Raw genomic sequence first — 56,740 nt, forward strand, 5'->3', positions numbered from 1 at the left:
TCGCCACCCTCGATGCCCGGCTCACGGACAATCCCGACAATATCGAGGGCTGGCTGCGGCTGGTCCGCTCCTACACGGTGCTCGGCGACCCTGCTGCGGCGAAAACCGCGCTGGCGCGCGCCAGGTCCGCTTTCGCCGATGACGCCGCCAAAACAGCGCAGTTGTCTGATCTGGCCGCCGAACTGAAGCTCGAGCAGTGACGGAGAGCCCATGACCCGCAAGCAGAAACGCCTGTCCATCATTGCCGCAGGTGCAGTCTTCATCGTCGCCGCGGTCGCCCTGGTGACGAGTGCGCTGCGCGAGCAGATCGTGTTCTTCAATTCACCCACCGACGTGCTGGCCCAGACGGTCACGCCCGGCGCGCGCGTGCGGCTGGGCGGGCTGGTGGAGGAGGGCTCGGTGATCCGCGGCCAGGACACGACGGTGACCTTCAAGGTGACAGATACCACCAATGCCGTGCATGTGAGCTACAAGGGCATTCTTCCCGACCTGTTCCGCGAGGGCCAGGGGGTGGTCACCGAAGGCGTGTTCGACCAGACGACCGGCGAGTTCATCGCCGATTCGGTGCTGGCCAAGCACGACGAGAACTACATGCCCAAGGAGGTCGCCGATGCGCTCAAGGCGCAGGGCGTCTGGAAAGAGGGCGATGCGACGCCGGGCGTGACGCCTCAGGGCAGCAACTGACCGAGCAATCGACAAGGGCCGATGGCCGAGGGAAACGGGCATGATCACCGAACTGGGCCATTTCGCATTGATCCTGGCGCTGGCGGCCTGCATCATCCAGTCGACGGTGCCGTTCGTCGGCGCCAGGCGCAGGGACACGTCGATGATGGCGGTGGGCCCGGTCGCCGCCGTGACCTCCTTCGTGCTGGTGCTGATCTCCTTCTTCGCCCTCGTTCACGCCTATGTCGTGTCCGATTTCTCGGTCATCAACGTGGTCGAGAACTCGCATTCGCTCAAGCCGCTGATCTACAAGATCAGCGGCGTGTGGGGGAACCACGAGGGCTCGATGTTGTTGTGGATCACCATCCTGGTGCTGTTTTCGGCGCTGGTGGCGACGTTCGGCGGCAATCTTCCGGAGTCGCTGAAGGCCAATGTGCTCTCGGTGCAGGCCTGGGTCACCACCGCCTTCCTGCTGTTCGTGCTCCTGACGTCGAACCCGTTCCTGCGCGCGAGCCCGGCGCCGCTCGAGGGCAATGACCTCAATCCGGTGCTGCAGGACATCGGTCTCGCCATTCATCCGCCGCTGCTCTATCTCGGCTATGTCGGTTTCTCGATCTCGTTCTCCTTTGCCATCGCCGCGCTGATCGAAGGGCGCATCGACGCGGCCTGGGCGCGCTGGGTGCGGCCCTGGACCCTGGCCGCCTGGTCGTTTCTGACCGCCGGCATCGCCATGGGCTCCTACTGGGCCTATTACGAACTGGGCTGGGGCGGCTGGTGGTTCTGGGATCCGGTCGAGAACGCCTCCTTCATGCCGTGGCTCGCCGGCACGGCGCTGCTGCATTCGGCGCTGGTGATGGAAAAGCGCGAGGCGCTCAAGATCTGGACGGTGCTTCTGGCCATCCTGACCTTCTCGTTCTCGCTGCTCGGCACCTTCCTGGTGCGGTCCGGCGTGCTCACCTCGGTGCACGCCTTCGCCACCGACCCGGCGCGCGGCGTGTTCATTCTCGGCATCCTGATCCTGTTCATCGGCGGCGCGCTGGCGCTGTTCGGCTTTCGCGCCGCGGCGCTCAAGTCGGGGGGGATGTTCGCGCCGGTTTCGCGCGAGGGCGCGCTGGTGCTCAACAACCTGTTCCTCACCACCGCGGCGGCAACCGTGCTCGTCGGCACGCTTTATCCGCTGCTGCTCGAAGCCACCACCGGCACCAAGATCTCGGTGGGGGCGCCGTTCTTCAATCTGACTTTCGGGCCGCTGATGGTGCCGCTGCTCATCGCCGCCCCCTTCGGGCCGCTGCTTGCCTGGAAGCGCGCCGATCTGGCCGGCGTGGCCCAGCGGCTCTATCTCGCCGTCGGTGCCGCCCTTCTGGTTGGTCTCGCGGTGCTTTACATGCACACCGGCGCGCCGGTGCTGGCCGCGCTCGGCATCGCGCTCGGCGTCTTCGTCATCGGCGGCGCGCTCACCGATCTCGGCGGCCGCATCGGCATCGGGCGCGTATCCGCGGCCATCGCCTGGAGTCGGTTCAAGGGCCTTCCGCGCGCCGCCTTCGGCACCGCGCTGGCCCATGCCGGCCTCGGAATCACCGTCATCGGCGTGGTGGCAGCCTCCGTCTTCTCGACCGAACTGGTCACGGCGATGAAGCCGGGCGACACCGCCGAGGCGGGCGGCTATGCGGTGCGATTCGAGGGCATGCGCGACGTCAACGGTCCGAACTACACCTCCCAGGCCGGCGAATTCTCGATCCGCCGGGGCGGCGTCGAGGTGGCGCGGCTGTCGAGCGCCAAGCGCTTCTATCCGGCCCGGCGCATGCCGACCACCGAAGCGGGCATCGTCACCTTCGGCCTCAGCCAGCTCTACATCTCGCTCGGCGACCCCGAGTCCAATGGCGGCCTCGTGGTGCGGATCTGGTGGAAGTCCTGGATCACCTGCATCTGGTACGGCGCCATCCTGATGATGCTGGGCGGCGTGCTGTCGCTGAGCGACCGCAGGCTCCGGGTCGGCGCGCCGAACCGGGCCCGGACACCGCGGCGCGCAAGCACGGTCGAGGCGGGCGCATGATCCGGTCGCTCCGGCCGCTGGGTCTCGCACTGCTGCTGCTGCTGGGTTCGCTCGCCGCCGCCGGCGCGGTGACGCCCGATGAAATGCTCGACAATCCGGTGCTCGAGCAGCGCGCCCGCGCGCTTTCCGCCGAGTTGCGCTGCCTTGTCTGCCAGAACCAGTCGATCGATGATTCCAACGCCGAGCTCGCCCGCGATCTCAGGCTGCTGGTGCGCGAGAGGCTGGTCGACGGAGACAGCGACCGCGAGGTGCTTGATTACGTGGTCTCTCGCTACGGTGAATTCGTGCTGCTCAAGCCGCGGCTTTCGGTCCGCACCTGGCTGCTGTGGGGCACGCCGGTCATGATGCTGCTGGCGGGCGCGCTGGCGCTGCTGGCCGGCGCGCGCGGCCGATCCAGGGCGGTCGATGCCGGGGCCGCGCGGTTGAGCGAGGCCGAGCAGCAGGAACTCGCCCGACTGCTGGCCGACCGCAATCCGGACACCTGACGGCCAGCCGTCAAAAGATGTGAAGATGCCATGACCGCAGTCACGCAGCGCGCAGAGTTTTCCGGCCATTCCGGAGCCCGACTCGCCGCCCGGCTGGACATCCCCGATGGCGCCGTTCGCGCCTGGGCGCTGTTTGCCCATTGCTTCACCTGTTCCAAGGACAGTCTGGCGGCGCGGCGGATTTCCGCCGAACTGGCCAGGGCCGGCATCGCCGTCATGCGGTTCGATTTCACCGGCCTGGGATCCAGCGAAGGCGATTTCGCCTCGACGAACTTCTCCTCCAATGTCGAGGATCTGGTCGCGGCGGCTGAGTGGCTGGCCGAGCACCGCGGGGCGCCGGAAATCCTCATCGGTCATTCGCTCGGCGGCGCCGCGGTGCTGGCCGCCGCTTCGGCTCTGCCCGGAGTCAAGGCCGTCGCCACCATCGGCGCGCCGGCCGATGTCAGCCATGTGCTGCACAATTTCGGCCATCAGGCCGAGGCGATCGAGCGCCATGGCGAGGCCGAGGTTTCCCTCGCTGGCCGCCCCTTCACGATCCGCCGGCAATTCATCGAGGACGCCCGAAGCACCGATCTGGCCGCCCGCATCGCTGAGCTGCGGGTGCCCTTGCTGATCCTGCATGCGCCGCTCGACGAGGCGGTGGGCATCGACAACGCCGCGCAGATATTCGCCGCCGCCCGCCATCCCAAGAGCTTCGTCTCGCTCGATGGCGCCGACCACCTGCTCACCTCGCCCGCCGACGCCGCCTTCGCGGCCGGGCTAATCGGTGCCTGGGCCACGCGCTACCTGGCGCCCGACGAGGCCCAGGACGCCAAGCCGGTCGAGGACGTTCGAGTCGCGGAGACCGGGCAGGGGCGTTTTCAGGTCGTCGTCCAGGCGGGGATCCACCGCTTCATGGCCGATGAGCCCGAAGCGGTCGGCGGCTCCGACACCGGACCCTCGCCCTACGATCTCATGGCCGCGGCACTTGGCGCCTGCACGGCGATGACGCTGCGCATGTATGCCGGAGCCAAGAAGCTTGAGCTCGGCCTGATCAGCGTCGAGGTCCGGCACGCCCGGATTCACATGGCCGACTGCCTTGAATGCACCGAAGAGCAGCGGGCCGGCACGGGGAAGATAGACCGGTTCGAGCGGATCATCTCGGTCGATGGCGGGACGGACCCGGAGTTGGCCCGCAAGCTGGTCGAGATTGCGGGGAAATGCCCGGTCCACCGCACCCTCGAAGCGCGGTCGACGATCGTCACCCGGGTGCAGTGACAGCCGCAGCCCGGCGAACATTACCAAGGTTTAATGATCCGGAAAGGTTGCCGTAACCGCCCACCCTCTATCTGTTTCTGGACGCCGGTATTCCGGTGAACCAATTGAAAAGAGGATGACAGATGTCAAAGACCTTCCGGATTTCCCCCAAGCGCCTCCTGACCACCACTGCCATTGCCGGCATGGCTGCAGCGATGCTTGCCACCGGCATGCCGGTCACGACGGCTCCTGCGCTCGCCGACGCTGTGCGGGTCGAGGCGCCTCAGGCCCCGAGCTTCGCCGATGTCGTCGCAGGCGTGTCGCCGGCCGTGGTTTCCGTCCGCGTCCAGGCCGAAGTCAAGCCGGTTTCCGACAGCGGCTTCAATTTCGAATTCAACGGCAAGGGTCTCGAAGACCTGCCGGACGACAACCCGATGAAGCGCTTCTTCGACCAGTTCAACAAGGGCTTCGGCGGTCCCGAGGGCCGGGGCCGCGACCATGACAGGCGCGCCGAGCGTGACCACGGCCCCAAGGGCCCGGGCATGGACCGCCCCGGTCGCGTGCGTCCGGTCAGCCAGGGTTCGGGCTTCTTCATCTCCGAGGACGGCTACCTGGTCACCAACAACCACGTGGTTGAAGACGGCTCCGCCTTCACCGTGATCATGGACGACGGCACAGAGCTTGATGCCAAGCTCATCGGCCGCGACTCGCGCACCGACCTCGCCGTGCTCAAGGTCGAGGAAGCCCGCAAGTTCACCTATGTCGGCTTTGCCGACGACAAGTCGGTCCGCGTCGGCGACTGGGTGGTGGCCGTCGGCAACCCCTTCGGTCTCGGCGGCTCGGTGACGGCGGGCATCGTCTCGGCCCGCGGCCGTGACATCGGCGCCGGCCCGTATGACGACTTCATCCAAGTGGATGCCGCCGTCAACCGCGGCAATTCCGGCGGCCCGACCTTCAACCTCAACGGCGAAGTCATCGGCGTCAACACCGCCATCTTCTCGCCGTCGGGCGGCAATGTCGGCATCGCGTTCGCCATTCCGGCGTCCACGGTGAAGGCTGTCGTGCAGGATCTGGTCAAGAGCGGTTCGGTCGAGCGCGGCTGGCTCGGTGTCCAGATCCAGCCGGTGACCAAGGACATCGCCGAATCGCTCGGCTTGGCCGAAGCCACCGGAGCGCTGGTCACCGCGCCGCAGGATGATGCCCCCGCCGCCAAGGCCGGCATCAAGGCCGGCGACGTGGTCACCGCCGTCAACGGTGACACGGTCAAGGACCCCCGCGACCTCGCCAAGCGCATCGCCGCCTTCAATCCCGGCGAGTCGGTCGACGTGACCGTCTGGCGCGACGGCAAGAGCAGCGACGTCAAGGTGGATCTCGGCTCGCTTCCCGCCGAAATGGCCGCGGCGACGCCTGACCAGCCAGCCGAGCCGGATGCGCCGGCCGCCGCCGACACCACGCTCGACCGCTTCGGTCTGACCGTGACGCCGGCGGAAGACGGCAATGGCCTGGTGATCACCGATGTCGCCACCGACTCGGCCGCCGAGGATCGCGGCCTGCAGGCCGGTGATGTCATCCTCGCCGTCAACAACGAGGAGGTGAAGGACGCCAAGGACGTCGTCCGCATCATCACCGCCGCGGCCAAGGACGGTCGCAAGGCCGCGCTGTTCCAGGTGGAAAACGAAAACCGCTCGCGCTTCGTCGCCCTGCCCATCGACCAGGGCTGATCCCACTGCCCGCGGGATTGCCGGTCGAACGATCTGTCGCCCCCCGGCCGGCATAACGCGTGCAAAGACAGCGGGTCGCCCCATCGGCCCGCTGTCGCTTTTCCAGGAGACCGTCGCGATGACCCAGGCTTTCCATGGCCGCGCTGCCGATCTGAGCACTTGTGAGGCCGTCACCGAAGCGGCTAGGATCGACGGCATGAAGATTCTCATCATCGAAGACGACCTCGAGACCGCCGCCTACCTGACCAAGGCGTTTCGCGAGGCGGGCATCACCGTCGATCACGCCAGCGACGGCGACAGCGGCTATTTTCTCGCATCCGAAAATCCCTATGACGTGCTGGTGGTCGACCGCATGCTGCCGCGCCGCGACGGGCTGTCGATCATTTCGGCCCTGCGCGCCAAGGGCGACGACACGCCGGCCCTGATCCTCTCCGCGCTGGGCCAGGTCGACGACCGGGTGACCGGGCTGAGGGCCGGCGGCGACGACTATCTCACCAAACCCTATGCCTTTTCCGAGCTGCTCGCCCGGGTCGAAATTCTCGGCCGTCGCAAGGGATTTCGCGACACCGAGACGAGCTACCGTGTCGGCGACCTGGAACTCGACCGGCTCAGTCATGAAGTCAGACGTGCCGGCCAGACCATATCGCTGCAGCCGCGCGAGTATCGGCTTCTCGAATATCTGATGAAGAACGCCGGCCAGGTGGTCACGCGCACCATGCTGCTTGAGCATGTCTGGGATTACCATTTCGACCCGCAGACCAATGTCATCGACGTGCATGTCTCCCGCCTCAGGGGCAAGATCGAGAAGGACTTCGGCGAACCGCTGCTGCGCACCGTTCGCGGCGCCGGCTACATGATGAAAGCCGAGGGCTGAATTCGCATGGGGCGTCTGCGCGCCATGCTGGGAACGACGGCTGTCAGGTTGTCCGCGCTGTATCTGGCGCTGTTTGCCATCTGCGCCGTGGCCCTGGTTTTCTACGTCACCGCGATTTCCGAACGGATGCTGCGCGACCAGACCCGCCGCGCCGTCGCGGTGGAGCTGTCGGCGATTTCCGAAGTCTACGAGAACGCCGGCGTCGTCGGCCTCGTCCGCGCTGTTGATCGCCGCTCGCGCCAACCCGGCGCCAATCTCTATATCGTGGCCATGCCGGCGGGGGAGATCATTGCCGGCAATGTCGCCTCGCTGCAGCCCGGCGTCCTCGACACCGACGGCTGGACGGCGCTGCCCTTCCGCTACCAGCGTTACGGCAGCGGCGAGACGCGCAACCACCGCGCCCTGGCGCAGATCGTCCTGCTTCCCAACGGGATGCGGCTGATGGTCGGCCGCGACATCGGCGAACCCGAGCAGGTGCGCGGTCTGGTGCGACAGGCGCTGATGATGGCGCTGGCGATCATGTTCGTCGGCGCCGTCGCCATCTGGTTCTTCGTCGGCCGGCGTGCGCTCAAGCGGATCGACCACATGTCGGAGGCGAGCAAGAAGATCCTGGCGGGCGATCTCAGCCAGCGCCTGCCGGTGGCGGGATCGGGCGACGAATTCGACCGGCTGAGCCTGTCGCTCAACACCATGCTCGGCCGCATCGAGCGGCTCAACGAAGGCCTGCGCCAGGTCTCCGACAACATCGCCCACGATCTCAAGACGCCGCTGACCCGTCTGCGCAACCGCGCCGAGGCGGCGCTCACAGACTCCCATGACGGGCCCAGTCACCGCAAGGTGCTCGAGGAGATGATCGCCGAAAGCGACCAGCTCATCCGCACCTTCAACGCGCTGCTGATGATCAGCCGCGTCGAGGCCGGCTCGGCGGCGGCCGAGATGAGCCAGGTCGATCTCACAGGCATCGCCATCGACGCCGCCGAGCTCTACGAGCCGGTCGCCGAGGAGGCGGGCGTCAGCCTTACCCATGCCATCGCGCCCGGCATCCGGGTTACCGGCAACCGTGAACTGCTGTCGCAGTCGCTGTCCAACCTGATCGAGAACGCCATCAAATATGTCGATGGCGCCAGCCCGGCCCGCATCGAGGTGCGGCTCGAGACCGACAAGGCCGGCGTGCATCTGAGCGTGATCGACAACGGTCCCGGCATCGCCGGCGACAAGCGCGAGGATGTGGTCAAGCGGTTCGTCCGGCTCGATGAAAGCCGCTCCAAACCCGGCATCGGGCTGGGGCTGAGCCTGGTGGAGGCGGTGGCGGCGCTGCATGGCGGCCGACTGGAGCTGGCCGATGCGGCAGCGGAAAATGCCGCCATGCCGGGCCTCAAGGCGACCATGCATCTGCCGGGGCCGATCGCATGACGCAAGAGCAGCCGCCCGTCAGCCCGCCCGCGCAGTGCCTCGTCTCCAGCGATCCCGCTGGCGCGCGACTGCTCGATCTGCAGGCCTCTCCGATATCTCCTCCCTCGGCCGCCGCGGCGAAGGCTGTGCTGGCCGATCTCAGGCAACTCAGCGGCGAGCATGCGGCGCTTGCAGCCCTCATTGCCGGGGATACACCGGCGCGCAGCTTCGTGCTGTCGGCGCTGGCGCTGTCTCCCTATCTGCGCGAGACCGTGATGGCTGCCCCGGCCTGCCTGTGCGAGGCGCTCGAATGCCCGGTGGCGGAGGTGCTGGAGCGGGCGCTTGCCGACGCGCGCGGCGCCTGGAAGACCGGCGAGGGCGCTCTCGCCCCCGAGGCTGAGCTGATGGCTGACCTGCGCCGGGCCAAGCGGCGCGTGGCGCTGACGCTGGCGCTCAACGATCTCGCCCGTCTGATCACCGCGCGCGAAACCACGGCCGGGCTCAGTGCACTGGCCGATGCCTGCCTTTCCGCAGCCTTCGACCACCTGCTGCGCGGCGCCCATGATGCGGGCAAGCTGGTTCTACCCGATCCCGACCGGCCCGGTGAGAAGTCCGGCCTCATTGTCCTCGGCATGGGCAAGCACGGCGCAGGCGAGCTCAACTATTCGTCCGACATCGACATCGTCGTCTTCTTCGATCCCGATGCGGGCATTCTCGAGGACCCCGACGAGGCCACCGACACCTTTGCGCGGCTGGTGCGGCGGCTGGTCCGGATCATGCAGGAGCGCACTGGCGACGGCTATGTCTTCCGCACCGATCTCAGACTGCGGCCCGATCCCGGCTCGACGCCGCTGGCCTTTCCGGTCGAGGCGGCGATGCATTACTATGAGAGCCGCGGTCAGAACTGGGAGCGTGCCGCCTTCATCAAGGCGCGGCCGGTGGCCGGCGACATCGAAGCGGGTGAGCGCTTCCTCAAGGAGCTCACGCCCTTCGTCTTCCGCAAGTATCTCGACTATGCGGCGATCGCCGACGTGCACTCGATCAAACGCCAGATCCACGCCCATCGCGGCTTCGGCGCCATCGCGGTCAAGGGCCACAATGTCAAGCTCGGCCGCGGCGGCATCCGCGAGATCGAGTTCTTTGTCCAGACCCAGCAGCTGATCGCCGGCGGACGCATGCCGCAACTGCGCAAGCGCCGCACCGACGAGATGCTGGTGGCGCTGGCCCGCGCCCGCTGGATCGATCCGTCCACCGCCCGCACGCTGGCGGAGGCCTACTGGTACCTGCGCGATGTCGAGCACCGTATCCAGATGCTGCGCGACGAGCAGAGCCATACCCTTCCCGAGACGGAAGCCGAGCTCGCCCGCATCGCGCTGATGATGGGCGCGGCCAGTTCCAAGGCCTTCGGCGAGACCTTTGTCGGCCACCTGCAGGCGGTCGAGCGCTGTTATGCCGGGCTGTTCGAGAACGAGGAACGCTTGTCGCTGGCATCAGGCAACCTGGTCTTCACCGGCGAGGACGATGACCCCGGCACGCTCAAGACGCTGAGCCAGCTGGGCTTCGAGCGGCCTTCCGACATTTCCCGCATCATCCGCACCTGGCATTACGGCCGCTACCGCGCCACCCAGTCTGCGGAGGCGCGCGAGCGGCTGACCGCGCTGACGCCACAACTGCTCACCGTCTTCGGCGCCACCAAGCGCGCCGACGAGGCGCTGATCCGCTTCGATGCCTTCATCTCGGGCCTGCCGGCGGGCATTCAGCTGTTTTCGCTGCTCGGCAACAATCCGGGGCTGTTGACCCTGATGGTGACGATCATGGCTTCGGCACCGCGCCTGGCCGAACTGATCGCCCGCAAGCCGCATGTCTTCGACGGCATGCTCGATCCGGCGCTGATGGCGGAACTGCCGACGCGCGACTATCTCGCCGAGCGCATCGACACTTTGCTCATCGGTGCCAACGCCTATGAGGAATGCCTCGACCGGTTGCGCATCGTGGCGCTGGAGCAGAAATTCCTCATCGGCGTGCGGCTGCTGACGGGGGCCATCTCCGGCGCCCGTGCCGGCGAGGCATTCACCGATCTCGCCGACCTCATCATTGCCGCGGCCCTCGACGCCGTGCTCGACGGCATGGTGGAGGCGCATGGCCGCATCCCGGGCGGGCGGGCCTGCGTCATCGGCATGGGCAAGCTCGGCAGCCACGAACTCACCGCCGGCTCCGACATCGACATCATCCTGCTCTACGATCACGAGGCCGGCGCCGAGGAGTCCGACGGTCCCAAGCCGCTCGACCCGGTGCGCTACTACGCCCGCGCCACCCAGCGGCTGATGGCCGCGCTGTCGGCGCCGACCGCCGAAGGCATCCTCTATGAAGTCGACCTGCGGCTCCGGCCTTCGGGCAACAAGGGTCCGATCGCCACCTCGGTCGCCGCCTTCGCCAAGTACCAGGCCGAGGAGGCCTGGACCTGGGAGCATCTGGCTCTGACCAGGGCCCGGCCGGTGGCGGGCGACCCGAGCCTGATGCGCGACGCCCGCGACGTCGTCGACCGGGTACTGGCGGAGCCCCGCGATCCGGCAAAGCTGGTCGCCGATCTCGTCGAGATGCGCGATCTGATCGACACGGAGAAGCCGCCGCGCGACATCTGGGATGTCAAGCTGATCCCGGGCGGCCTCATCGACATCGAGTTCATCGCCCAGTACCTGTCGCTGAAGGCGCGCGGCGAGGGTTCGCTTTCATTGCAGAAAATTAATGAAAAACAATCGCTTGTCTCCAATTCGAAGCAAAAAGGTCCGCTTGTCGCCGCATTTGCCTGCGATGAAGGATGCACGGCAACCGGCGAGGTGCTGGCCCTGCTCGGACCTGAGATGATCGGTGTCGAGGAGACGGAACTGCTGCGCCGGGCGCTGGAATTGTGGTCGAACCAGGCGCAGATCGTGCGGTTGTGCGTCGAGGGCGGATTTGATCCGAAGCAGGCGCCGGCGGGGCTGATCGACCTGGTCGTGCGCGCCGGCGAGGCGCCGGACCTCAAATCGCTGGAGACCGAGATGAAGGCCACATCGAAGCGGATACGCCAGCTGTTCCGCAGGATCATGGCCGCCTGAGTGGCGGCAAGAGATTCCACTGCCTCGGGGCAGGGGAGCACCGGATGGAGAGCGGGCCATGGGAAGCCTGCCTGCCATCCTCCACGCATCGGGGGTGACACTTGATGCACAGGAGAACGACATGAACAGGACTCTGATAGCAATGGCCGGCATAGCCGGCATGATGATCGCAGCGCCGGCCCTGGCCCAGGACGCGACAGCGCCCGCCACGCCGTCCGCGGAAGCGGGTGCAAATCCGGATGCGACAGCACCCATTCCGGGCAAGATGGGCAAGATGGGCCATGGCGGGATGATGGCCCGCCTGGACGCCGACAAGTCCGGCGACATCTCCTCGGACGAGTTTGCCGACATCGGCGTCGGCCGGCTCGTCAAGGCCGACAGCAACGGCGACGGCGAACTCAGCATCGACGAGATCCAGACGGCGATGGAGGCGCAGCGCAAGGAACGCATGGCCGAGATGTACAAGCGCCGGTTCGATATCAACGGCGATGGAAAGATCACGGTGAGCGAACTGACCAGCCAGCAGGACAAGCGCTTCGCCCTGCTCGACAGCAACGACGACGGCTCGATCTCGCCGAAGGAGTTCCGCAAGATGCGCCACATGATGGCGCGGGGCGGAATGGATGGCGATTTCGACGGTCGCGGCGGTCGCGGCGGCGGTCGCAAGCACCACGGCGGCGCGCACGACTGGTAGAACCTCGCAACAGGCCGCGGCGGATCGTCTGCGATCCGCCGCGGCAATCCTCCCATTCGGCAGCGAGACAAAGCCGCGCCGGTTCCGAGCAATCAGGACGAGCGTCGCTGCCCTGGTCGCAGCCGAGCAGCGACCGCAAATTCCTCCCGGTACTGACCGGAAAGCCGACGAAAACCTCGGTGCCTGTGCCGGGGCGCTTTATCTTTTCGGATTTGGATGGTCGTTCAAAGGGCTGCGGCGGCCGCAGCTTTTCGGATTTGAAACGCCTTCACGCCGTTTCCGCAAGGAATTCGTCTATCGTGCGCACGTGAATTCGGCTGCCGTCCAGACCCGGCTCTTCGAGGAGGTAGTCCATGACCCTGAAAAAACTGTCGATCATGCTCTTCTCAAGCTTGTCCTTGCGCTTTCGCAGCTCGCTCCCCTCGGAACTGTCTCCGAACGGGCTCCGCGGGATGATCCGGCGTGCTTTGCGGTAGCGTGGAGAATGCGCAAGGGAACTGATCGGCGTCGGGATATCAATCAGCGACGAGCCGACATGCTTCAATGTCAGCTTGCGGGAATGCAGGGGGGCTTCAAACAGCAGCGTTTCGACGGGCGGGGCTCCGCGCCGGCCGAGTTCGTTGTTGAGCCTCGCGTTCATTCCCTCGACCTCGCCGATCGTCTCGGGCCGGAAGATCACCAGGCGGCTCAATTCCACAGCGAAATCGGCGTTCGGATACCGGAGGAAGGGCGAATCGCGGGTGTCGAGCACATAACGCAGAAAGTTGTGATAGTATCCCGTGGCGAGCCCGTTGGACGAGGCGATGTCGACGATCGAAAGGTTGTAGAATTTTGAAATCGGGTTCCGATGCGGATCGGCCGCCGGGTTGTCGCTGTCGCCGTGCACAAGATAGCGGATCTGGGTTCTGAGCATGCCGACCAGCGTGTCAACCGTGTAATCGGGAACAGGTCGGGCATAGAGCTGGCTCAGATAGAATTCGGAGTTCTGCTCCTCGGGGATAACCGGAATTGTCGGAGTACCCAGCGCGTGAAGCCACGTCAGTTCGTACATCACGTTCGGACTGACCCGACCGTGGACCGGCGCGCCGCCGGTGGCAATTACCGGTCCTGACATGTCGAATATTCCCGCGTCCGCATTGTCGAGCATCTCGAAGATCGTTTCATCGATGAGGCCGGTCGCATTGCGGGGCGGAAAGGTGACCTGAACGAACCGCGCGCCGAGTTCCTCGTTGATCTCCTCGGCGATAATCTGCGTCGCACTGATCAGGTTTTGCAATTGCGCAGCCAGACTGAGGCCGGACGGCCCATTGCTGCTGGGTGACATGCCTCCACCCACAAATATTTCAAACACCGGGCTGCGCGTGCTCAATACGCCAGAGGTCATTGCTACACCCAAGCAAGAATACTATTAAAGTTGTAACTAAATTCAAAATGCAAAGCCAGTTCATAACTGTCAAGGAAAATTAACCAGCTGTTAACCATGATTTACTAGCGTCGGCATATTCCAGAATCAAAGGATTGCTTCGATGCACAACGAGGATACGGCGACGTTCCATCTGCCGGAAGGTATTGATTGGACGCAGGATTTCGATTGGGTGCAGGATTACGGTCAGGTCCGCGCGACGGAGGCGGAGGGTGGTGGCGTCACGATCATCGACGGCCTGGGAGTGACGTGGACGATGAACTCTGCCGCCTTCACGCAGCGCTACATGGCGACCGGCAGCCGGGATCGCTACAAGCGCCGGTTTCAGCCCGTCAAGGCGTTCTGTTTCGCCTCATCGACACGGGTCCGTCTCCATGGTGCGTTGATGACCATGGAAGCGGGTGACGCCGTATGCTTGTCTCCCGAAGGCGCGCTCGAGATCGTCCGGGGCGCCGAATTCGCCGCCAACTACCTTATCGTGGCGTGGGCGCCGACGGAAAAGGCGCCGGTTCTTGCCTTTGAACATGCGGCTTAGCTGAAGAATTCAGGCGCGGACTGCCGAACCATGAATCTGTCTTTCCGCCGGACTTCGGCCAACCGGCGCGGGGGAGGCGACTTCAACCCGCCAAGCCGTCGGCTTGGCGGGATACTGGCGCAAGCAGCCGGGTTACGGGGGCGGATTGCCGGCCGCGACAAAATTGACTGTTGGATGGTTTCTTCCAGAAGAGCGCGCGTCTGCCGGAACGAAAGTCCGCCATTGGCGTTACAGAGCCGGCAATGCCGTCATGAGGGCTCCGCAGGCGGGATGCTTTCGTCCCCGGCATGCCGTTCCGCCGCTGTCCTTGCGCCCTTGATCGAAAGCTCCTTATGCGCCGTTATGCATGTCCCAACTGTTCCAACGAAGTCCACTTCCGCAACAGCGAGTGCGTCAGCTGTCATTCGCGGCTGGGCTATGTTCCGGTGCGCGACCAGATCTTCTCCACCAGGCCAGACGAGGTCCAATGGCACGACGGCCCCACGGCCTACAATGCCTGCGCCAATCGCCAGCTGATCTCCTGCAACTGGCTGGTGGAGGATGGCGCGGGGCACGACCACTGCCTGAGCTGCCGCCATACGCTGGTGATCCCGAATCTGTCGTCTCCCGAAAATCGCGGTCACTGGACGGCGCTGGAGGAGTCAAAGCGCCGGCTGTTCTATTCGATCCAGAAATTCCGGCTCGGCGTCGGCGACCTCGAAAATCAGCCGGAGACGGCCCTGCGCTTCGAGTTCAAAGCCGACGTGCTCACGCCCGACGGCAAGACCAAGAAGGTTCTGACCGGCCATGAGCACGGACTGATCACCATCAATGTCGCGGAGGCCGACGATCCGACGCGCGAGAAGCACCGCAAGGCGATGGGCGAGCCCTACCGCACGCTGATCGGGCATTTCCGTCACGAGGTTGGCCATTACTACTGGGACCAGCTTGTTGACAATTCACCCAGGCTTGAGGCCTATCGCGCCATCTTCGGCGACGAGCGCGAGGATTATGCCGAGGCACTCAAGCGCCACTATCACCATGGCGCACCTCAGGGCTGGGACCAGACCCATGTCAGCTCCTATGCCTGTGCCCATTCCTGGGAGGATTTCGCCGAGACGTGGGCGCACTACTTCCACATTGTCGATGGGCTCGAGACGGCCGGATGGTACGGGCTCGACGGCCACACGCCGGACACCGGGCTCAACCGGACGCCGGGCGGCTGGTCCGATGCCGGGCCTTACGGAGCGGTCGAGTTCCGCCCGCTGATGGATGCCTGGGTGCCGCTGACGGTGGCTATGAATGCGATGAATCGCTCGATCGGGCTCAGCGACTTCTACCCCTTCGTGCTGTCGGACACGATTTTCACCAAGCTTGAATTCATTCATGAACTGATTCACGACCGCGGCTGACGGGCGAGTGACCCGGAGGCGGGATTGCCCGCCACGCCGCCGGGCTTCTGTCCCAAAGCCCTCGTGGGGTCAATCATGCATGTGATGATCCTTAAGCCGCTGCACACTCCCGGGCCCGTGCGGGTCTTCGAGGTCGCGCGGCAGAGCCGGCCTGATGCGGTCCCGCCACCCGCGTCGACGTGATTTCCGGCGGCTCCGGATACCCTATTCGGCAGCGATCAACTGCGGCTCGCCGCTGTGCAGCGGGATGCGCACGCTGACGATGGTGCCGACGCCCTCGATGGAGCGGACCTTCATGGCGCCGTTGTGCAGTTCGGTGAGCGAGCGCGAGATGGCGAGACCCAGCCCGGATCCGCCCTTCGACTTCGAGAACTGGTTCTGCACCTGCTCGAACGGCTGGCCGATCTTCTTCAGGGCTGCCTTGGGAATGCCGATGCCGGTGTCTTCGATGGTCAGCGTGACGGCCGTCGAGGTCTTGCGGGCCCGCACATAGATGCGGCCCTCATCGCCGGTGAACTTGACGGCATTTGACAAGAGGTTGAGCAGGATCTGCTTCATGGCGCGGCGGTCGGCGATCATCGACAGGCCGCTGGAAATCCTCTGCTCGACAAGAATGTGCTTCTTCTCGGCGTTCGGGGAAATCAGCCGCAGCGTCTCCTCGATCAACGGCGCGAGGTCCACTTCCTCGGTGTCGAGCTGCATCTTGCCGGCCTCGATCTTCGACATGTCGAGGATGTCGTTGATGACGCCGAGCAGGTGGATGCCTGAATCATGGATGTCGTCGGAATATTCCTCGTACTTCTCCGAGCCGAGCGGGCCGAACATGCGGGTCTGCAGGATTTCCGAGAAGCCGATGATGGCATTGAGCGGGGTGCGCAGTTCGTGGCTCATATTGGCGAGAAACTCGGACTTGGCGAGGTTGGCGGCCTGGGCGCGCTCCTTCTCCAGCTGGTAATCGCGGTTGAGCGCGGAGAGTTCGGTGGCCTTCCGATTGAGTTCCGCCTGGCTCATGGACAGATCACCGATGGTGGCCATCAGCCGCTTCTCGGAATCGCGGAGCCTCTCCTGGTTGCGCTTGAGCTGGGTGATGTCGGTGCCGACCGAAACCTGGCCGCCGTCGCGCGTCATGCGCTCGTTGATCTGCAGCCATCGGCCGTCGCCGAGCTGCACTTCGAAGGTCTGGGCATTCCCCTTGGCAAACGGTGTCGCAAGCCGCCGCTCGATCACCGGCCGGGTCGCCGACGCCTCCACATGGCTGCGCAGGGCGCCCGGGGACAGCGCCTCGTCGGCAAGGCCGTGGATCGACTGGTAGTGCTTGTTCCACAGCACCAGGCGGTCATGGCGGTCCCACAGCACGAAGGCCTCCGAGGTGCTCTCGATGGCGTCGAACAGCCGCTGGTCGGCCTCGGCGGTCCGCTGCTGCAGGCGGTACTGCTCGGACACGTCCATGGCGATGCCGATGAGGTGCGTCTGGGTCGCCGACGGATCGACCACCTGCGCCCGGGCCCGCATCCAGACATAGTGGCCCTGGGCATGTCGCATGCGGAAGAGATGGTCGACCTGCTTGAGGTCGCCGCGCGCCACCTGCTGGGCGATTTCATAGAGGTTGCCGTCTTCGGGATGGATCAGCGCCGAGGCTTCGCCGAACGATATCACCGAGTCGCGTGGCGCCAGGCCCAGCAGCTCGTACATCGAGCGCGACCAGTAAAGCCGGCCGCGCGCCATGTCCCAGTCCCACAGGCCGCAATGGCCGCGTGATAGCGCCATCTCCACTCGGCGGTGCGATTCCATGTAGATTTCATCGGATTCGCGCGCCCGCCCGGCCTGTGAGAAATAGGCATAGAGGATGACCAGCAGGATTGCGGCGGTGGCAATGAAAAGTGTGGTGTTGACCGAAACGGTCTGGCGCCAGGCCTCCAGCATGTCGGTGATGGGAGTGAGCACCAGGATTGAGCCGCCATTGTCCGTCAGATTGACCATCGAGGCGAGGACGGCCTCGCCCGCGAAGATGATTTCGCGCACGCCGGCACGGTCCCCGAACTGGCGCAGTGGCGACCAGTCGGCCAGCAGATCGTCAAGCGCCATGCCGACCAGCCGGCTGCCGCCGGCGGTGGCGGCGAAGATGCGGCCCGACCCGTCGGTGACCACGACATAACGGCCTGAATCTCCCTGCAGTGCGCCCAGCACGCGATTGATCCGCACCTCGGTGTCCCAGCGACGGGAGTTCTCGAACAGGGTGGAGTCCTGCGTGAGCGTCGACGCCACGGCCATCAAGGTCAGCGCCGTGGTCTCCTCGGCGGCATGATAGAGCCGTTCACGACCGTCCATCATGTTGAGAAAGCGAGCGCAGGCGACGACCACGAGGAAGGCGACGATGAGGACGGGGATGAGGCGCTTGAGGAAAGGCTCTACGCCCTTCAGTCCTTCATAGGTCGGCTTGGCGAACAGTCTTGCATGTCCGGACATGGTCCAATCACGCGCCTGCAAAACTGGTTTATTTTCGGCAAGCCGCGACCCTTCGGCCGCAGATATCCTCTGCGAATCCGCCATGATTCTGAATTTCCCCGTTGGGACCCGGACTACCGCATCTCCGAATCTACCCTAATGAATCAAAGGTGATTCGCCTTGTCCAGTGGCAAGATGAACTCTTTTTTAAGGGTTTGTTATGACTCGGTTTTGTGGGACCCGCCACAGCTCGCCAAGGGGCCATTGAGTCGACGTCGCGGCAAAAGCCGGACAGTTCTCACTGCCCGGCCTGACTTGCGCCGCGGTTTCCCCTGCTCAGCCGGCCAGCGTGCGCTGGACGATGTCGCTGACGTCGGTGGAGAGCTGGGCGGCGCCGAGGATTGCCACCAGCGCCAGTCGGGCCTCTTCCTGCCTGACCGGTTCGAGCGACCGCCAGGACCGCATGGCCGTCAGCAGCCGGGCAGCCAGCTGCGGGTTGCGCTTGTCGATGGCGGTGACCTCGTCGGCGAGAAGGCGGAAGCCCGCGCCGTCGGCGCGGTTGAACCCGGTGGGGTTGCCGGCGGAGAAGGATCCGATCAGCGCCCGCACGCGGTTCGGATTCATGCGATCGAAATGCCGGCTGGTCATCAGCTCGCGGACCCGGTCAAGCGTGGCAGCTCCCGGCGCCATGGCCTGGATGGCGAACCACTTGTCGATCACCAGCGGATTGTCGGCGAAGCGAGCCTCGAAGGCTGCCAGCGCATCTGTTGCCGCGCCGGTTCCGGGAAAATGATGCGCCAGCACCTGCAGCGCCTGCGCCATCACTGTCATGTTGTCCGCGGCAGCGAAGACTGCTGCCGCCCGCGCCGGGCTTGCCTCGGCGATCGACGCATAGGACAGGGCGATGCCGGCCAGCGCCCTCAGACCCGCGCTGCCGGCATCGGGCGAATAGGGGCCGCCGGGGGCCTGGTTCGCCAGGGTGGAGAACAGCTCCCGTCCGGCGCGCGCCACATCGGCGATCACCGCCTCGCGGGCGGCCCGAATGGAATCGGGCTCGATGTTGGAGCCGATTTCGCGGGCGATGTCGGATTCGGCCGGCAGCGTCAGCGCCTGGGCGCGGAATGCCGGCTCCAGGCTCTCGTCGCCGGCGACGGCTGTCAGGATGGCGCAGAGCTCATCGCTGGCGGGCAGGGGGCGACCGTCGCGCGCCAGCCGCGCCGCGGCCACCAGGTGGCGGGTGGCATGGTCGTTGATCGCCTGCCAGCGGGCAACTCCGTCGGCGTCATGGCGGGCGATATGGGCGAGATCGGCAGAGCTTTGCTCCATGGCCAGGTTGACCGGAGCGGAAAAGCCGCGGTTGATCGACAGCACCGGCCGGGAGGCGACATCCGCGAACGTGACGCTCTGCTTGCGCCGGGTCAGGTGCAGCACGCCGGCGGCGGCCGAGCTGGCACCTGCACCGGAAGGCGAGCCCTTGTGTTCGCTGCCGTCCTCGAGCAGCAGGCCGTAGGCCAGCGGGATGTGCATGACCTCCTTGCGCGGCTGTCCCGGCGTCGGCTGCAGCGATTGTTCCAGCGTGACGGTGAAGGTGGATTTCGCCTCGTCCCAGGAAGTGGACACCGAAACCGACGGCGTGCCGGCCTGGCTGTACCAGAGCGAGAACTGCATCAGGTCGCGGCTGCTGGCCTCGGCGAAACAGGCCAGGAAATCCTCGATCGTCACCGCCTGGCCGTCATGGCGCTCGAAATAGAGATCCATGCCCTGGCGGAACGCGTCGGCTCCGACGATGGTGCGCAGCATGCCGACGACTTCCGAGCCCTTCTCATAGACCGTCGCCGTGTAGAAATTGTTGATCTCGCGGTAGCTTTCCGGCCGCACCGGATGGGCCAGCGGCCCGGCGTCCTCGGGAAACTGATGCGCCTTCAGGAGCCGGATCTCGGCAATGCGCTTGACCGGCGCGGAGCGCTGGTCGGCGGAGAAGGCGTGGTCGCGGAAGACCGTCAGCCCTTCCTTGAGGCAGAGCTGGAACCAGTCGCGGCAGGTGATGCGATTGCCGGTCCAGTTGTGGAAGTATTCGTGGGCGATGATCGCCTCGATATTGGCGTAGTCGGCATCGGTGGCAGTCTCGGGATCGGCGAGCACGTATTTGTCGTTGAAGACGTTGAGCCCCTTGTTCTCCATGGCTCCCATGTTGAAGTCGGAGACCGCGACGATCATGAAGATGTCGAGATCATAGGCGCGGCCGAACGTCTCCTCGTCCCAGCGCATCGAGCGCTTGAGCGCGTCCATGGCATAGGCGGCGCGTTTCTCCTTGCCGTGCTCGACATAGATCCTGAGCGCCACCTCGCGCTCATCCATGGTGGTGAATGTGTCCTCGATGACTCCCAGGTCGCCGGCCACGAGCGCAAAGAGATAGCTTGGCTTGGGATGCGGATCGAACCAGGCGGCAAAGTGCCGGCCCTCATCGTAATTGCCGCCGCCGAGATAGTTGCCGTTGGACAGCATCAGTCTGGCGTCGTCCTTGCGGGAGATGATGGTCACCGTGTAGACGGCAAGCACGTCGGGCCGGTCGTAGAAATAGGTGATGCGCCGGAAACCCTCCGCCTCGCACTGGGTGCAGTAGATGTTCCCGGTCCGGTAGAGACCCATGAGGCTGGTATTGGCCTCAGGCGCGATCGTCGTATTGACCGTGATTTCGAATGTGGCTTCCGCCGGCAGGTTGCGGATGGTCAGATTTTCGGGCGTGACGTCGAAATCGGCGGGATCGATGTCATTGCCGTCCAGCTGGACGCTGTCGAGTGTGAGCTCATCGCCGTCGAAGACCAGCGGAGCGCTGCGGCTGACGCCGGCGCGGCGTTTCATGAGGACACGGGAAATCACCTTCGTCTCGGCCGGATCCAGCTCGAACGTGAGGTCGATGCGGTCAACGACGAAGTCGGTCGGCGCGTAGTCCTTCAGGTGAAAAACCTGCCCAGTGTCAGTCCGCATACGCAAGCCTCATTTAGCAATTCGTTTTGGTCGATTCGATCGATAGCAAAGAGATATCGCAATCCGGTTAATTCGCGAAATCCCGGGGAACCGCCGGATTGGCGCCTCTCGCGGAGCGAAACAACCCCATGCCCTGCAGCCGCCTCCGGTTGCCCGATCACGGATTGCCCCTCGACATTCCCTCTCTCTGCCTTAAATATACGGCACGCCGTTCGGCAACTGGTCCAAACTCCACCTCCGGGAATTGACATGAACATTGCGACACCGAAATTCGGAGTGGGCGCATCCGCGCTTCGCAAGGAAGACACCAAGCTCATCCGGGGTGAGGGCTGCTTCACCGACGACGTCAGGGCCGAGGGCGAACTGCGCGGCTTTGTCGTCCGCTCCCCCTATGCGGCGGCAAGCTTCAGCTTCACCGATCTTGACGCCGCCCGCCAGTCCGAAGGTGTCCATCTGGTGCTCACTGCCGCCGATCTCGCCCATCTCGGCCCGGTGGTCTGCCAGACGCCGGTCAAGCAGCCGGATGGTGCCAGGCATGCGATGAAGCATGTGCCGCTCCTGTGCGACGGCGAAGTCCGCTATGTCGGCGACGCGGTGGCCTTCGTGGTGGCCGACACGCTGGAACAGGCGCAGGAAGCCGCCGACCTCATCGGCATCGACTGGGACACCGGCGACGCCCACGCCGATCTCGGTACTGCACTTGATTCCGGCTCTCCGGTGGTCTGGCCGGATCTCGGCTCCAACCAGGCATTCCTCTACAAGCTCGGCGATGCGGGCAGGACCGAAGCGGCCTTCGCGGGCGCCCATCACGTCACAACGATCAAGTTCGTCAACAACCGGCTGGTCTGCAACTACATGGAGCCGCGCGCCTGCCTGGCGGAGTGGGATTCATCTGCGGGCAAGTTCACGGTGACGCTCGGCTCGCAGGGCGTCCACAACATGCGCAACACGCTGGCCAAAGACGTCTTCAAGATCGGCAACGACGATATCCGCGTCATCACCCGCGATGTCGGCGGCGGCTTCGGCACCAAGAGCTTCAACTATCGCGAATATCCGCTGGCCATGGAGGCCGCGCGCCAGCTCGACCGCCCGGTCAAGTGGGTGGGCGACCGCACCGAGCATTTTCTCGCCGACGCCCACGGCCGCGACAATGTCGTCGAGGCCTCGATGGCGCTCGCCAGCGACGGCCGCTTCCTCGGCCTCAGGATCAGCATTCTCGCCAATATGGGCGCCTATCTGCACCAGTACGGTCCCTATATCCCGGTGCTTGGGGCATCGATGGCGACCGGCGTCTACGACATCACCAATCTCGACCTGACGATTACCGGCGTCTACACCCACACCGTGCCGCTCGACGCCTATCGCGGCGCCGGACGCCCGGAAGCCGCCTTCCTGCTCGAGCGTCTGGTGGATGCCTGCGCCCGCGACACCGGCATTCCGCTGGCGGATCTGCGCCGCAGGAACTTCATCAAGCCCGAGCAGTTCCCCTACACCACGCCCTACGGCCGGACCTATGACGTCGGCGAGTTCGATGGACACATGACGCGCGCGCTGGAAAAGACCGATGCCGCAGGCTTCGAGGCTCGGGCGGCCGAAGCCGTCTCGCGCGGCAGGATCCGCGGCTACGGCACCGCCGTCTATGTCGAGGCTTGCGCCTTCGCCGGCTCGGAGGCCGCCAAGGTGGAACTGACGCCGGACGGCGAAGTGGTGCTCTACATCGGCACCCAGACCAACGGCCAGGGCCATGCCACCGCCTACAGCCAGTTTATCGCCGACAAGATCGGCATCGATTTCGACAGGATCATCGTCCGCCAGGGGGACACCAGCGAACTGCCCAAGGGCGGAGGCACCGGGGGCTCGCGGTCCATTCCGCTCGGCGGCGTCTCGGTGGCGGCTGCCGCCGAGGTGCTGGCCGAGAAGATGAAGAAGATCGCCGCCGACGAACTGGAGGCCTCGCCGGCCGACATCGAACTGGTCGACGGCTCGGCCCGCATCGTCGGCACCGACCGGGTGATGAGCTATGGCGACCTGGCGCGCGCCGCCAAGTCCGAGGAGGACCGCCGCGGCGACGCGGAGATCGTTCAGGACGAGGCGACCTATCCCAACGGCACCCACATCTGCGAGATCGAGATCGATCCCGACACCGGCGCCACCGAGATCGTCCGCTATTCGATCGTCGATGATTTCGGCGTCACGGTGAACCCGATCCTGCTGCTCGGCCAGATCCATGGCGGCGTGGTGCAGGGCATCGGCCAGTGCCTCAACGAGGGCGCGGTCTATTCCGACGACGGCCAGCTCTTGACGGCGAGCTTCATGGACTACGCCGTGCCGCGCGCCGACGAGCTGCCGTTCTTCGAGTTCGAGACCCGCAACGTGCCCTCGACCACCAACGCGCTCGGCATCAAGGGCGCGGGCGAGGCCGGCACCATCGGCTCCTGCCCGGCGGTGGCCAACGCCGTCATCGATGCGCTCGATCGCTCCCGCGGCATCCGCCATCTCGACATGCCGATGACGCCGCTGAAGATCTGGCAGGCGCTCAACGGATAGGGCGCGGCCGGATGAGAGGGCGCGCGATTCACCCATTTCGAAGGGCCATCCGTGTTCCTCCCATCGCCGCTGATGGGTCGGGACAGCGATGTGCGGATGCCCCGGCACCGGCCCCTCCCGTCTCGCTCACCCCACCCTCATCCTGAAGTGCTCGCGCATCGAGCCGCCCTCGAAGGGCGAGGGTCCAGAGACCCGGGTGTCTGCGCGGTGAGAGACTCCCGTGCTGCGGATGGTCCGGTCTCTTGGCGCCTGATCGCAAGAACGTTGCGCGCTGGCCGCGCGGCGTCGAACGGCAACGGGCATCGCGCTGAACATCGCCCCGGTGGTCGCTTCGTCGGCATGTCGAGCGCCGTCGAGGCGGCCACCGAAGCGCTCAAGGCAGGCGAAGTCGTCTTTTTCGCTAGGTCCTCGTCTTGGGTGAACCTGCCAGACCGAGAAAGACAAGGACCGCTTGATTGAGCCGCACTATATCCTCGTCGTCGAGCCGACCGACCCGGGTCCCGACCTTGGTTTTCGGAATTGTCGTGATCTTGTCGACCATCAGCCGGCATGGCGAGTTGAGGCCATTGCGGCTGTTCGGCTCCACCGGCAAGCGGAACAGCGGCGCTTCGGTCTCATCCGTGGTAAAGGCGCAGACCGTGATGGAATCCGTCGCGTCGAACGCTTCGTCCTGCACGACGACAACCGGGCGAGGCCTGCCAGCGGAATCCTTGCCGCCGGAGACGGTCCAGATGTCCCCGCGTCGATGAACGCCTGATCGCTCGGCGCATCGTTGCTTGTTGCCACGGCGAGCGACTGCCGACGCGCTTCCGTCCTCAACGAAGGTGCACGAACATCCGGCACCCAGATCTGGATTGGCCGCAAGCCCTGCGCCCGCAGGCGGGCACGATGTTCGCTGACCTTCACGCGGGACGGCCTGGGATTGGAAGCAGAGGGCATGGGGGGCTCCATCACGATGGTTACATGTAACCTACCATGAGCCGGCGCTGATCGCGAGTCTCTCCGTTGAGAGAAAAAGGTCAGGATGCCTACGAATCCGGCCGCGCAACGGCGATGGAGCGATAACAAAGACCGGTCCGATACGGTCATCGGCGGCATCACACAGCGCAGAAGCTGAATATGGTCGCGTGAATTCTGCAGAGCCCCGTCAGAACGGGGATCCTGCGCCAGAGCCCTGTTTTCAGGCAGAGACACTGCCGGTTGAGAGGGCAGGGCGCTTCGCTCCTGATCCTCGGGATCCTCGCGCCCCGGCCGCACCGTATCGAACGGCAATCATCCGGCGATCACCACATCTCTCTGGTCCATCAGGATTTTTGACCGGACAAAGCCGCGTCGGCAGGCTATGAGAGGATGTCTTCTCATGCCCCGTTCCCGCCCGTGGCGCTTCCGCCGCGTCGCCCGCGCCGGGCCGCCACCGGAACCGCTCCCGACATGACGTCTGCCGACCCCGCCGCCAAGCTGATCCCCCCGGACTATTCCGCGCCGATGACCGGCATCGCCCTGAAGATCGCCTCGGTGGCCGTGTTCGTGGGCATGGCGACGGCGATCAAGGCGGCCGGCGAAGCGCTGCCTGCCGGCGAGATCGTCTTCTTCCGCTCCGCCTTCGCCATCGTCCCCGTGTTGCTGTTCCTTGCCATGCGCGGCCAGCTCAGGGGTGCCTGGCGCACGTCGCAGCCGATGTCGCACGTGCTGCGCGGCCTGCTCGGCGTCTCCGCCATGGGGCTGAGCTTCTACGGGCTCATCCATCTGCCGCTGCCCGATGCGATCGCCATCGGCTATGCCATGCCGCTGCTGGCGGTGGTGTCGGCAGCGGTGCTTCTGCGCGAGACGGTGCGCATCTATCGCTGGACGGCGGTGCTGGTCGGGCTCGGTGGGGTGATGATCATCTCCTGGCCGCGCATGAGTCTGGTCAATGGCGGCCTCGAATCGGGCCAGACGCTGGGCGTGCTCGCCGTGCTCGGCTCGGCGGCACTCGCCGCCGTGGCGATGATCCAGGTGCGCAACCTGGTGCAGACCGAAAAGACGCCGACGATCGTGCTCTATTTCTCGCTCACCGCCTCGCTGCTTGGCCTCCTGACCATGCCCTTCGGCTGGGTGGTGCCCGATGCACGGACCATGACGCTGATGGTGACGGCAGGCTTTCTCGGCGGCGTGGCGCAGATCCTGCTCACCGAAAGCTACCGCCATGCCGATGTCTCGACGATCGCGCCGTTCGAATACACCTCGATCCTGCTCGGCATCGCCATCGGCTATCTGGTTTTCGGCGACGTGCCGACCTGGTCGATGCTGATCGGCACGGCCATCGTTGCCGGCGCCGGCATCTTCATCATCCTGCGCGAGCACGCGCTCGGCCTCGAACGCAAGGCGCAACGCAAGCTGGTCACGCCGCAGGGGTGATTCTCGCCGCTACGGCCTTTAACTTCCCATCGCAAAGCCGAGACGGGTGAGCGCTGCCCGGATGGTCCCAAGGAGAGCCGGGTCGCGGAACGTGAATGTCGTGGTGAAATCGGCGATGGAATAGCGGGGATTGAGGCTGCGAGTGTGGCGCGCATAGGCCATGGCCTTTTCCCGTTCGCCGATGAGTTCATTGGCAAACGCCGCGATGGCGAAGATCTGGGCATGGGCATTGGGCGACTGTGCGGCCCGATCGGCCCACAGGGCTGCCTCCTCATGGTTGCCGCGCACCGAACGGGTGAGCGCCCGGGTGGCAAGCATTGCATAATTCAAAGGGTCTATCGGACTGAGCTCGATGGCGCGGACCACTTTTTCATCATTCGCCTCACCGTCGCCGAAAAGCGTGCCGATGAGCGCGCTGTTGTAGATGGCAAATGCGTAGTTCGGGTTCAGCGAAATGGCGCGGTCGATCCAGGAAAGCGCCGTCTCGGGCTGTCCCGAGAGCCACTCCGACCTGCCCATGGTGAGGTTGACGAAGGGATCGAGCGGATCGAGTTCTAGGCTGCGTTCGGCGTGCCGCCGCACCCTCCGGACCTCCTCGTCGCTGTTGCGGGTGAAGCCGAGAAACGCGTTCTGGAAATGAGTGAACGACAGCCCCGCATGCGCCCGGGCGAATGCCGGATCGAGCTTGGCGGCCTGGCCAAACATCCGTGCTGCCTGCTCGTTGTCCTGCGCCGTGAACCGGTACATATGCCACAGGCCGCGGTGATAGGCAGACCAGGCGTCGAGATGTTCGGTCGGAATGCGGATGGCCCGGGTCGCCTCGAAACTCTGGATCCGCGGCTCGAGCGCGGTGGCGATCTGGCCGGCGAGGCTGGCGCGGACATGCATGAGGTCGCGGGTCGGCAGCGAGAACCTCTCGGCCCAGACCACCTGCGCCTGGCCGACATGACAGAGCTCCACATCAACGACAATCTCGGTGCCGCGCTCGACGATCGTGCCGGTGAGCAGGAAGGTGACTCCAAGCACCCTTGCCGCCTCGGCGAGGTCGATATCGGCGCCGCGGAACTTGAACGACGATCCGCGCGAGATCACGAATAGCCAGTGTAGCCGCGACAGTTCGAGAATGACCTCCTGGGCCACCGCGTCGCCAAGCAGCGCCAGCCGAGGCTCGGCGGTCATCGGCTGCAGCGGCAGGACGGCAATCCGTGGGCGCGAAGCTGCCAGCTCCACAGGGTCCGCACTCGCCGGATCCGGCTCGGACTGCATGCTGCGGGCGGCCGGAGCGTTGTGAGGCGTGAGCTTCAGCTGGAAGCCGCGGCCCCGCAATGTGCGGATGCAGGTCTGCGCCCCTCCGTCATCGCCCAGCGCCCTGCGCGCCGCCTTCACGCAACTGGCAATCGTCGCATCGGAAACGACGCTGCGCTTCCAGACCTTTTCGATCAGCTGCTCCTTGCTGACCACGCTTCCCGCATGTTCGGCAAGGCAACGGATGAGGTCGAACACCATCGGCTCGACGTGAACCGGCCTGTTACCCACCGACAGGACGAAATTGTCCGTATCCAGTTCAAACGCATTGAAGCGATACTGCATCGCGTTGCTCCGGTTGACCTGCCGTCGGCCGCCAACGGCACATCTCTATTGCAAGCCGATGGCAAATTACCACAAATCCCCCGCCAATCTTCAGATTTCCTTCAAGCAGCCGTGGCCGTTCCAGGAGAGCTTGTGCCCACGGCGCTGACCGGTGAACGGCCGCGCTCTGCACAACGGGAAGGAGTTTGACATGAATGACACAAGCACGATTACGGCGGCGCCGGATTACGCGGTGATCAAGGCCAAGCAGAACAGCGCCTGGGCGTCGGGAGATTACGCGCTGATCGGCACCACCTTGCAGATCGTCGGCGAAAACCTCGCCGAGGCGATGGACCTGCCGGCGGGCGCCAAGGTGCTCGACGTTGCTGCCGGAAACGGCAATGCCACGCTGGCATTCGCGCGGCGCGGCAGCCGCGTCACATCTACGGACTATGTCGAGGCGCTGCTGGAAAAGGGCAGGGCGCGTGCTCAGGCCGAAGGTCTCGATATTGCCTGCCAGGTGGCCGACGCCGAAAAACTGCCATTCGAAAACGACAGCTTCGACGCGGTTGTATCCACTTATGGGGTGATGTTTACCCCCAATCAGCTGGCGGCAGCCCGCGAGATGCTCCGCGTCTGCCGCTCGGGCGGCAAGATCGGCCTTGCCAACTGGACGCCCGAGGGCTTCATCGGCACCGTCTTCAAGACACTTGGAAAGCACATGCCGCCGCCGGCGGGTGTCCAGTCGCCGGCGTTGTGGGGTAGCGAGGAGTGGATACGCTCAAGCTTCGGCTCCAAGGCGAGGAAGATAGATGTAAGCCCGCGCGACTTCGTTTTCCGCTACCGCTCGGCTGCCGAATTCATGCACATCTTCCGCACCTATTACGGCCCGATCCACAAGGCCTTCCTGGCGCTGCCGGAAGATGTGGGCAAGGCCCTGCATGTGGACCTGATGGCGACGATCGCACGCTACGATACCGCCACCGACGGAACCCTGCGGGTGCCCTCGGCCTATCTCGAGATCGTCATCACCAAGTGCTGACGCAAGCTGCGGATCCGGCCTGCGCGTCAGGTCGCAGCCGGCTCCGGCGTCTCCGGATCGGACCGCGGATCGAGCTCGGCCGTCTGCGGCGTGTGCTCGCGCGCCGGCGCCATGGCGCGGAACTCGCTGCGGGTTTCCTCCGGCGGCTTGGTCCGCCGCGTCATGCGCCAGGCGGCGTAGAGCGCGTAGCAGAGAAAGCCCGCGCCCATGGTCGCAAACAGGCCCCAGGGCCCGACGATGTCCATCGCCGTGCCCGCGAGCAGCGGTCCGGACATGGCGCCGAAGCCGTAGACGATGAGCAGCCCGCTCGACACCTCGACGAATTCGTCGGGCCGGGCATAGTCGTTGGCATGCGCCACGTTGAGCGAGTAGATCGGGAACAGCACCGTGCCGAGCACGAACATCATGACGAAGAAGGTCAGATGCGATTCCACCCCGAAGCTGACCACGGCAATGCAGGCGAGCAGCCCGACGATGCCGCCGAAGACCATCACCCGCCGCCGGTCCATCTTGTCCGACGCCCGGCCGAGCGGATACTGGAACAGGGTGCCGCCGATCATCGCCACCGCCAGCATCGAGGCGCCCTCGGTGGTCGACAGTCCGAGCCGCGACGCGTAGACGGGGGCCAGACCGCTCCACGCACCGGCGATGATGCCGGCAATCAGGGTGCCCACGACCGCGGCCGGCGAGCGGCGGTAGAGGCCCGGGACGTCGAATTTCACCTGGGTCAGCGGCTGCGGCGACTGTGCGCTCGACAGCGCCGTAGGCACGATGGCGAGCGAGAAGATCAGCGCGCAGACCATGAACAGCACCGTCGTGGTCGGATCGCCCAGCGGCACGATGTATTGGCCGACGGTGAGCGCCGCCATGCAGGTGACCATGTAGACGGAGAACAGCGCGCCGCGGCTTTCGTTGCTGACCCGCTCGTTGAGCCAGCTTTCGATCACCATGTAGCCCCCCGCCATCGAGAAGCCGGCGATCGCGCGGAACAGCACCCATGCCACCGGGTGGGCGATGAGCGCGTGCAAGAGCAGCGACATCGACAGGAGCGTGGTCAGCACGCCGAAGACGCGGACATGTCCAACCTGGCGCACCAGGCGCGGCGTGATGATGCACGAGGCCGTGAACGCGATCGAATAGCCGGTCGCCATCATCGAGATCGACAATGTCGACCATCCGAGCGTCACCGCCCGAAGCGGGATCAGATAGCCCGACAGGCCCGCCGCCATCAACATGAAGAAGCAGGACAGCAGGAGTGCCGCGACCGAGGCGATTGTGCTTTTCATGGTGTCTCTCTGGCTGCGCCGGACGCGGATCTGCTGACGGCCGGCGTGATTCACACGCCGTCTTATCAAGATGGCGGAAACCGGCAACCTGCAAATGCCGGTTTGCGACCTGCGCGCGACGGTTCGCCCGATTGCCGGCAGGGGTCGTCGGTGCAATCGACCCCGCCGGACGGCAACCGGCGGCCAGTTCGGGCGGCGGCAGGAACAGCCGGCGCCGTGCAGGACTCAGGCGGGCTTCGGCTCGTCGAGTCGGGCGGCCAGCGACAGCAGGTCCGCCCAGACATGGCGCTTGGCGGCGGGGTTGCGCAGGAGATAGGCCGGGTGCAGCGTCGGCAGTGCGGGAATCCTGCGGCCGTCGCATTCGAGCGTCATCCAGCTGCCGCGAATCGACAGGATGCCGCGGTCGGTGTCGAGCAGCGCCTTGGTGGCGACATTGCCGAGCATGACGACGAAATCCGGCTCGGCCAGCGCCACATGCCGGGTGATGAACGGCCGGCAGAGCTCGATCTCGTGCGGGGCGGGGGTGCGGTTGCCCGGCGGACGCCAGGGAATCATGTTGGTGATGTAGGCGGTCTCGCGGCTGAGGCCGATCGCCGCCAGCATCCGGTCGAGCAACTGTCCGGCGCGACCGACAAAGGGCAGTCCCTGCAGGTCCTCGTCGCGCCCCGGCGCCTCGCCGATGAACATCACGCGCGCCTGCGGATTGCCGTCGGCAAACACCATCGACTTGGCGCTGTGGCGCAGATTGCAGCCGGTGAAGCTTTCCAGCGCCGCCTTCAGTTCCTCGATCGTGTTGGCCGACCGCGCCATGGCGCGCGCGTCGGCGAAGGCGGCCTCGTCGGGAATGGTCAGCTGCGAGGCCTGCGGCGTCGGCGGCACGGCGCGCGCCGGCGCCTTCTCGCCCTTCACCGGCAGGGCCGGCTTCGGTCCGTCGCCCGGTGCGGCGGCGGTGGCGGCGAAATCGCGCGGATTTGGCTGCTGCGCCGATGAGTGCGCGGGCCGGGCCCGCATGGCGCCCAGCGCCCGGGTCTCGGCGAAACGGTCCACCGGCGCGTCCTCGATCATGCAGTCGACGCCCGCATCGGCATAGAAATGCAGGAGCGCGGCGAGCGACTGGGGCGACATATCGGAGACGGACATGGTCATGGCCCTGTCTAGCGCAAGCGCGCGCAGGGGGGAAGCGGCAAGAGCATCGGGGCGTTGCGATCGACCTCGAACGCAAGACGCCCGGACCATGGCCCGGGCGTTGCAGTGGCGGCGGCCCTGAGGCCGGGTCGATCAGGCGTTGTCGTCTTCGCCGTCTTCGTCGTTGTAGTCGGGATCGTTCTCGGCGGCTTCAGCCGCTTCGGCTGCAGCTTCCTCGTCGATGCCGTAGATGGCGTCGGCCGACGACAGGTCTTCGCCCTTGGCCTGGCGCTCTGCTTCGTCGGCCGAGCGGGCGATGTTGAACTCGATGTCGACGGAGACTTCAGCGTGCAGGACCAGCGTGACCTTGTGCAGGCCGATGGTCTTGATCGGGGCCTTCTGGTCGATCTGGTTGCGGCCGATGGTGAAGCCGTTGTCGGCAAGCACCGCGACCACATCGCGGGCGGCGACCGAACCGTAGAGCTGGCCGGTTTCGCCGGCCGAGCGGACGACGATGAAGCGCTTGCCCTGGAGCTGGTCGGCAATCTGCTGGGCTTCGCCCTTGCGTTCCAGGTTGCGGGTTTCGAGAACCGCGCGCTGGGCTTCGAAGCGGGTCTTGTTGGCGGCGTTGGCGCGCAGCGCCTTGCCCTGCGGCAACAGGAAGTTGCGGGCGAAGCCGTCGCGCACCTTGACGGTGTCGCCCATCTGGCCGAGCTTTGCGATGCGTTCAAGAAGAATGACGTCCATGACATTGGTCCTTTCAGGTGTTGGGTTGTCTTGCGAATTCAGGTTCTGGGATGCTGGTTTGAGCTGCCTGACGATCGCGCCGTGTCGGCAAGACCGAGAAACAGGAACAGGATGAGCGGCACGGTGAACAGCACCACCGAGACATAGGTGAGCCACAGGGCCATTCCGCGCCACGGCTTGCCGCGCGTGAGCGCATGCAGAATGGCAAAGCCGGCAAGCGCAAAGCCCGCGCCGAAGGCTCCGACGATGGCCCAGCCGACATAGGCGAGGGGGCCACCGGCGAATGTCAGGGCAAGGCCCGCGACAAAGGCGAAGATGCCGCCGCGCGGCATCCGCAGCTGCATCGGCACATCGTCCCGCGGGCGCTTCGAGCGGCCTGACAGGCGCACGATCGCCGCAGCCAGATAGAGCGATGCCATCAGGACGATGACGCCGGTGGCGCCCTGCACGATGGGAATGAAGTATGCGGTGAAGCCCTTGATCTCGGTGATGGCCTCCGCTCCGGGCTGGAACTCGGCATTGCCTTCGCCAAGAGACTTGACCAGAGCGTCGACCATGCGCTCGACCAGCTCGGGGCCGTAGCCGACAGCATAGCCCAGCACGCAAAGGCCGAGCACGACCACCACACAGGCGCGCAACAGCATGTCGGGCAGGGGATACCAGATCACCGCGCCCGCTTCGCCGCCCAGTTCCTCGGCCGGACGGGCGAGATTGCTCAGATGCGCCATCCACGCAGCCGGCAGCAGCGTCGTCACAGCGGTCACGCCAGCGGCCAGCGGTGCGGTCACCATGGCGACGATGGCGGCAGCCGAGACGACGGCGATGCCGGATGCCAGGTTCGACCAGCCGAGGCCGGCGATCAGGACCGGCATCGTCGCGGCGGCGGCAAGGAAAATCGACAGCAGCGAGGGCATCCCGGCGCTCACCAGCAGCAGGGCGGTGGAAAGTCCTGCAAGCAGGCCAACCAGGATGGATGTCGTCTGTAAGGGCATTGTCTCGCTTCGCTGTCCTGCTTCATCGAGCAGTTAGAGGCATCCGGCAGACCATTCCGCCGCGCCCCAACCCGGGATTTGTCGTGTCGCCATCGTGCCCGTCACGAAGGCGATGGACCGGCGGCGAACCGCCGGCCCGAAGTCTAAAAGTCCTACTTCAGCACGTAAGGCAGCAGGCCGAGGAAACGGGCGCGCTTGATCGCCTTGGCGAGTTCGCGCTGCTTCTTCTGGCTGACGGCGGTGATGCGGGACGGAACGATCTTGCCGCGCTCGGAAATGTAGCGCTGCAGCAGGCGGACGTCCTTGTAATCGATCTTCGGCGCATTTGCACCCGAGAACGGGCAGGTCTTGCGGCGGCGATTGAAGGGACGACGGGTCGGGATCTGGTTGATGTCTACCATTGTCGTATCTCCTATTCGCGGTCTTCGCGCGGACGGCGCGGGCCACGGTCACCACGGTCGCCGCGATCGGGACGATCGCCACGCGGACGGTCGTCACGGTCGCCGCGCGGACGGTCGTCGCGGTCACGCTTCTGCAGCATGGCCGACGGGCCTTCCTCGTGGGCATCCACGGAGACGGTCATGAAACGGAGGATGTCCTCGTTGAACGCCATCTGGCGTTCCATTTCCTTGACTGCCGGCGCCGGCGCATCGATGTCCATCAGCGCGTAGTGCGCCTTGCGGTTCTTCTTGATGCGGTAGGTGAGGGACTTGAGGCCCCAATGCTCGATACGCCCGACTTTGCCACCGTTTGCCTCGATCACACCCTTGTACTGTTCCACAAGGGCTTCGACCTGCTGGCTGGAGACGTCCTGTCGGGCAAGGAGGACATGTTCATAAAGAGCCATGATTGACTTGCCTTTCCTGCATTAAACATCACCCGGTTTCGGCGCTAAGCCCCAGCGACTTGTCCTGGCGGCCGAGGGCCGGGCAAGAAAGACGTGTATCGAGACGGTCGTGAGCGGAGACACAGGAGGCCGGAACCCTTTGGTTCCTGATGGGCCATGAATGCGGCCCACCCCCCGTTCAGCCACCAGCCAGAAGACCGGGTGTTCGAACAGGGCGGCTTATACGCGGTTCTGGCGGCAATGCAAGTCCCAACCGGGACGGCCCGGAGCGTCTGATCGCGGCCACGGCCCGGGGCGGCGGCCGCGATCGGGTCCGGCGGGCCTAAAGGCCGCGCATCAGGCAGCCGGCGGCAAGCACCACATAGGCGACGGCGAGGATCCAGAAAGAGGCAATGGAAATTCCCACCACCATTCCGGTGCCGACCAACAGGCCGACGATGGCGATGACGAGGGAAATGACGAAGACGAGTGTGGACGGCGCGCTGAGTCGCATGACGGTTCCTTAGGATCGGAATGATCGGCGTGACGATTGTGAATTGGCCCGGCAATGTCAATCTCCAACGGCAGGCGCCTGTGCTGGAGGCGGCCCCGGCAGCTCCGCACGACCACATGCGCGCGGCGCTTGCCGGCCGGGTCTGCCGCTGTCCCTGGACGATCCGGTCGCCCATGCCGCGGAGCGGCTGGTGGCCCCAACCCGCGTCGCGAATTGCCCGAGCTGATGGATCGGCGACCCCGGCCGGGATCATCCGACCGGCAACAATTCGCCGGGTCCGCTTAACATTCGTTTCATACACTTGTGTGAAGGCTAATATTCAGATTTTACCCCGAAATTCTAGGATTTCCGAGAGGATCGGACTTCCCGGGCAGAACAGGAAAGCACATGCGCACCATCCTTCTCAGCATGGTCCTGGCCGCTGTCGTCGCCGTCGGACCGGTTCCCGCCGCCGCCGATGACGCCGGCAAGATCATCCTCACCATCGACGGCGAGGTGGCCAGCGGCGCCGCCGTTGATTTCACGCTTGCCGAACTCGAGGCCTTGGGTACGTCGACCATCACGACCCACACCCCCTGGCACGACGGCGCGGTCACCTTCGAGGGCGTGCCGTTGTCGGTGCTGATGGCCAAGGTCGGCGCCACCGGCGAGACCGCGGCCATGCTGGCGCTGAACAATTACCGCAGCGAAGCGCCGCTCTCTGATTTCACCCGGTTCGGCGTGATTCTCGCGACCCGGCAGAACGGCAAGCCCATGCCCGTCAACGACAAGGGGCCGCTCTTCGTGGTTTACCCCTTCGATGGCGATCCGGAGCTGAAGTCAGAGGTCTACTATTCGCGCTCGGCCTGGCAGGTGCGTTCGATCACCATCGAATAGACCTCGGTTCACAGTCAGGTCCCATGCGGCTTCCCCTGCCCACGTTCAAGCTCTTTGCCCTCGGCGCCGTCGTCGCACTCGGCGCCGTCGGGGTGATCCATTCCCGCATGGTGGGGGAGACGGAAAGCGCCGTGGCGCGCTCGGCGCGCTATGATGTCGCCTGGACCGGGGTGGCCGGCCGGCTGGAGGTGCTGCAATTGCAGAAGGCGGTCGCCAGTTATCTCGCGACCGGTCGGCAGGCGGACGCCGACCAGGTGGCGCTTTTCAGCCAGATCGTCGATGGCCGCATGACCACCTGGGATTCAGGGATCTTCCAGCGATTCCTCGACGGTTCGGACAAGCGCCGGCTGAAATTCGACGAGATGCGCGCCCGGCTCAGGGCCGTGGAGACCGATCTTTCCGATCTCGACGATCCCGCCGTCCGGTCGCGGATCGTCGCCGAACTCGACGTGATTGCGCCGGTGGTCGACCGCATCGGCGCGGACGCGTACACTGTGTCGGTCACCCAGGCCGCCGCGGTCCGGGACGAACTGCGCCAGAAGCAGCGGCTGCAGAACAGACTCATCCTCGGATTGATCGGTGCCGGCGCACTGTTGCTCGTCATCATGGGCGGCCAGAACCGCAGGGTCACCCGCGCCCACCGCGCCGCGACGCAGAGCGCGGCCGATTTTGCCCATCTCGCCCACCACGACACATTGACCGGCCTGCCCAACAGGCTCGCTTTCAAGAATGCCTTCGACGATGCGCTCGCGCACGAAGCGGACGGTGCCGAAACGCTTGCCGTGCTTGCCATCGACCTCGACGGCTTCAAGGCGATCAATGACCTGCTCGGGCATGCCACGGGCGACGCGCTGCTGAAGGCGGTGGCCGATCGCCTCAGCCGGCTCGTCGAGCGCGCCGGGCCGGGCAACGTGGTCTCGCGATTCGGCGGCGACGAATTCGTCGTGCTGCTCCGCGGCGGCAGCACGGCCACGGGCCACGAGAACATGGCGCTCGAGATTCTGGCCGAACTGGGCAGGCCCTACGCCATCCACGGCAGCACGGTGGTGGTCGGCGCCACCATCGGCCTGTCGCTGCTCAACCGCATCGACGACCCGCTTTCAAATCCGATGCTCGACGCGGATCTGGCGCTCAGCAACGCCAAGGCGAGGGGCAAGGGAGTCGTTCTCGAGTTCGAGCCGCGGATGCGCTGCGACTACGAGCGCCGCGGGCGGCTGGAGAGCGACATGAAGTCGGCGCTCGCCAATGAGGAGATCATGCCGTTCTATCAGATGCAGGTGGATGTCGAGAGCGGCGAACTGGTGGGCTTCGAGGCGCTGGCGCGCTGGCGCCACCCGGAATTCGGCTGGATCTCGCCCGACGAGTTCATCCCCATCGCCGAGTCCTCGTCGCAGATCATCGATCTCGGCCGGGCTATTCTCTGGACGGCCTGTCGCCATGCGCGGGATTTTCCGGCCCATGTCGGCGTGTCGGTCAATCTGTCGGTTGGCCAGATGCTGCGCGGCGACATCGCCGCCACCGTGGCCGACGTCCTGGCCGCAACCGGATTCCCCGCCAGCCGGCTGACGCTGGAGGTCACCGAATCGGTGATGATCTCCGAGCCCGACCGCGCCATGCGCATGCTCGGCCGGCTCAAGCGGCTGGGCGTTTCGATCGCACTCGACGACTTCGGCACCGGCTATTCGGCGCTGGGCTATCTGCGTCAGTTCGACTGGGACGAACTCAAGATCGACAAGAGCTTCGTCGACAATCTCGGCCGCGATCCGCGCTCGCTGTCCATCGTCAGGTCGGTCGCCGACCTGGCCGGCCAGCTCGGCATCAAGGTGGTCGCCGAGGGAGTGGAGACCGTCACGCAGCACGAGATCCTGCGCGGCACTGGCTGCAACGTCATCCAGGGTTACCTGTTCGGCAGGCCCGAGCCGATCGACCAGGTGCATGTGGCGATGCTGCGGTCGCTGGCCTCGGCAGGCGGCGATACCGCTGCGCCCCTGAGTCGCTCGGCCTGAGCCTGCGCCACCGGCGGCGTCCGCCGCGCGGGGACAGGGGAAGTGTGATGCCCGATCGCTCAGGCATCACCCGCGGCCGCTTCAGTAGGGCATGGCGTGGTCGCGGTGGGCAACGTCGATATCGGCCAGGACCGCCTCGGAGAGCCGGACGTCGCGGGCGCCGAGGCAGGTTCTGAGCTGCGCGATGGAGGTGGCGCCGATGATCGTCGAGGTCATGAACGGGCGCGCCATGCAGAAGGCAAGAGCCATGTGCACAGGGTCAAGTCCGTGCCTCCTCGCCACCGCGTGATAGGCATCGGTGGCGGCTTCCGCCCGCTGCGTCCAGCGGCCGCCGAGATTCTCAGTGATCGCGCGTCGCGAGCCGGCTGGCAGGGCGCCGTTCTGGTACTTGCCGGTGAGGATGCCGGCGGCCAGCGGCGAATAGGCGAGCAGGCCGACATCCTCCTGGTGCGCCACTTCCGCCATGTCGGTGTCGAACAACCGCGCCAGCAGGCTGTACTCGTTCTGGATCGAGGCGATCCGCGGCAGGCCGTGCGCCTCGGAGAATTTCAGGAACTGCATCGTCCCCCATGCGCTCTCGTTGGACAGGCCGATGGCGCGGATCTTGCCGGCCTTGACTGCGTCGCCGAGGCCTTCGAGCGTGTCGTGGATGTCGAGGGCGGCGTCCTTCGGCTGCCGGCTCGGATCGTAAAGCCAGTTGCGGCGAAAGCAGTAGGAGCCGCGGTTGGGCCAGTGCAGCTGGTAGAGATCGATGTGGTCGACGCCAAGCCGCCTCAGGCTGCCGTCCACCGCCTCGGCCACCGTGGCGCGGCTGATCGGAGCGCCGTCGCGGACCCATTTGATGCCGTCGCCATTCATCTTGGTGGCGAGCACGATGTCGTTGCGCCTGCCCGACTTCGCCAGCCAGCTGCCGATGATCTCCTCGGTCCTGCCCTGGGTCTCGGGCCGGGTGGGATTGGTCGAATACATCTCGGCGGTGTCGAAGAAGTTGATCCCTTCGCCGACCGCAAGATCCATCTGGGCATGGCCTTCGGCCTCGGTGTTCTGCTCGCCCCAGGTCATGGTGCCGAGGCAGATTTCACTCACGGAGATGCCGGTGCGGCCAAGCTGGTTCATTTTCATGGGGAGGTCCTTGCTGATGATGGCGGCACCATAGCGTTCCCGATCCGTCGCGCAACCGTTCAGGCGCGACGGATCGTCAACCTCAGAGCAGCCACCACACATAGCCGGAATAGGCGGCGACCATGGCAAAGCCGGGAGCCCGCCCGATCCTGCCCGCCCATGTCAGCAGCAGCGCCAGGGCGAGCGAGACGGCCACCATCAGGGGAATGTCGAAGCTCGCCATCGACGCATCGATCGGCACCGGCGTGACGATCGCGGTCAGGCCGAGAATGCCCAGGATGTTGAAGATGTTCGAGCCCACCACATTGCCCAGCGCCACTTCGGCATGGCCGCGAATCGCAGCCACCACCGAGGTCGCGAGTTCGGGCAGGCTGGTGCCGACCGCCACGATCGTCAGCCCGATGACGGCCTCCGAAATACCGAAGGTGCGCGCGATTTCGGTGGCGGACGTGATCAGCAGATGCGCGCCGATGAACAGGCCTGCGAGCCCGCCGACGAGGAAGACGGCCTCCCGCCAGCCCGACAGCCGGATCTTCAGGTCGACGCCGTCCTCTTGATCGAGCGGCCTCGTCCTGTCGGCCAGGAAGACATAGACGAGATAGGCGGCAAGACCCAGGAACATCGCCAGTCCGCTCCACAGGCCGACCCGGCCGGCAAAGCCGAGGCCCAGCATGACCGCGGCCGCCACCAGCATCATGACCAGGTCACGTCCCAGATTTGGGATCTTGGCGGCAATCGGCGATATGGCGGCGGAAACACCGAGAATGAGAAGGATGTTGGCCGTATTCGAGCCCACCACATTGCCGATCGCGATGGCTGGCGCGCCACTGAGCGCCGCCTGCATGGAGACCAGCAGTTCCGGCATCGAGGTGCCGAATCCGACCACGGTCAGGCCGATCAGCAGCGGCGGCAATCCGAAGCGGTTGGCGACCGAGATCGCCCCGCGCACAAGGAAGTCGGCGCCGATCGTCAGCAGCACGAGGCCGCCGGCCAGCAAGAGAGTCTGCAACAGCATGAAATGGTTCCGTATGGCGGGAGGGGATCAGAAGTCTTCTTCGGCGTTTCTCTCGGCACTGATCGCCATGGTCGCGACCTTCCATGTCGCCCAGAGGGCCGGCGGAGCCACCAACAGCACCAGGACGATGTCGCCGGTCACGCCGAGGCCGAGAAGTCCGTGCGCGGCCCAGGCGATCGCCAGCGCCGCAAGCCAGATCTCGGTGCCGATGAGCACGATGGCGCCAACGGCGATCAGGAACGCATCGAGCGCCGACTTGCGTTGAGGGGCCGGGTAACGTTCGGCCGAAGCGGCCGTCGGGGAAGAGGGGATGGGAGACATCGTGGTGGTCCGGAAGGCGCTACTGGTTCCGAGCGCGGCTAGGACTATGTGCGGCGCCATCGCGGCGCTTTCAAGCCCGCCAACCGGCAGCCGAAAAATAATTCGTGCACCGCGAGGGCTTCGGGACGCCGAGGCAATCCGCTCAGGATGGACCGCGACCGTGGCGCTGGCCGCCGGTCAAAAGCTTGACAGCCGAAGTGAGACGGTCAATTGAGACCCCAAGCAGAAACTAGGAAACGCAGATGGCAATCGCATTCACGTTCCCCGGACAGGGCAGCCAGACAGTGGGCATGGGCAAGGATCTCGCCGATGCCTATCCGGAGGCACGTGCGGTCTTCGCAGAAGTCGACGAGGCGCTCGGCGAAAGACTTTCGACACAGATCTTCGAGGGCCCGGAGGATCAGTTGACGCTGACCGCCAACGCCCAGCCGGCGCTGATGGCCGTCTCCATGGCCGTGGTGCGGGTTCTTGAAGCCCAGGGCGCGCCGCTCTCCCGTGTGGCAAGCTATGTCGCCGGTCACTCGCTCGGCGAATATTCCGCGCTGTGCGCCGCCGGCATGTTCTCGCTCGCCGACACGGCAAGGCTCCTGCGCATTCGCGGCAACGCCATGCAGGCCGCCGTGCCCGCGGGCGTCGGAGCCATGGCGGCGATCATCGGCCTGGAGGATGCCGAGGTGGCTGCCATTTGCGCCGAGACTTCCGTCAAGGGCGCCTGCCAGATCGCCAACGACAATGGCGGCGGCCAGCTGGTGATTTCCGGCCTGCGCGCGGCCGTCGAGGCAGCGGCTGCGCTGGCGACGGCCCGGGGTGCCAAGCGCGCCATCATGCTGCCGGTCTCGGCGCCGTTTCATTCGAGCCTGATGCAGCCGGCCGCCGAGATCATGCGCGCTGCGCTCGCCGAGGTGACCAGGTCGGCGCCTTCGGTGCCGCTGATTGCCAATGTGCGCGCCGAACCGGTCTCCGATCCGGCCGTCATCGCCGACCTGCTGGTCGAGCAGGTCACCGGCCAGGTCCGCTGGCGCGAGACGGTTGCCTGGCTCGCCGCCCATGACGTGACCGCGGTCGCCGAACTCGGCGCCGGCAAGGTGCTCACCGGGCTTGCCCGCCGCATCGACAAGACCGTGACCGGGACCGCAATCAACGGACCCGCCGACATCGACGCATTTCTGGCCACATTGAGCGGGCAGGGTGCCTGAGACTACTGGAAAAGGACGACCCATGTTTGATCTGACCGGCCGCAAGGCCCTCATCACCGGCGCCTCCGGTGGCATCGGCGAGGAAATCGCCCGCATGCTGCACGCCCAGGGCGCCGTCGTGGCGCTGCACGGAACACGCCGCGAGAAGTTAGAGGCGCTGGCCGCCGAACTCGGCGAGCGCACCCACGTGCTGACCGCCAACCTTTCCGACCGGGCCGAGGTGCAGGCCCTCGGCAAGCAGGCCGAGGAGGTGCTCGGCGGCGTCGACATCCTGGTCAACAACGCCGGCATCACGCGGGACGGCCTCTTCGTGCGCATGAGCGACCAGGCCTGGGATGATGTCATGGAGGTCAATCTCGGTTCGGTCTTCCGGCTTACCCGCGAACTCGCCCATCCGATGATGCGTCGCCGCTATGGCCGCATCATCAACATCACCTCGGTCGTCGGCATCACCGGCAATCCCGGCCAGGCCAACTACTGCGCCTCCAAGGCGGGCATGGTCGGCATGACCAAGAGCCTGGCGCAGGAGATCGCCACCCGCAATGTCACGGTCAACTGCGTGGCGCCCGGCTTCATCGAATCCGCCATGACCGGCAAGCTCAACGAGAAGCAGCAGGCCTCGATCATGTCCGCGATTCCGATGGCGCGCATGGGGCAGAGCGCCGAGGTGGCGTCCGCCGTCGCCTATCTGGCCTCCGGTGAGGCCTCCTACGTCACCGGCCAGACCATCCACGTCAACGGCGGTATGGCCATGATCTGACGCGGTTCGCCCCGGCTTCCCCCAAGGTCCGGGGGGGCCCGGGCGAATAGGCGGACGAACACCATTTTCTGGCTTTGCCCGCCCGATAAAGCGTGTTACGTCCCGCCACCGCCAAGCGTGGCGGCATCTGCCGGCGCATGGCGCCGGAAAATGCCGAAATCCACAGCTTCGGCTTTGACAGTAGCCGAGCCTGCGCTTAAAACCGCGCAACAACTTGATTGGCAGAGCCCGCAACGTTAACGAGGCGGGAATGCATAATGTAAAACAGGTCGAGGAATCCGACATGAGCGACATCGCAGACCGCGTAAAGAAAATCGTCATCGAACATCTGGGCGTTGACGCTGAAAAAGTGAATGAAGGCGCAAGCTTCATCGATGATCTCGGCGCGGACTCGCTCGACACGGTCGAACTGGTCATGGCGTTCGAAGAGGAATTCGGCGTCGAAATCCCTGATGACGCAGCCGACACGATCCTGACTGTCGGCGACGCCGTCAAGTTCATCACCAAGGCACAGGCCTGATATTCGGACAACCGGCGGAAGGCTGAAGCACTTCGCCGGTAGCCGGCCTGCCTTGCAGGGCGGCCGCGCTGGTCCGGTCGCAGCCAATCCGAAGCAGGCAGGGAGCTGAACCGATGAGGCGAGTTGTCATCACCGGCACAGGTGTCGTTTCTCCCCTGGGCTGCGGGACCGAAGTCACATGGTCACGTCTGCTGGCGGGCCGGAGCGGCGTCCGACGCATCACCGAGTTCCCGGTCGACGACCTGCCGGCGCAGATCGCCGGCATGATTCCCACCGACGTCTCGGTGGAAGGCGCGTTCAATCCCGACGACTGGATGGAACCCAAGGAACAGCGCAAGGTCGACAAGTTCATTGTCTATGGCGTTGCCGCGGCCAGCATGGCGCTGGCGGATGCGGGATGGGCGCCGACGAGCCGCGAGGACCAGATTGCCACCGGCGTTCTCATCGGTTCCGGCATCGGCGGACTCGAAGGCATCGTCGAGGCGGGTTACACCCTGCGCGACAAGGGCCCGCGACGGATCTCCCCGTTCTTCATTCCCGGCCGCCTGATCAACCTGATTTCGGGCCATGTCTCCATCCGGCACCAGTTGCGCGGACCCAACCATTCGGTGGTGACGGCCTGCTCGACGGGGGCCCACGCCATTGGCGACGCCTCCCGGCTGATCGGGCTCGGTGACGCCGACGTGATGGTTGCCGGCGGCGCCGAATCGCCCGTCTGCCGCATCGGCCTGGCCGGCTTTGCCGCATGCAAGGCGCTGTCCACCACCCACAACGACGATCCGGAAATGGCCTCGCGGCCCTATGACCGCAACCGTGACGGTTTCGTCATGGGCGAGGGCGCCGGCATCGTCGTGCTGGAGGAACTCGAGCACGCCAGGGCGCGCGGCGCGCGAATTCTCGCCGAGGTGGTCGGTTACGGCCTGTCCGGCGACGCCTATCACATCACCGCTCCGGCCGAAGACGGCGACGGTGCCTACCGCTGCATGCAGATGGCGCTCAAGCGCGCGGGTCTCACCCCGGCCGACATCGACTACATCAATGCCCACGGCACCTCGACCATGGCCGACACGATCGAACTGGCCGCCGCCGAACGGCTGATGGGCAATTCGGCCGGCAAGGTGTCGATGTCCTCGACCAAGTCCGCCATCGGCCACCTGCTGGGCGCCGCCGGCGCGGTCGAGGCCATCTTTGCCGCGCTCGCCATTCGCGATAACATCGCGCCGCCCACCCTCAATCTGGATGATCCGGAAGTTGAGACCGCCATCGACCTGGTGCCCAAGGTGGCGCGCAAGCGCCAGATCGATGTCGCCCTGTCGAATTCCTTCGGCTTCGGCGGCACCAACGCTTCGCTGGTGCTGCGCCGGTATCAGGCTTGACGCGGCTCCGGCCGGCGGGTCTCGGGGCAGAGCACCCGGAAACCGCCACAATGGCCGGTGAAGAAGGGCCATCGACGATATTCTGCGAGGTTGATCCGTGAACGAAAGCAACCAGTCCGACAAGGCGACCTTCGGGCGCGGCGGTGCCAAGGGACCCATCATCCCGGTGTCGCCGTCGCAGGCGCTCAAGCCCGAAAAGCCGCCGGAGCCGCCGCGCCGGTCGCGCCGGGCCCGCAGTCAGCTGGTCGTCTTCCTCAATTTTCTGCTCTCTCTGGTGGTCTTCGTCACCATCGCCGCCGTGGCCATTTTCCTCTATGGACGCAACGAGTTCGAGCGCCCGGGCCCGCTCGACCAGACCACGGACTTCATGGTCCGCGACGGTGCAGGCCTCAACGAGGTCGCCACCGGACTCGAGCAGCGCGGCATCATCACCAACCAGCGCATCTTCAGGATCGCGGGCAACGCCAGGCTTGGCGACGACACCCTCAAGGCCGGCGAGTATGAAATCAAGGCCGGCGCGTCGATGCTGCAGATCCTGGAACTGATGCGCTCGGGCAAGTCGATCCTGCACTCCTTCACCGTTCCCGAGGGGCAGACCACCCAGCAGATCCTCGACCGTCTCGCAGCAGAAGAGCTGCTGGTGGGCGATCTGCCGGCGGAGGCCCCGCCAGAGGGCGCGCTGCTGCCCGAGACCTACAAGTTCGGTCGGGGCACCAGCCGCCAGGAGATCGTCGACCAGATGACCCGTGCGCAGGAACGCGCCCTGGAGCAGATCTGGCAGCGCCGCGATCCGAACCTGCCGATCAAGACCAAGGAAGAACTGGTGATCCTGGCTTCGATCGTCGAGAAGGAAACCGGCCGCGCCGACGAGCGCCCGCTGGTTGCCGGCGTCTTCATCAACCGGCTCGAAAAGGGCATGCGGCTGCAGTCCGACCCTACGATCATCTATGGGGTGTTCGGCGGCGCCGGCAAGCCTGCCGACCGTCCGATCTACCAGTCGGACCTCGACAAGCCGACGCCCTACAACACCTATGTGATCAATGGCCTGCCGCCGACGCCGATTGCCAATCCCGGCCGCGAAGCCATGGAGGCCGTCGCCAATCCCTCCAGGACGAAGGACCTCTACTTCGTCGCGGACGGAACCGGCGGTCACGCCTTCGCCGCGACGCTGGACGAGCACAATTCCAATGTGGCGCGGTGGCGCAAGATCGTCGCCCAGCGCGCCAAGGAGGCCAAGGCGGCCGACACGGCCACGGCCCCCGGCGACGAGGTCGTGGTGCCTGCCGAACAGTAGCGACCGGGTGCGGAACCGGTCGGGGCAAGGGGAGTTCAGAATGGCTATCCAGTCGATGACCGGCTTCGCGCGGGCCGAGGAAAGCGTTGCCGGCTGCAGGTTCGCCTGGGAGCTGCGGTCGGTCAACGGCAAGGCGCTCGATCTGCGCTTTCGCCTGCCGCAGGGCTACGAGCATCTTGAGCCGGTGCTGCGGGCCAGCGCCGGCAACGTCCTCAAGCGCGGCAATGTGCAGCTCAGCCTCAGCGTCAGCGACATCGGCCAGACGATCGAGGCCGTGGTCAACGAGCCGGCGCTCGAGGCGGTGATCGCCCTCATCGACAGGCTTGGCGCCAGGATCGACGCGCGACGCCCCTCGCTCGACGGCATTCTGGCCATGAAGGGGATCGTCGAGCTGCGCGAGCCGCAGTTGAGCGATGCCGACCGCGCGGCCCGCGACGGCCATGTCATCGAGGGCTTCACCATCGCCGTGGCCGCGCTCGTGGCGATGCGCGAGCGGGAAGGCGAGGAACTCGTCCGCGTGCTCTCCGGGCAGGTCGATGCCATTGCGGCGCTCACCGCCGCAGCCGAGCGGGACCCCGCCCGTTCGCCGGACGCCATCCGAGCCAGGCTCGCCGAGCAGGTGGCGGCGCTGATGGATGCGTCGTCGTCCCTCGATCGCGACCGGCTGCACATGGAGGCCGCGCTGCTTGCCACCCGCGCCGATCTGCGCGAAGAGATCGACAGGCTCAAGGCCCATGTCGAGGCCGCGCGCGCGCTGCTGGCCGGCGATGGTCCGGTGGGCCGCCGGCTCGATTTTCTGGCCCAGGAATTCAACCGCGAAACCAATACGATCTGTTCCAAGTCGAATGCGGCTTCGATCACCGCAATCGGACTTGATTTGAAGGTGGTGATCGACCAATTTCGCGAACAGGTCCAGAATCTGGAGTGACGATGACACTGCCGCCTTCCGCCAACGACGCCGCCGTCCACATCAAGCGGCGCGGCTTGATGCTCGTCATCTCCTCGCCGTCGGGCGCGGGCAAGTCGACGATCGCCCGCAACCTGCTGGAGAACGACCCGCGGCTGAGCCTTTCGGTCAGCGTGACGACACGGCCGCGGCGGGGCAGCGAGATCGAGGGCGTCCACTACCACTTCGTCACCCGCCGGGAGTTCGAACGCCTGCGCGACAGCGAAGCGCTGCTCGAATGGGCCGAAGTGCACGGCAACTGCTACGGCACGCCGCGCGAGTCGGCGGAGATCGCCATGTCGGAGGGCCGCGACATGCTGTTCGACATCGACTGGCAGGGCGCGCTGCAGCTGCAGGAGAAGATGCCGGCGGATGTCGTCTCGATCTTCATCCTGCCGCCGTCGATGGCGGAACTGAAGTCGCGGCTGCAGCGCCGCGCCGAGGACGCGGCCGACGAGATCGCCAAGCGGCTGGCGAATGCCCGCGCCGAGATCGAGCACTGGCGGGAATATGACTATGTGGTGGTCAATGACGATCTCGACCGCGCCTATTCCGCCGTCCGCGCCATCGTCCAGGCCGAGCGCTTGCGCCGCGACCGCCGGCCCGGCCTGTTCGATTTCGTCGCCGACCTGCTCGCAAGCCCGGACTGAGGCTCCGAACGGTCGTGGCCGCAGCCGGAATCTCGCGATGTCATACCGCTGAAACAGCAGCCGCCTAAGCCGGTCAAGTCCCGCATGTCGCGTGGCCAGGATCGTGGGGGCGGGACGGATGCGGCGGATCGGCAGGGCGGCAAAGCGGATCGGGCGGGCCGGCATTGGCGTTGTGCTGGCGGTCGGGCTGTATCTCGGCCTGATGCAGCTTTCAGGAAATGTGCACGAGGTCATTCCGGGCGAACTCTACCGCTCGGGCCAGCTGTCGGGCGCCAGGATCGAGCAGCTGAGCCGGACCTACGGCATCCGGACGGTTCTCAATCTGCGCGGACGCAATCCGCAGATGCGCTGGTACCGGGACGAAACCGAGGCGGCGGCGCGGCTCGGCATCACCCACATCGACTTCCCGATGTCCTCGCGCGAGGTCCTCGACATCGACCGCATCCACGAGGTGATTGCTCTGATGCGGACTTCGCCGAAGCCGATTCTCATTCACTGCATGGGCGGGGCGGACCGCTCCGGCCTTGCCTCTGCTCTCTATCTGGGCTTCGTCGCCGAGCGCACCGAGGGCGAGGCGGGACGGCAATTGTCGTTGTATTTTGGCCATTTTGCCGTGCCTGTGCTGTCCAAAGCCTATGCGATGGACATCACTTGGGATAATCTGCTGATCGACAAGATGGCGATGGCCACTCCTGCGCAGAGTTCCGTCCTGTCGGTCAGCCGCTAGATTGCAGCCGCTATATTGCAGATGTGTCGTACCGTCCGGATTCCGGTTGCGGGCAGACCGGAAAGACTGGAATGAATCCGATAAAGACCGCCCGCGCCAACATCGCCCTTGCGTTCCGCCGCGGCGCCCGGCGGCGCGAGGCGCCGTTCATCAAGCCGCTGCTGGTTTGGGAGATGCTGCTTGCCGCCTTCGTCGGCGCGCTGATTGCCGCAAGCCTGCTCGATTCCGCCATCGGCGAGACGCGCGGGACCTACCCGGTGCTGGTCTCCAGCGTCTCGCAATGGGTGACCCGGCTGGGCAAGTCCGACTGGATCCTGATCCCGACCGGCGTGGCGCTGATCGCGCTGACCTTCGTCAATGTCGAGACACTGACGCGAAAGGCCAAGGCGAGGCTGTTCCGCTGGAACGTCCTGCTCTGCTTCATCTTCATCGGCGTCGGCCTGCCGTCGCTGGTCTCGACCCTGCTCAAGCGCGTCATCGGTCGTCCAAGGCCGACCCATTTTGCCGAATCCGGCCTGTTCGACTTCCAGCCCTTCACCGTCGATGCCAGCTTCGCGAGCTTCCCGTCCGGCCATTCCACCACGATCGGCGCCCTGGCCATGGTGCTGGTGCTGCTGATCCCGCGTTTCCGGCATCTGTTCATTGTCGTCGGCGCGCTGGTGGGCGCGAGCCGCATCGGCGTGGGCGCCCATTATCCAAGCGATGTCCTCGTCGGCCTGCTGCTGGGTGCGGGCGGCGCCTATCTCGTCGCCAAGTGGTTTGCCGCCCACGGACTTCTCTTTCTCGACACTCCGATGGACCGACCGGCCGTCCGCCCTGCTATGAGGTTGCGTCATTTCTTCGAATGAGGCAAACAGCTTGCGCTTGCCGCAACCGCTTTCGATGAGCGGACTGGCGATCGCAAGCCACCATCTTCTGAACCGCGCACGGGCCAAGCCATGATGATTTCTGTCGTTATTCCCTGCAAGAACGAAGCGGAAAACCTGGGTCTGCTGCTTGACGAGGTCGATGCGGCCTTCGCCGGCCGCGATTACGAGGTCATCGTCGTCGATGACGGCTCCACCGATCGCACCGCCGATGTCCTGTCGGCGCGCATGGCGCGGGAAGGCTCGAAGCTGCGCTGCATACGCCACGACCGCAGCGCCGGCCAGAGTGCGGCCGTGCGCAGCGGCGTCTTTGCCGCCAGGGGCGACATCATCTGCACCATGGACGGCGACGGCCAGAACGATCCGGCCTACCTGCCGCAGCTTGCCGATGCGCTGCTTGCCGCCGGTCCCGGCGCCGGCGTCGCTGCCGGCCAGCGGCTCAAGCGCACGGACACCTGGCTCAAGCAGCGCGCCTCGCGCTTCGCCAACAATCTGCGCCAGTCGGTGCTCAAGGACGGAACCCGCGATTCCGGCTGCGGCCTCAAGGCCGTGCCGGCCGAGCTGTTCCGCTCGCTGCCCTATTTCGACGGCTGGCACCGCTACATTCCCGCGCTTGCGGTGCGCGAGGGCCGCACCGTCATCCATCTCGACGTGACCGACCGCCAGCGCCGCCACGGCCAGTCCAATTACGGCATTCTCGACCGCGGACTGCGCGGCGTGCTCGACCTGTTCGGGGTCTGGTGGCTGCGCAAGCGCCGCAAGGTTGTTCCCACGGCGACGGAGATCGGGCGATGAACGGATGGATGGCCGAATTCGGTGTCTGGCTGCACCATGTCTTTGTCGAGCAGTTCGACGGCTGGATCCTTCTGGGCTTTGTCGCCCAGGCGATGTTCACCATGCGCTTCGTGGTGCAGTGGCTGGCCTCTGAGAAAGCCAAGCGCTCGGTGATGCCGGTGGCGTTCTGGTTCTTCTCGCTGGCCGGCGGCACGCTGCTGTTCATCTATGCCATCCAGCGCCAGGACCCCGTCTTCATCGCCGGCCAGGGTCTCGGCCTGCTCATCTACGCGCGCAATCTGATGCTCATCCGCGGCGAGCGGAAGGCCTGAGCCATGCAGCCCGCGCCCATGGCCCGATCCGCGCTCGGCCGCTGGCAGGGGCTGGTGCTGGCCATTGGCTGCCTGCTTGCCTTCCTGCCGGGCCTGATGGCGCTGCCGCCGATCGACCGTGACGAGGCCCGTTTCGTCCAGGCCAGCAAGCAGATGCTCGAGACCGGCGACTATGTCGACATCCGTTTCCAGGACGAGCACCGCTACAAGAAGCCGGTGGGCATCTACTGGCTGCAGACGGCCGCGGTCAGGCTGACGGGGCAGGGGCCGGAGGCGGGCATCTGGGCCTATCGCCTGGCCTCGGTGGCGGCCGGGACCGTCGCCGTCGTCACCATCGCCTCGCTCGGCACCTGGATGTTCGGCCCCGCGGTCGGGCTGGCCGCAGGTATCATGCTCGCGGGCCTGTTCGGCCTCGGTTTCGAGGCGCGGCTCGCCAAGACGGACGCCACGCTCATGGCCATCACGCTGATCGGGCAGGCTGCTCTGGCGCGGCTCTACATCGGCGCCCGAGAGGGCGATAAGCCGGAGCGCCGCTGGTGGTGGGTGTTCTGGCTCGCCATCGGCGCGGGCCTGCTGGTCAAGGGACCGATCACGCCGCTGGTGTCGGCGCTGACCGTGGCGGGGATCGCGATCCTCGACCGCGACCGCGCCTGGCTCAGGGGTCTCAGGCCGCTGCCCGGACTGGCGCTCGCTTTGCTCGTTGTGCTGCCCTGGTTCGTCGCCATCACCCTCAAGTCAGGCGGCGCCTTCTGGGCCGAATCCGTGGGAAAGGACCTCATCGGCAAGGTGGCGTCCGGCCAGGAGTCGCACGGCGCGCCGCCCGGCTATTACGTGCTGACCTATTCGCTCTACATGTGGCCCTTCGGCCTCATTGCCATCCTCGGCGGGCTCAAGGCGCTCAACCGCTTTCGCGAGCCGCGGCTGCTGTTCTGCCTTGCCTGGTACATACCCTTCTGGCTGCTGCTGGAGATCGCGCCGACGAAGCTGCCGCACTACCCGCTGCCGGCCTATCCGGCCCTGCTGCTGCTCGGCGCCTGGGCGTTGTTGTCGGCCGACGGCAGGGACACGCCGCTGAGGCGCTGGCAGGTCTGGTTCTCCTGGCTGACGCTGTTCGGCCTGGCCGCGGTCACGCTGGTCTTCGCCTCGGCCGCGGCCGCCGGCGTTCCCTGGGCCACCGGCCGGATCTCCTGGCAGGGCGGTCTGGCGGCAATCCTCGCTCTCACGGCCGGCTGGCTCGCCTCGGGCCTGGGGCGCCCGGCCATGTCGCTGCGGCGCCTGACGGCCGCCGCCGTCGCCTCGGCCGGCTTCATCGCGCTGCTGGCAGCCCAGGTGGTGCCCGCGGTCACGCCGCTCTGGAACAGCCCGGCGATCGCAAGGGCGTTCGAAGCCGGACGCCCCTGTCCCGATTCGGTGCTGGCCGCCGTCGGCTATTCCGAGCCGAGCCTGGTCTTCCTGGCGGGGACGCGGACCGTGCTTGCGGACCTGGAGGGGGCCGCGGCCCATCTCCGGGCGGAGCCGGCGTGCGGCGTGGTCGTGCTGCCGCAGTCCGAGCGACCGGCGCTGGTCACGCTGCTGGGTCCGGACACGGCGCTCGAGGACATGGGCCGCATTTCGGGCATCAACTATTCCAAGGGCCAGGCGGTCGACCTGGTTCTGGTGCGGCGCGCACCTTGAGCGTCCCGCCGCGACCCGTCGCGCTGGCGAAGCCGGCGGCTATCCCTGGATGCTCGCCCGCCCGATCGAGTGATAGCTGAGGCCTGTGCCGGCAATCTCGGCAGGCGAATAGACATTGCGCATGTCGATCATCGTCGTGCCCGCCATCAGGGCTGAGACGCGCCGCAGATCGAGCGCCCGGTAGGCGTTCCATTCTGTGACCAGCACCGTGACGTGGGCGCCGGACACCGCGTCCCACGCCGACCTGCACCAGTCGACGCCCGGCAGCAGCTTCCGCGCCGCTTCCATGGCTTCCGGGTCGTGCGCCTTGACCTTGACTCCGGCCTCGATGAGCTTGCCGATGATGGTGAGCGACGGTGCTTCGCGGATGTCGTCTGTGTTGGGCTTGAAGGCGACGCCGAGGATTGCCACCGTGTCGCCGCCCTCGGCCCTGAGCTGGGTGAGGATCCGCTCCGCCATGTCGAGCTTCCGCGCCTCGTTAAGGTTCTCCGCCGCTTCCACCAGCAGCTGTCGGGCGCCGCGCTTCCGGCCGATCGAGGCCAGCGCGCGGGTGTCCTTCGGAAAGCAGGAACCGCCGAAGCCCGGTCCGGGATGCAGGAATTTTGCGCCGATGCGGCCGTCCATGCCCATGGCGCGTGCGACATCCTGCACGTCGCCGCCCACTTTCTCGCACAGATCGGCGATCTGGTTGATGAAGCTGACCTTCACTGCGAGGAACGCGTTGGAGGCGTATTTGATTAGCTCCGCATTGGCGAGCGTTGTCGACACCATCGGCGTGTCGCGCAGGAACAGCGGCCGGTAGACCCGCCGCATGATCTCGCGGCCATGGTCGTCCTCCGCGCCGATGACGACGCGGTCGGGGCGCATGAAATCCTCGATCGCCGAGCCCTCGCGCAAAAATTCCGGATTGGACACCATCGAGAACGGCACGCCGGGCCGGGCGGCGCGGATGCGGTCGCGCACCACCTCGTTGGTGCCGACCTCGACGGTCGACTTGATGGCGATGACCTGGCCGGGCTGCATCACCGCGGCGATCTCGTCGGCCGCGGCCATGATGTAGCTGAGATCCGCCTCGCCGCCGCCGCGCCGCGACGGCGTGCCGACGGCGATGAAGACGACATCGGCGGACCCGACCGCCTCGGCGATGTCGGTCGTGAAGGTCAGGCGCGACTCACGCACATTGCGCGAGAGCAGGAGCTCAAGCCCGGGCTCGAAGATCGTGGTTTCCTCGCGCGAGAGCCGCTCGACGATCTCGGGATCCTTGTCGACGCAGGTGACCTGGAAACCGAATTCGGCGAAACAGACGCCGGAAACCAGTCCGACATAACCGGTGCCGATCATTGCAATGTTCATGGCTGCAGCCTATTCCGATGTCTCGCTGTTTGTTGCGCTGACCAGTTGCACATCGGCGGCAGACTTGTAAACCGGAGCCTCGCCCGCTCCGGGTCGTTCATCGGGGAAACCGGCTTCATGCACATTCTTCTCACCGGCGCGGCGGGTTTCATCGGCTACCATTCGGCCGAGGCGCTCCTGGCGCGCGGCGACCGGGTGACCGGCGTGGACAATCTCACCCCCTATTACGATCTCCGGCTCAAGCGCGCCCGGCTCGACAATCTGTGCCGGCACCCGGGGTTCCGCTTCGTCGAGGCCGATTGCGCCGACGAGACGGCATTCTCCTCGATCGCGAACCGCAGCGGTCCCGACGCCATCCTGCATCTCGCCGCCCAGGCGGGCGTCCGCTACTCGGTGGAGAAACCGCTCGCCTATGTGGATGCCAATGTCCGCGGCCAGGTGGTGGTGCTGGAGCAGGCGGCCCGGCTCGGCCTGCCGCTGGTCTTCGCCAGCTCCTCGTCGGTCTATGGCGCCAACGACAAGGTGCCGTTCGAGGAGGACGACCGCGTCGATTCCCCTGTGTCCGTCTATGCCGCCACCAAGCGCGCCGGCGAGCTGATGGCCACCGCCTATGCCTCGATCCATGGCGTGCGCTCGACGGGGCTGCGTTTCTTCACAGTCTACGGGCCCTGGGGCCGGCCCGACATGGCGCCGTGGCTGTTCACCGATGCGATCCGGGCCGGCCGGCCCATCGAGGTGTTCAACAATGGCGACATGGAGCGCGACTTCACCCATGTCACTGACATCGTTGCGGGGGTCACGGCCGCCGTCGACCGTGCCGCCGACCGGTCGCTGCCACTGGCGCCCGTCTACAATCTCGGCAACAACACGCCGGTCAGGCTGATGGACTTCATCGCCGCCATCGAGCGGGCGGTCGGGCGCGAGGCGATCAAGGTGATGAGGCCGAAGCCCGCCGGCGACGTTCTGCGCACCTTTGCAGGCATCGGTCTGGCCGAGCGCGATCTCGGCTACCGCCCGAAAACCGGAATCAATGAGGGCATTGCCGACTTCGTCGCCTGGTTCCGCACCTGGCAGAACTGAGGGAGGCGAGCAAGTCCGCTCACCCCGTCACCTGCACCGCCGATCACGCCGGCGAGCCCGGCCACAGCCGGCCCGGATCCGATAGGGGAAGGGCACGGAATTGGCGGAGATTTTAAACCGCACCCGTCCGGCGTGCGGCAAATTTCCTGTGAATTGGGACTGGCATTCGCTCCGCAGGCGGGTAGGGTGTCGGCGACGGTGCTTCGCCAGAAGTGAAACGGGAAGCCGGTGAGAGACCGGCACCGCCCCCGCGACTGTAATGGATACAATGCCACCCAGAGATGCCACCGGAGAGATCCGGGAAGGTTGGGTGGAAACGTCCAGAGTCAGGAGACCGGCCGTCGATTGTCAACGCCCATGGGACGGCGGGTCCCACCAAGGAGCCTTATGCGTAAACTTATCTGCACACTCACTCTCGTTCTGACGCCGTCGATTGCCTTCGCCCACACCGGTGTCGGCCACACGACAGGCTTCCTGCATGGCTTCGGCCATCCGATCGGCGGTATCGACCACATTCTTGCGATGGTGGCCGTCGGTGTTTTCTCCTTCGTCCTCGGGGGACGGGCGTTCAGGCTGGTGCCGGCGGCGTTCGTTTCAATGATGTGCGTGGGCTTTGGTCTCGGCATCAACCAGGTGGATGTTCCATTCGTGGAACTGGGGATTGCCCTTTCGAGCGTCGTCATCGGCGGCGCTGCAGCCCTTGGCCGGCCCATGCCGGTGGGCCTCGCCATGGCTCTCGTCGGAGTCTTTGCGGTCTTCCACGGCCATGCCCATGGTGCGGAAATGCCGGAAAGCACCGGTGGCCTCTCCTATGCGCTCGGCTTCGTCGCCGCGACCGCCATGCTCCACGCGACCGGCATCCTTGCGACGCTGGGAGCCTCCAGGCTCATCGGACGGCATGGCCGGTTCTCGGCCCAGCTCGCCGGTGGCATGTTCGCGCTCGGCGGTGTGGGTGTTCTCACCGGCTGGCTCTGAAACGTTTCGCGACGACGTGAGGTTCACGTCGTCGCGGAAGATCGAGAAATCAACAAATTAGAGCGTTTCCGCGATTCCCCGAAACGAGCATCGCTCCGCAAACGGCCGGGCCGGGTTTCGGCCCCGCCGCCCCCGGTGCCAGACGAACCGTTCAATCGTAGAGATAATAGTCCTGCCAGCTGGATCGCGGGATCTTTGCGCCGATCTTGTAGTCCAGCGCGCGAGCGTTGAGGTGTTGCGGACCAGTCACGCAATCAAAGGAAAGCCGATACCAGTCCCCTCGGCTTCGAAACACGGCGCCCGGCGCCTTGATGGCATTCCGACGCACAATCGTATCGTCAAACGTATAGGCGATGACCTTGTCGACATTGAAGGTCTCCTCGCGATTGATCAGGCGCATGACCTCCGTGTCGCAGGTTTGTTCCAGCCTTGTTGCGGGATCGAGCTTGAGCGGGGTAAGGAGATAACAATCAAAAATACCAATTTCCGGCATGTGGATAATGGCTCACGCTCTCTGATTTCTTCATTTTTATGTAATAGTCCAAACTATTTGGCGTCGTGCCACATTGTTGCGAACGCAATACGGTATGGAAACGTGGATATCCGGCGCAATTATAATTTCTTCCTACAGGGAGCGAGATGGGGGACTTCTCGTCGCTATCTACTAACTACCGCGCCTCAAATTGGTTGGATTGGCGATTATCGACTGCGGACGATTAATCAAGTTGCGTTTGACCCGCTAAAAATACACTGATAGGTTTTAGCACAACTTAAATCAGGATTCAGAATTTATGCCTACGTGTAGTATTTTGCAGATCGGCGATATTCACTACCCGAAATACAAAGATCAGGCAGACGTAGATAATAAGCTCGACACCGGTTCAATGGTACTTGCGGGTGTCGGGGTGAACCGCATTGCGAGCGTGATGAAATACATCAAGAACCTCGCGCAGTCTGTGCATATCGACTTTGCTGCGTTCGTCGGCGACTTCACGGATGCTGGAAACGAATTAGAATTTACTAACTCCCTCGAATATTTCTCGACGGCCTTCAAATCAATGTGTATTCCCGCATATGGTGTACCTGGTAATCATGATCTGGAATGGCCTCAAATATTGAACCAAGCCCGCGACAAGTTTTCCGCATTTCGGAAAATTGCGGCCAGCTTCTCAGGTTCAATCGAGCTTTCGTTCGAGAATTATGTATCTTACCAATGCCCTGCGTCCGGCGCGGGAGAGATGGCTCTCTACGCATTGAATTCCTGTCTTGGTTGCTCTGATATCTGGAAAATGAGCCGAATTTATCAGGTCGATATCGAGAGCCATCTGAAGTCGCTCGACAGCCAAGACCTGTATTCGAGGTTTGACGCTCCATATATCGATCAGGATTCGATAACCTCGGTCTGTCAGGAGATCAGATCGAACCCCAACGTCACGCCGATCATACTCGCCCACCACAACCTGCTCCCTCAGCGGATGCCTAGGATCGCTATATTCCCAGAAATGCTAAACGCAGGATATGTCCGCAACGAGTTGAAACAAATCGGACGACCAATAGTTTACCTGCATGGGCACATACATGATTCCCTGGTAGAATCACTTCTCGCCGACGACCAAGATGGCCAGATCAGCATCGTCGCAATCTCAGCTCCTCTTTTGCGCGATGGCTTCAACCATGTTCAGTTATTCACGTCAGAAGACAATGTCCCTTTAGGAGTCCAGATCGACGAATATAGGTTTGAAACCGTGGGTATCACACGGCCTAAACGTCGCAAGATACGCTTCTACGGAGCGGACAAGCGAGAACAGCTGATTGATGATAAGGGGCGGGAGATCATTTCTCTGGTTAAATCCCAGGCAAGAAGTCGGTTTTCCGACCTAACAGACCAGTTTTCGGTTCTCCAAATCCTTGAGTTGGAATTTACGGGCCATCTAATGATCGAGAGAACGCTAGAGTTCAATGATAAAACTTGGCGAGTGAGTTGCCAATGATATCCAACTTTCTCAACCCCTTCAGGCCAGTGAAGTTCGAGGACGAGGGCTCCCCACTGATCTTTGTCTCTGACCAAGCGATGCAGCAGTTCACAGCAGGAAACTATTTCTTTACGGGCAAGCGGGGGTGCGGCAAAACATCAATTCTAAAGATATCAGACACGCTGTTTCAAAACGAAAACGATTATCTTCGATCGTCCCCTAGAGTTGAGAAGTACAAAACCACGTTTGGCGTCTATATTAATTTAAACAATAGATCTACTCCTGATTTTTATAATACAAGGCAAAATAAGTATAATAAAAAATATTTGATAACTTCGGGATCTAAGCAAGCGCTCACGACATACTATCTTGAATTGATAGTATTGCATAAAATTATAGAGCATTGCGTTGGACTGCGAGATGCGGCGATTTTTATGATCGATGATGATTGCGAAAAAGGGATATCAAATATTATATGCAGTGAGTATCGTATCGAGAATTCCCACAATCTAGACCACCTCGTTTACGAAATTGAATCTGCTCTTGTGGAGATGTTGGAATTTTCGAGATGTATACGGGAAGACATTCCTTCATTTAAGACGCGGCACGAAAACAAATTCCACTTTGTTGTTGGGCGGATACTTCAAGCGTTAAAGGGACTAAACCAGGATTTGAATCAAATAAGGATTTTGATCGACGATAGTGAAACATTTTCACCCGAGTTTCAGGCTGCGCTCAACACTTTGATCCGTACTCCGCGAGGTGAGCCGGTTGCTTGGTCCATAGCGTATGTCGATGGTCGTTATAGAGCTGCCGAGACCACGATTGCCGGTCAAGCGCTTGCGAGAGAGGAGCGGACTA

At 64.9% G+C, this 56,740-nt stretch carries 49 protein-coding genes, 2 pseudogenes and 1 riboswitch (2 of these 52 running past the window's edge); of the genes and pseudogenes, 33 read left to right on the forward strand and 18 right to left on the reverse strand.

Annotation, left to right across the window (positions count from 1 at the left end; translation table 11 throughout):
- From ccmI to DFR52_RS10945, 10 genes are all read left to right on the forward strand, one after another.
- Window positions 1–200, forward strand: the final stretch of a protein-coding gene (gene ccmI / locus DFR52_RS10900) for a c-type cytochrome biogenesis protein CcmI (RefSeq protein WP_110031927.1). It extends 1,333 nt beyond the left edge of the window; only the last 200 of its 1,533 coding nucleotides appear in the window; its start codon lies beyond the left edge, outside the window; it ends in the stop codon at window positions 198–200.
- Window positions 201–210: 10 nt separating this feature from the next.
- Window positions 211–684: a cytochrome c maturation protein CcmE gene (gene ccmE, locus DFR52_RS10905; protein WP_110031928.1), complete on the forward strand. Its 474-nt coding sequence runs from the start codon at window positions 211–213 to the stop codon at window positions 682–684.
- A 40-nt stretch (window positions 685–724) separates the two neighbouring features.
- Window positions 725–2,716 (forward strand): heme lyase CcmF/NrfE family subunit, encoded by a 1,992-nt coding sequence (locus DFR52_RS10910; protein WP_110031929.1) that lies wholly within the window; start codon window positions 725–727, stop codon window positions 2,714–2,716.
- Window positions 2,713–3,201 carry a cytochrome c-type biogenesis protein gene (locus tag DFR52_RS10915; protein WP_110031930.1) on the forward strand — a complete coding sequence of 163 codons (489 nt, stop codon included), beginning with the start codon at window positions 2,713–2,715 and terminating at the stop codon, window positions 3,199–3,201. Before DFR52_RS10910 ends, DFR52_RS10915 begins: the two co-directional genes overlap by 4 nt.
- Before the next feature lie 30 nt (window positions 3,202–3,231).
- On the forward strand, window positions 3,232–4,458 hold the full coding sequence (locus DFR52_RS10920) for a bifunctional alpha/beta hydrolase/OsmC family protein (RefSeq protein ID WP_110031931.1): 1,227 nt from the start codon (window positions 3,232–3,234) through the stop codon (window positions 4,456–4,458).
- Between the two features lie 122 nt (window positions 4,459–4,580).
- Window positions 4,581–6,158 carry a Do family serine endopeptidase gene (locus tag DFR52_RS10925; protein ID WP_110031932.1) on the forward strand — a complete coding sequence of 526 codons (1,578 nt, stop codon included), beginning with the start codon at window positions 4,581–4,583 and terminating at the stop codon, window positions 6,156–6,158.
- 196 nt (window positions 6,159–6,354) lie between these two features.
- A complete protein-coding gene (locus tag DFR52_RS10930) occupies window positions 6,355–7,032 on the forward strand; it encodes a response regulator transcription factor (protein WP_110032085.1) in 678 nt (225 codons plus the stop codon).
- A 6-nt stretch (window positions 7,033–7,038) separates the two neighbouring features.
- A complete protein-coding gene (locus DFR52_RS10935) occupies window positions 7,039–8,445 on the forward strand; it encodes a sensor histidine kinase (protein WP_110031933.1) in 1,407 nt (468 codons plus the stop codon).
- Complete coding sequence (locus DFR52_RS10940) at window positions 8,442–11,522, forward strand: bifunctional [glutamine synthetase] adenylyltransferase/[glutamine synthetase]-adenylyl-L-tyrosine phosphorylase (RefSeq protein WP_110031934.1); 3,081 nt, start codon at window positions 8,442–8,444, stop codon at window positions 11,520–11,522. Before DFR52_RS10935 ends, DFR52_RS10940 begins: the two co-directional genes overlap by 4 nt.
- Window positions 11,523–11,643: 121 nt before the next feature.
- Window positions 11,644–12,216, forward strand: a complete 573-nt coding sequence (locus tag DFR52_RS10945; RefSeq protein WP_158284932.1) for an EF-hand domain-containing protein — start codon at window positions 11,644–11,646, stop codon at window positions 12,214–12,216.
- A 268-nt stretch (window positions 12,217–12,484) separates the two neighbouring features.
- Here the strand turns inward: DFR52_RS10945 and DFR52_RS10950 are convergent, their stop codons facing one another.
- The gene (locus tag DFR52_RS10950; protein ID WP_146215594.1) at window positions 12,485–13,600 is read right to left on the reverse strand and encodes an STING domain-containing protein; all 1,116 of its coding nucleotides are present in this window, start codon (window positions 13,598–13,600) and stop codon (window positions 12,485–12,487) included.
- A 142-nt stretch (window positions 13,601–13,742) separates the two neighbouring features.
- Here DFR52_RS10950 and DFR52_RS10955 point away from each other — a divergent pair, with 142 nt between their 5' ends.
- Complete coding sequence (locus DFR52_RS10955; RefSeq protein WP_110031937.1) at window positions 13,743–14,174, forward strand: hypothetical protein; 432 nt, start codon at window positions 13,743–13,745, stop codon at window positions 14,172–14,174.
- Between the two features lie 332 nt (window positions 14,175–14,506).
- Window positions 14,507–15,565 carry a zinc-binding metallopeptidase family protein gene (locus tag DFR52_RS10960; protein WP_110031938.1) on the forward strand — a complete coding sequence of 353 codons (1,059 nt, stop codon included), beginning with the start codon at window positions 14,507–14,509 and terminating at the stop codon, window positions 15,563–15,565.
- A 204-nt stretch (window positions 15,566–15,769) separates the two neighbouring features.
- On the opposite strand, the gene DFR52_RS10965 is transcribed toward DFR52_RS10960, so the two are convergent.
- Complete coding sequence (locus DFR52_RS10965) at window positions 15,770–18,115, reverse strand: PAS domain-containing sensor histidine kinase (RefSeq protein WP_110031939.1); 2,346 nt, start codon at window positions 18,113–18,115, stop codon at window positions 15,770–15,772.
- 231 nt (window positions 18,116–18,346) lie between these two features.
- Window positions 18,347–20,998 (reverse strand): aminopeptidase N, encoded by a 2,652-nt coding sequence (pepN, locus tag DFR52_RS10970; protein ID WP_110031940.1) that lies wholly within the window; start codon window positions 20,996–20,998, stop codon window positions 18,347–18,349.
- Window positions 20,999–21,247: 249 nt separating this feature from the next.
- On the opposite strand from pepN, the gene DFR52_RS10975 reads away from it, so the two are divergent.
- Window positions 21,248–23,545: a xanthine dehydrogenase family protein molybdopterin-binding subunit gene (locus tag DFR52_RS10975; protein WP_110031941.1), complete on the forward strand. Its 2,298-nt coding sequence runs from the start codon at window positions 21,248–21,250 to the stop codon at window positions 23,543–23,545.
- 484 nt (window positions 23,546–24,029) lie between these two features.
- Here DFR52_RS10975 and DFR52_RS24860 read toward each other — a convergent pair.
- Window positions 24,030–24,278 (reverse strand): annotated as a pseudogene (locus DFR52_RS24860) (type II toxin-antitoxin system PemK/MazF family toxin); the annotation flags it as partial.
- A gap of 65 nt (window positions 24,279–24,343) precedes the next feature.
- Window positions 24,344–24,643: pseudogene (locus tag DFR52_RS25040) on the reverse strand (antitoxin MazE family protein); the annotation flags it as partial.
- Window positions 24,644–24,976: 333 nt separating this feature from the next.
- On the opposite strand from DFR52_RS25040, the gene DFR52_RS10990 reads away from it, so the two are divergent.
- Window positions 24,977–25,942, forward strand: a complete 966-nt coding sequence (locus tag DFR52_RS10990) for a DMT family transporter (protein ID WP_425351164.1) — start codon at window positions 24,977–24,979, stop codon at window positions 25,940–25,942.
- Between the two features lie 18 nt (window positions 25,943–25,960).
- Here DFR52_RS10990 and DFR52_RS10995 read toward each other — a convergent pair whose 3' ends face one another.
- Window positions 25,961–27,532, reverse strand: a complete 1,572-nt coding sequence (locus DFR52_RS10995) for a winged helix-turn-helix domain-containing tetratricopeptide repeat protein (RefSeq protein ID WP_110031944.1) — start codon at window positions 27,530–27,532, stop codon at window positions 25,961–25,963.
- A 190-nt stretch (window positions 27,533–27,722) separates the two neighbouring features.
- On the opposite strand from DFR52_RS10995, the gene DFR52_RS11000 reads away from it, so the two are divergent.
- Window positions 27,723–28,553: a class I SAM-dependent methyltransferase gene (locus DFR52_RS11000; protein ID WP_110031945.1), complete on the forward strand. Its 831-nt coding sequence runs from the start codon at window positions 27,723–27,725 to the stop codon at window positions 28,551–28,553.
- A gap of 26 nt (window positions 28,554–28,579) precedes the next feature.
- On the opposite strand, the gene DFR52_RS11005 is transcribed toward DFR52_RS11000, so the two are convergent.
- The 7 genes from DFR52_RS11005 to DFR52_RS24600 form a co-directional block, all read right to left on the reverse strand.
- On the reverse strand, window positions 28,580–29,839 hold the full coding sequence (locus DFR52_RS11005; RefSeq protein ID WP_110032087.1) for an MFS transporter: 1,260 nt from the start codon (window positions 29,837–29,839) through the stop codon (window positions 28,580–28,582).
- Window positions 29,840–30,064: 225 nt separating this feature from the next.
- Window positions 30,065–30,985: a uracil-DNA glycosylase gene (locus DFR52_RS11010; protein WP_110031946.1), complete on the reverse strand. Its 921-nt coding sequence runs from the start codon at window positions 30,983–30,985 to the stop codon at window positions 30,065–30,067.
- A 132-nt stretch (window positions 30,986–31,117) separates the two neighbouring features.
- Complete coding sequence (rplI, locus tag DFR52_RS11015; protein WP_110031947.1) at window positions 31,118–31,711, reverse strand: 50S ribosomal protein L9; 594 nt, start codon at window positions 31,709–31,711, stop codon at window positions 31,118–31,120.
- Window positions 31,712–31,749: 38 nt separating this feature from the next.
- Window positions 31,750–32,703 (reverse strand): DUF2232 domain-containing protein, encoded by a 954-nt coding sequence (locus tag DFR52_RS11020; RefSeq protein WP_110031948.1) that lies wholly within the window; start codon window positions 32,701–32,703, stop codon window positions 31,750–31,752.
- A 152-nt stretch (window positions 32,704–32,855) separates the two neighbouring features.
- A complete protein-coding gene (gene rpsR, locus DFR52_RS11025) occupies window positions 32,856–33,104 on the reverse strand; it encodes a 30S ribosomal protein S18 (protein WP_110031949.1) in 249 nt (82 codons plus the stop codon).
- Between the two features lie 11 nt (window positions 33,105–33,115).
- A complete protein-coding gene (gene rpsF, locus DFR52_RS11030; RefSeq protein WP_110031950.1) occupies window positions 33,116–33,550 on the reverse strand; it encodes a 30S ribosomal protein S6 in 435 nt (144 codons plus the stop codon).
- 322 nt (window positions 33,551–33,872) lie between these two features.
- Window positions 33,873–34,043 (reverse strand): hypothetical protein, encoded by a 171-nt coding sequence (locus DFR52_RS24600; protein ID WP_170132251.1) that lies wholly within the window; start codon window positions 34,041–34,043, stop codon window positions 33,873–33,875.
- A gap of 387 nt (window positions 34,044–34,430) precedes the next feature.
- Here DFR52_RS24600 and DFR52_RS11035 point away from each other — a divergent pair, with 387 nt between their 5' ends.
- Window positions 34,431–34,919 (forward strand): putative pterin-binding protein, encoded by a 489-nt coding sequence (locus DFR52_RS11035; protein WP_245415287.1) that lies wholly within the window; start codon window positions 34,431–34,433, stop codon window positions 34,917–34,919.
- A gap of 23 nt (window positions 34,920–34,942) precedes the next feature.
- A complete protein-coding gene (locus tag DFR52_RS11040; protein WP_110031951.1) occupies window positions 34,943–36,925 on the forward strand; it encodes a putative bifunctional diguanylate cyclase/phosphodiesterase in 1,983 nt (660 codons plus the stop codon).
- A gap of 81 nt (window positions 36,926–37,006) precedes the next feature.
- Here the strand turns inward: DFR52_RS11040 and DFR52_RS11045 are convergent, their stop codons facing one another.
- From DFR52_RS11045 to DFR52_RS11055, 3 genes are all read right to left on the reverse strand, one after another.
- A complete protein-coding gene (locus DFR52_RS11045) occupies window positions 37,007–38,047 on the reverse strand; it encodes an aldo/keto reductase (protein ID WP_110031952.1) in 1,041 nt (346 codons plus the stop codon).
- A gap of 82 nt (window positions 38,048–38,129) precedes the next feature.
- On the reverse strand, window positions 38,130–39,062 hold the full coding sequence (locus tag DFR52_RS11050) for a calcium/sodium antiporter (protein ID WP_110031953.1): 933 nt from the start codon (window positions 39,060–39,062) through the stop codon (window positions 38,130–38,132).
- 27 nt (window positions 39,063–39,089) lie between these two features.
- The gene (locus DFR52_RS11055; RefSeq protein ID WP_110031954.1) at window positions 39,090–39,383 is read right to left on the reverse strand and encodes a hypothetical protein; all 294 of its coding nucleotides are present in this window, start codon (window positions 39,381–39,383) and stop codon (window positions 39,090–39,092) included.
- 242 nt (window positions 39,384–39,625) lie between these two features.
- Between DFR52_RS11055 and fabD the strand changes: the two genes are divergently transcribed.
- The 12 genes from fabD to DFR52_RS11115 all read left to right on the forward strand — a co-directional run bounded on the left by fabD (window position 39,626) and on the right by DFR52_RS11115 (window position 50,498).
- Window positions 39,626–40,579: an ACP S-malonyltransferase gene (gene fabD / locus DFR52_RS11060; protein ID WP_110031955.1), complete on the forward strand. Its 954-nt coding sequence runs from the start codon at window positions 39,626–39,628 to the stop codon at window positions 40,577–40,579.
- A 22-nt stretch (window positions 40,580–40,601) separates the two neighbouring features.
- Window positions 40,602–41,339: a 3-oxoacyl-[acyl-carrier-protein] reductase gene (gene fabG, locus DFR52_RS11065; protein WP_110031956.1), complete on the forward strand. Its 738-nt coding sequence runs from the start codon at window positions 40,602–40,604 to the stop codon at window positions 41,337–41,339.
- Window positions 41,340–41,622: 283 nt separating this feature from the next.
- The gene (locus DFR52_RS11070; RefSeq protein ID WP_047032512.1) at window positions 41,623–41,859 is read left to right on the forward strand and encodes an acyl carrier protein; all 237 of its coding nucleotides are present in this window, start codon (window positions 41,623–41,625) and stop codon (window positions 41,857–41,859) included.
- Window positions 41,860–41,972: 113 nt separating this feature from the next.
- Window positions 41,973–43,235: a beta-ketoacyl-ACP synthase II gene (gene fabF, locus DFR52_RS11075; RefSeq protein WP_110031957.1), complete on the forward strand. Its 1,263-nt coding sequence runs from the start codon at window positions 41,973–41,975 to the stop codon at window positions 43,233–43,235.
- Between the two features lie 97 nt (window positions 43,236–43,332).
- Window positions 43,333–44,529, forward strand: coding sequence for an endolytic transglycosylase MltG (mltG, locus tag DFR52_RS11080; RefSeq protein WP_110031958.1), 1,197 nt, complete (start codon window positions 43,333–43,335; stop codon window positions 44,527–44,529).
- A gap of 40 nt (window positions 44,530–44,569) precedes the next feature.
- Window positions 44,570–45,457, forward strand: a complete 888-nt coding sequence (locus DFR52_RS11085) for a YicC/YloC family endoribonuclease (protein WP_110031959.1) — start codon at window positions 44,570–44,572, stop codon at window positions 45,455–45,457.
- 2 nt (window positions 45,458–45,459) lie between these two features.
- Window positions 45,460–46,125, forward strand: coding sequence for a guanylate kinase (gmk, locus tag DFR52_RS11090; protein WP_110031960.1), 666 nt, complete (start codon window positions 45,460–45,462; stop codon window positions 46,123–46,125).
- Window positions 46,126–46,243: 118 nt separating this feature from the next.
- Window positions 46,244–46,852, forward strand: a complete 609-nt coding sequence (locus DFR52_RS11095) for a tyrosine-protein phosphatase (RefSeq protein ID WP_245415288.1) — start codon at window positions 46,244–46,246, stop codon at window positions 46,850–46,852.
- 71 nt (window positions 46,853–46,923) lie between these two features.
- Entirely contained in the window at window positions 46,924–47,700 is a 777-nt protein-coding gene (locus tag DFR52_RS11100; protein ID WP_110031961.1) for a phosphatase PAP2 family protein, read from the forward strand.
- Between the two features lie 93 nt (window positions 47,701–47,793).
- Entirely contained in the window at window positions 47,794–48,513 is a 720-nt protein-coding gene (locus DFR52_RS11105) for a glycosyltransferase family 2 protein (protein ID WP_245415307.1), read from the forward strand.
- A complete protein-coding gene (locus DFR52_RS11110; RefSeq protein WP_110031963.1) occupies window positions 48,510–48,824 on the forward strand; it encodes a lipid-A-disaccharide synthase N-terminal domain-containing protein in 315 nt (104 codons plus the stop codon). Before DFR52_RS11105 ends, DFR52_RS11110 begins: the two co-directional genes overlap by 4 nt.
- 3 nt (window positions 48,825–48,827) lie before the next feature.
- Window positions 48,828–50,498 (forward strand): ArnT family glycosyltransferase, encoded by a 1,671-nt coding sequence (locus DFR52_RS11115; protein ID WP_245415289.1) that lies wholly within the window; start codon window positions 48,828–48,830, stop codon window positions 50,496–50,498.
- Between the two features lie 39 nt (window positions 50,499–50,537).
- On the opposite strand, the gene DFR52_RS11120 is transcribed toward DFR52_RS11115, so the two are convergent.
- Window positions 50,538–51,851 carry a UDP-glucose dehydrogenase family protein gene (locus DFR52_RS11120; RefSeq protein ID WP_110031964.1) on the reverse strand — a complete coding sequence of 438 codons (1,314 nt, stop codon included), beginning with the start codon at window positions 51,849–51,851 and terminating at the stop codon, window positions 50,538–50,540.
- Window positions 51,852–51,968: 117 nt separating this feature from the next.
- On the opposite strand from DFR52_RS11120, the gene DFR52_RS11125 reads away from it, so the two are divergent.
- Both DFR52_RS11125 and DFR52_RS11130 read left to right on the forward strand, forming a co-directional pair.
- Window positions 51,969–52,931 (forward strand): NAD-dependent epimerase/dehydratase family protein, encoded by a 963-nt coding sequence (locus DFR52_RS11125; RefSeq protein WP_110031965.1) that lies wholly within the window; start codon window positions 51,969–51,971, stop codon window positions 52,929–52,931.
- 179 nt (window positions 52,932–53,110) lie between these two features.
- Window positions 53,111–53,288, forward strand: a riboswitch (cobalamin riboswitch).
- Between the two features lie 30 nt (window positions 53,289–53,318).
- The gene (locus DFR52_RS11130; protein ID WP_110031966.1) at window positions 53,319–53,906 is read left to right on the forward strand and encodes a HupE/UreJ family protein; all 588 of its coding nucleotides are present in this window, start codon (window positions 53,319–53,321) and stop codon (window positions 53,904–53,906) included.
- 151 nt (window positions 53,907–54,057) lie between these two features.
- On the opposite strand, the gene DFR52_RS11135 is transcribed toward DFR52_RS11130, so the two are convergent.
- Window positions 54,058–54,399: a DUF930 domain-containing protein gene (locus DFR52_RS11135; RefSeq protein ID WP_110031967.1), complete on the reverse strand. Its 342-nt coding sequence runs from the start codon at window positions 54,397–54,399 to the stop codon at window positions 54,058–54,060.
- Between the two features lie 316 nt (window positions 54,400–54,715).
- On the opposite strand from DFR52_RS11135, the gene DFR52_RS11140 reads away from it, so the two are divergent.
- Together DFR52_RS11140 and DFR52_RS11145 are read left to right on the forward strand one after the other, a co-directional pair.
- Window positions 54,716–55,897 (forward strand): metallophosphoesterase family protein, encoded by a 1,182-nt coding sequence (locus DFR52_RS11140; RefSeq protein ID WP_158284933.1) that lies wholly within the window; start codon window positions 54,716–54,718, stop codon window positions 55,895–55,897.
- Window positions 55,876–56,740 carry the beginning of an ORC-CDC6 family AAA ATPase gene (locus tag DFR52_RS11145; RefSeq protein ID WP_146215595.1) on the forward strand. 1,001 nt of this gene lie beyond the right edge of the window, so 865 of the gene's 1,866 nt are visible here — the first part of the coding sequence; its start codon is at window positions 55,876–55,878; the stop codon falls past the right edge of the window. The genes DFR52_RS11140 and DFR52_RS11145 overlap by 22 nt, the downstream gene beginning before the upstream one ends.

Source organism: Hoeflea marina (assembly GCF_003182275.1).
Lineage (GTDB): Bacteria > Pseudomonadota > Alphaproteobacteria > Rhizobiales > Rhizobiaceae > Hoeflea > Hoeflea marina.

What these genes read in the sequence shown, in the direction of transcription:
- DFR52_RS11105 (WP_245415307.1), top strand. Translation starts at nt 47,794, where the DNA reads ATGATTTCTGTCGTTATTCCCTGCAAGAACGAAGCGGAAAACCTGGGT.
- DFR52_RS10950 (WP_146215594.1), bottom strand. Translation starts at nt 13,600, where the DNA reads ATGACCTCTGGCGTATTGAGCACGCGCAGCCCGGTGTTTGAAATATTT.
- DFR52_RS11070 (WP_047032512.1), top strand. Translation starts at nt 41,623, where the DNA reads ATGAGCGACATCGCAGACCGCGTAAAGAAAATCGTCATCGAACATCTG.
- DFR52_RS11035 (WP_245415287.1), top strand. Translation starts at nt 34,431, where the DNA reads ATGCGCACCATCCTTCTCAGCATGGTCCTGGCCGCTGTCGTCGCCGTC.
- DFR52_RS11000 (WP_110031945.1), top strand. Translation starts at nt 27,723, where the DNA reads ATGAATGACACAAGCACGATTACGGCGGCGCCGGATTACGCGGTGATC.
- ccmE (WP_110031928.1), top strand. Translation starts at nt 211, where the DNA reads ATGACCCGCAAGCAGAAACGCCTGTCCATCATTGCCGCAGGTGCAGTC.
- rpsR (WP_110031949.1), bottom strand. Translation starts at nt 33,104, where the DNA reads ATGGTAGACATCAACCAGATCCCGACCCGTCGTCCCTTCAATCGCCGC.
- DFR52_RS11020 (WP_110031948.1), bottom strand. Translation starts at nt 32,703, where the DNA reads ATGCCCTTACAGACGACATCCATCCTGGTTGGCCTGCTTGCAGGACTT.
- fabF (WP_110031957.1), top strand. Translation starts at nt 41,973, where the DNA reads ATGAGGCGAGTTGTCATCACCGGCACAGGTGTCGTTTCTCCCCTGGGC.
- DFR52_RS11135 (WP_110031967.1), bottom strand. Translation starts at nt 54,399, where the DNA reads ATGCCGGAAATTGGTATTTTTGATTGTTATCTCCTTACCCCGCTCAAG.
- DFR52_RS10920 (WP_110031931.1), top strand. Translation starts at nt 3,232, where the DNA reads ATGACCGCAGTCACGCAGCGCGCAGAGTTTTCCGGCCATTCCGGAGCC.
- DFR52_RS10955 (WP_110031937.1), top strand. Translation starts at nt 13,743, where the DNA reads ATGCACAACGAGGATACGGCGACGTTCCATCTGCCGGAAGGTATTGAT.
- DFR52_RS10940 (WP_110031934.1), top strand. Translation starts at nt 8,442, where the DNA reads ATGACGCAAGAGCAGCCGCCCGTCAGCCCGCCCGCGCAGTGCCTCGTC.
- DFR52_RS11110 (WP_110031963.1), top strand. Translation starts at nt 48,510, where the DNA reads ATGAACGGATGGATGGCCGAATTCGGTGTCTGGCTGCACCATGTCTTT.
- DFR52_RS11115 (WP_245415289.1), top strand. Translation starts at nt 48,828, where the DNA reads ATGCAGCCCGCGCCCATGGCCCGATCCGCGCTCGGCCGCTGGCAGGGG.
- DFR52_RS11120 (WP_110031964.1), bottom strand. Translation starts at nt 51,851, where the DNA reads ATGAACATTGCAATGATCGGCACCGGTTATGTCGGACTGGTTTCCGGC.
- rpsF (WP_110031950.1), bottom strand. Translation starts at nt 33,550, where the DNA reads ATGGCTCTTTATGAACATGTCCTCCTTGCCCGACAGGACGTCTCCAGC.
- DFR52_RS10990 (WP_425351164.1), top strand. Translation starts at nt 24,977, where the DNA reads ATGACGTCTGCCGACCCCGCCGCCAAGCTGATCCCCCCGGACTATTCC.
- DFR52_RS10995 (WP_110031944.1), bottom strand. Translation starts at nt 27,532, where the DNA reads ATGCAGTATCGCTTCAATGCGTTTGAACTGGATACGGACAATTTCGTC.
- DFR52_RS10915 (WP_110031930.1), top strand. Translation starts at nt 2,713, where the DNA reads ATGATCCGGTCGCTCCGGCCGCTGGGTCTCGCACTGCTGCTGCTGCTG.
- fabD (WP_110031955.1), top strand. Translation starts at nt 39,626, where the DNA reads ATGGCAATCGCATTCACGTTCCCCGGACAGGGCAGCCAGACAGTGGGC.
- fabG (WP_110031956.1), top strand. Translation starts at nt 40,602, where the DNA reads ATGTTTGATCTGACCGGCCGCAAGGCCCTCATCACCGGCGCCTCCGGT.
- DFR52_RS10975 (WP_110031941.1), top strand. Translation starts at nt 21,248, where the DNA reads ATGAACATTGCGACACCGAAATTCGGAGTGGGCGCATCCGCGCTTCGC.
- DFR52_RS11085 (WP_110031959.1), top strand. Translation starts at nt 44,570, where the DNA reads ATGGCTATCCAGTCGATGACCGGCTTCGCGCGGGCCGAGGAAAGCGTT.
- DFR52_RS11005 (WP_110032087.1), bottom strand. Translation starts at nt 29,839, where the DNA reads ATGAAAAGCACAATCGCCTCGGTCGCGGCACTCCTGCTGTCCTGCTTC.
- DFR52_RS10910 (WP_110031929.1), top strand. Translation starts at nt 725, where the DNA reads ATGATCACCGAACTGGGCCATTTCGCATTGATCCTGGCGCTGGCGGCC.
- DFR52_RS10945 (WP_158284932.1), top strand. Translation starts at nt 11,644, where the DNA reads ATGAACAGGACTCTGATAGCAATGGCCGGCATAGCCGGCATGATGATC.
- DFR52_RS11125 (WP_110031965.1), top strand. Translation starts at nt 51,969, where the DNA reads ATGCACATTCTTCTCACCGGCGCGGCGGGTTTCATCGGCTACCATTCG.
- DFR52_RS10960 (WP_110031938.1), top strand. Translation starts at nt 14,507, where the DNA reads ATGCGCCGTTATGCATGTCCCAACTGTTCCAACGAAGTCCACTTCCGC.
- DFR52_RS10930 (WP_110032085.1), top strand. Translation starts at nt 6,355, where the DNA reads ATGAAGATTCTCATCATCGAAGACGACCTCGAGACCGCCGCCTACCTG.
- DFR52_RS11010 (WP_110031946.1), bottom strand. Translation starts at nt 30,985, where the DNA reads ATGACCATGTCCGTCTCCGATATGTCGCCCCAGTCGCTCGCCGCGCTC.
- DFR52_RS11045 (WP_110031952.1), bottom strand. Translation starts at nt 38,047, where the DNA reads ATGAAAATGAACCAGCTTGGCCGCACCGGCATCTCCGTGAGTGAAATC.
- DFR52_RS11040 (WP_110031951.1), top strand. Translation starts at nt 34,943, where the DNA reads ATGCGGCTTCCCCTGCCCACGTTCAAGCTCTTTGCCCTCGGCGCCGTC.
- DFR52_RS11095 (WP_245415288.1), top strand. Translation starts at nt 46,244, where the DNA reads ATGCGGCGGATCGGCAGGGCGGCAAAGCGGATCGGGCGGGCCGGCATT.
- DFR52_RS11130 (WP_110031966.1), top strand. Translation starts at nt 53,319, where the DNA reads ATGCGTAAACTTATCTGCACACTCACTCTCGTTCTGACGCCGTCGATT.
- DFR52_RS11100 (WP_110031961.1), top strand. Translation starts at nt 46,924, where the DNA reads ATGAATCCGATAAAGACCGCCCGCGCCAACATCGCCCTTGCGTTCCGC.
- DFR52_RS11055 (WP_110031954.1), bottom strand. Translation starts at nt 39,383, where the DNA reads ATGTCTCCCATCCCCTCTTCCCCGACGGCCGCTTCGGCCGAACGTTAC.
- DFR52_RS24600 (WP_170132251.1), bottom strand. Translation starts at nt 34,043, where the DNA reads ATGCGACTCAGCGCGCCGTCCACACTCGTCTTCGTCATTTCCCTCGTC.
- gmk (WP_110031960.1), top strand. Translation starts at nt 45,460, where the DNA reads ATGACACTGCCGCCTTCCGCCAACGACGCCGCCGTCCACATCAAGCGG.
- DFR52_RS10935 (WP_110031933.1), top strand. Translation starts at nt 7,039, where the DNA reads ATGGGGCGTCTGCGCGCCATGCTGGGAACGACGGCTGTCAGGTTGTCC.
- DFR52_RS11050 (WP_110031953.1), bottom strand. Translation starts at nt 39,062, where the DNA reads ATGCTGTTGCAGACTCTCTTGCTGGCCGGCGGCCTCGTGCTGCTGACG.
- pepN (WP_110031940.1), bottom strand. Translation starts at nt 20,998, where the DNA reads ATGCGGACTGACACTGGGCAGGTTTTTCACCTGAAGGACTACGCGCCG.
- DFR52_RS10925 (WP_110031932.1), top strand. Translation starts at nt 4,581, where the DNA reads ATGTCAAAGACCTTCCGGATTTCCCCCAAGCGCCTCCTGACCACCACT.
- rplI (WP_110031947.1), bottom strand. Translation starts at nt 31,711, where the DNA reads ATGGACGTCATTCTTCTTGAACGCATCGCAAAGCTCGGCCAGATGGGC.
- DFR52_RS10965 (WP_110031939.1), bottom strand. Translation starts at nt 18,115, where the DNA reads ATGGCGGATTCGCAGAGGATATCTGCGGCCGAAGGGTCGCGGCTTGCC.